General features: G+C 41.4%; 53 protein-coding genes and 1 tRNA gene (1 of these 54 running past the window's edge). 37 read left to right on the top strand and 17 right to left on the bottom strand.

The window, feature by feature from the left end; genetic code table 11:
- On the bottom strand, window positions 1-424 hold the start of the coding sequence (gene pdxA / locus CFH81_03900; protein DAB40649.1) for a 4-hydroxythreonine-4-phosphate dehydrogenase PdxA. The gene continues 497 nt to the left of window position 1, outside the view; the window shows 424 of its 921 coding nt (coding positions 1-424); the start codon lies at window positions 422-424; its stop codon lies beyond the left edge, outside the window.
- Entirely contained in the window at window positions 421-1,203 is a 783-nt protein-coding gene (locus CFH81_03895; GenBank protein DAB40648.1) for a pyridoxine 5'-phosphate synthase, read from the bottom strand. Before CFH81_03895 ends, pdxA begins: the two co-directional genes overlap by 4 nt.
- A 180-nt stretch (window positions 1,204-1,383) precedes the next feature.
- On the opposite strand from CFH81_03895, the gene CFH81_03890 reads away from it, so the two are divergent.
- On the top strand, window positions 1,384-2,637 hold the full coding sequence (locus CFH81_03890; GenBank protein ID DAB40647.1) for an argininosuccinate synthase: 1,254 nt from the start codon (window positions 1,384-1,386) through the stop codon (window positions 2,635-2,637).
- A 99-nt stretch (window positions 2,638-2,736) separates the two neighbouring features.
- Here the strand turns inward: CFH81_03890 and CFH81_03885 are convergent, their stop codons facing one another.
- Both CFH81_03885 and CFH81_03880 read right to left on the bottom strand, forming a co-directional pair.
- Entirely contained in the window at window positions 2,737-3,252 is a 516-nt protein-coding gene (locus CFH81_03885; GenBank protein DAB40646.1) for a hypothetical protein, read from the bottom strand.
- A 29-nt stretch (window positions 3,253-3,281) separates the two neighbouring features.
- Entirely contained in the window at window positions 3,282-5,234 is a 1,953-nt protein-coding gene (locus CFH81_03880; protein ID DAB40645.1) for a peptidase M3, read from the bottom strand.
- A 145-nt stretch (window positions 5,235-5,379) separates the two neighbouring features.
- On the opposite strand from CFH81_03880, the gene rplI reads away from it, so the two are divergent.
- The 12 genes from rplI to CFH81_03820 all read left to right on the top strand — a co-directional run bounded on the left by rplI (window position 5,380) and on the right by CFH81_03820 (window position 17,586).
- Complete coding sequence (gene rplI, locus CFH81_03875; GenBank protein DAB40644.1) at window positions 5,380-5,823, top strand: 50S ribosomal protein L9; 444 nt, start codon at window positions 5,380-5,382, stop codon at window positions 5,821-5,823.
- Window positions 5,823-6,353, top strand: a complete 531-nt coding sequence (locus CFH81_03870; GenBank protein ID DAB40643.1) for an HslU--HslV peptidase proteolytic subunit — start codon at window positions 5,823-5,825, stop codon at window positions 6,351-6,353. Before rplI ends, CFH81_03870 begins: the two co-directional genes overlap by 1 nt.
- 67 nt (window positions 6,354-6,420) lie before the next feature.
- The gene (locus CFH81_03865; protein ID DAB40642.1) at window positions 6,421-7,749 is read left to right on the top strand and encodes an HslU--HslV peptidase ATPase subunit; all 1,329 of its coding nucleotides are present in this window, start codon (window positions 6,421-6,423) and stop codon (window positions 7,747-7,749) included.
- Between the two features lie 14 nt (window positions 7,750-7,763).
- Window positions 7,764-8,663 (top strand): GTPase Era, encoded by a 900-nt coding sequence (locus CFH81_03860; protein ID DAB40641.1) that lies wholly within the window; start codon window positions 7,764-7,766, stop codon window positions 8,661-8,663.
- 124 nt (window positions 8,664-8,787) lie between these two features.
- Window positions 8,788-10,320, top strand: a complete 1,533-nt coding sequence (locus CFH81_03855) for a hypothetical protein (GenBank protein DAB40640.1) — start codon at window positions 8,788-8,790, stop codon at window positions 10,318-10,320.
- A complete protein-coding gene (locus CFH81_03850; protein ID DAB40639.1) occupies window positions 10,317-10,970 on the top strand; it encodes a hypothetical protein in 654 nt (217 codons plus the stop codon). Before CFH81_03855 ends, CFH81_03850 begins: the two co-directional genes overlap by 4 nt.
- Window positions 10,970-11,377, top strand: a complete 408-nt coding sequence (locus CFH81_03845; protein ID DAB40638.1) for a hypothetical protein — start codon at window positions 10,970-10,972, stop codon at window positions 11,375-11,377. The genes CFH81_03850 and CFH81_03845 overlap by 1 nt, the downstream gene beginning before the upstream one ends.
- Before the next feature lie 4 nt (window positions 11,378-11,381).
- Window positions 11,382-12,968, top strand: coding sequence for a pilus (MSHA type) biogenesis protein MshL (locus CFH81_03840; protein ID DAB40637.1), 1,587 nt, complete (start codon window positions 11,382-11,384; stop codon window positions 12,966-12,968).
- A complete protein-coding gene (locus tag CFH81_03835) occupies window positions 12,958-13,770 on the top strand; it encodes an AAA family ATPase (protein DAB40636.1) in 813 nt (270 codons plus the stop codon). The genes CFH81_03840 and CFH81_03835 overlap by 11 nt, the downstream gene beginning before the upstream one ends.
- Complete coding sequence (locus CFH81_03830) at window positions 13,763-14,530, top strand: hypothetical protein (GenBank protein ID DAB40635.1); 768 nt, start codon at window positions 13,763-13,765, stop codon at window positions 14,528-14,530. Before CFH81_03835 ends, CFH81_03830 begins: the two co-directional genes overlap by 8 nt.
- A gap of 69 nt (window positions 14,531-14,599) precedes the next feature.
- The gene (locus CFH81_03825) at window positions 14,600-16,336 is read left to right on the top strand and encodes a general secretion pathway protein GspE (GenBank protein DAB40634.1); all 1,737 of its coding nucleotides are present in this window, start codon (window positions 14,600-14,602) and stop codon (window positions 16,334-16,336) included.
- On the top strand, window positions 16,336-17,586 hold the full coding sequence (locus tag CFH81_03820) for a type II secretion system protein F (protein DAB40633.1): 1,251 nt from the start codon (window positions 16,336-16,338) through the stop codon (window positions 17,584-17,586). The genes CFH81_03825 and CFH81_03820 overlap by 1 nt, the downstream gene beginning before the upstream one ends.
- 53 nt (window positions 17,587-17,639) lie before the next feature.
- Here CFH81_03820 and kdsB read toward each other — a convergent pair whose 3' ends face one another.
- Complete coding sequence (kdsB, locus tag CFH81_03815; GenBank protein ID DAB40632.1) at window positions 17,640-18,359, bottom strand: 3-deoxy-manno-octulosonate cytidylyltransferase; 720 nt, start codon at window positions 18,357-18,359, stop codon at window positions 17,640-17,642.
- Window positions 18,360-18,417: 58 nt separating this feature from the next.
- Here kdsB and CFH81_03810 point away from each other — a divergent pair, with 58 nt between their 5' ends.
- Window positions 18,418-19,386 carry a ferrochelatase gene (locus tag CFH81_03810; protein ID DAB40631.1) on the top strand — a complete coding sequence of 323 codons (969 nt, stop codon included), beginning with the start codon at window positions 18,418-18,420 and terminating at the stop codon, window positions 19,384-19,386.
- Window positions 19,387-19,451: 65 nt separating this feature from the next.
- Here CFH81_03810 and CFH81_03805 read toward each other — a convergent pair whose 3' ends face one another.
- The 4 genes from CFH81_03805 to CFH81_03790 form a co-directional block, all read right to left on the bottom strand.
- Window positions 19,452-20,621, bottom strand: a complete 1,170-nt coding sequence (locus CFH81_03805; GenBank protein ID DAB40630.1) for an ammonium transporter — start codon at window positions 20,619-20,621, stop codon at window positions 19,452-19,454.
- Window positions 20,622-20,973: 352 nt separating this feature from the next.
- Entirely contained in the window at window positions 20,974-22,281 is a 1,308-nt protein-coding gene (locus tag CFH81_03800) for an ammonium transporter (GenBank protein ID DAB40629.1), read from the bottom strand.
- 145 nt (window positions 22,282-22,426) lie between these two features.
- A complete protein-coding gene (locus CFH81_03795; GenBank protein ID DAB40628.1) occupies window positions 22,427-23,128 on the bottom strand; it encodes a hypothetical protein in 702 nt (233 codons plus the stop codon).
- Entirely contained in the window at window positions 23,109-23,843 is a 735-nt protein-coding gene (locus CFH81_03790; protein DAB40627.1) for a Fis family transcriptional regulator, read from the bottom strand. Before CFH81_03790 ends, CFH81_03795 begins: the two co-directional genes overlap by 20 nt.
- Before the next feature lie 233 nt (window positions 23,844-24,076).
- Here CFH81_03790 and CFH81_03785 point away from each other — a divergent pair, with 233 nt between their 5' ends.
- Window positions 24,077-24,835 (top strand): hypothetical protein, encoded by a 759-nt coding sequence (locus tag CFH81_03785; GenBank protein DAB40626.1) that lies wholly within the window; start codon window positions 24,077-24,079, stop codon window positions 24,833-24,835.
- A 13-nt stretch (window positions 24,836-24,848) separates the two neighbouring features.
- Here CFH81_03785 and CFH81_03780 read toward each other — a convergent pair whose 3' ends face one another.
- Window positions 24,849-25,811 carry an aminodeoxychorismate lyase gene (locus tag CFH81_03780; protein ID DAB40625.1) on the bottom strand — a complete coding sequence of 321 codons (963 nt, stop codon included), beginning with the start codon at window positions 25,809-25,811 and terminating at the stop codon, window positions 24,849-24,851.
- Between CFH81_03780 and CFH81_03775 the strand changes: the two genes are divergently transcribed.
- Complete coding sequence (locus tag CFH81_03775; protein DAB40624.1) at window positions 25,732-28,296, top strand: hypothetical protein; 2,565 nt, start codon at window positions 25,732-25,734, stop codon at window positions 28,294-28,296. The genes CFH81_03780 and CFH81_03775 overlap by 80 nt on opposite strands.
- A 2-nt stretch (window positions 28,297-28,298) precedes the next feature.
- Here the strand turns inward: CFH81_03775 and CFH81_03770 are convergent, their stop codons facing one another.
- Both CFH81_03770 and CFH81_03765 read right to left on the bottom strand, forming a co-directional pair.
- Window positions 28,299-29,510, bottom strand: a complete 1,212-nt coding sequence (locus tag CFH81_03770) for a hypothetical protein (GenBank protein DAB40623.1) — start codon at window positions 29,508-29,510, stop codon at window positions 28,299-28,301.
- On the bottom strand, window positions 29,510-32,146 hold the full coding sequence (locus CFH81_03765; GenBank protein ID DAB40622.1) for a preprotein translocase subunit SecA: 2,637 nt from the start codon (window positions 32,144-32,146) through the stop codon (window positions 29,510-29,512). The genes CFH81_03770 and CFH81_03765 overlap by 1 nt, the downstream gene beginning before the upstream one ends.
- Before the next feature lie 206 nt (window positions 32,147-32,352).
- Here CFH81_03765 and CFH81_03760 point away from each other — a divergent pair, with 206 nt between their 5' ends.
- The 4 genes from CFH81_03760 (at window position 32,353) to CFH81_03745 (ending at window position 36,993) form a co-directional block, all read left to right on the top strand.
- On the top strand, window positions 32,353-32,880 hold the full coding sequence (locus CFH81_03760; protein DAB40621.1) for a hypothetical protein: 528 nt from the start codon (window positions 32,353-32,355) through the stop codon (window positions 32,878-32,880).
- 1 nt (window position 32,881) lies between these two features.
- Entirely contained in the window at window positions 32,882-34,426 is a 1,545-nt protein-coding gene (locus CFH81_03755) for a DNA recombination protein RmuC (GenBank protein ID DAB40620.1), read from the top strand.
- Window positions 34,423-35,265, top strand: coding sequence for a polyphosphate kinase 2 (gene ppk2 / locus CFH81_03750; protein DAB40619.1), 843 nt, complete (start codon window positions 34,423-34,425; stop codon window positions 35,263-35,265). The genes CFH81_03755 and ppk2 overlap by 4 nt, the downstream gene beginning before the upstream one ends.
- Window positions 35,266-35,391: 126 nt before the next feature.
- A complete protein-coding gene (locus tag CFH81_03745) occupies window positions 35,392-36,993 on the top strand; it encodes an ABC transporter ATP-binding protein (protein ID DAB40618.1) in 1,602 nt (533 codons plus the stop codon).
- Between the two features lie 67 nt (window positions 36,994-37,060).
- Here CFH81_03745 and CFH81_03740 read toward each other — a convergent pair whose 3' ends face one another.
- Window positions 37,061-37,798, bottom strand: a complete 738-nt coding sequence (locus CFH81_03740; GenBank protein DAB40617.1) for a YebC/PmpR family DNA-binding transcriptional regulator — start codon at window positions 37,796-37,798, stop codon at window positions 37,061-37,063.
- 367 nt (window positions 37,799-38,165) lie between these two features.
- Here CFH81_03740 and CFH81_03735 point away from each other — a divergent pair, with 367 nt between their 5' ends.
- Window positions 38,166-38,483: a thiol reductase thioredoxin gene (locus tag CFH81_03735; protein ID DAB40616.1), complete on the top strand. Its 318-nt coding sequence runs from the start codon at window positions 38,166-38,168 to the stop codon at window positions 38,481-38,483.
- A 35-nt stretch (window positions 38,484-38,518) separates the two neighbouring features.
- On the opposite strand, the gene CFH81_03730 is transcribed toward CFH81_03735, so the two are convergent.
- Window positions 38,519-38,896: a biopolymer transporter ExbD gene (locus tag CFH81_03730; GenBank protein ID DAB40615.1), complete on the bottom strand. Its 378-nt coding sequence runs from the start codon at window positions 38,894-38,896 to the stop codon at window positions 38,519-38,521.
- A complete protein-coding gene (exbB, locus tag CFH81_03725) occupies window positions 38,893-39,345 on the bottom strand; it encodes a TonB-system energizer ExbB (GenBank protein ID DAB40614.1) in 453 nt (150 codons plus the stop codon). The genes CFH81_03730 and exbB overlap by 4 nt, the downstream gene beginning before the upstream one ends.
- 170 nt (window positions 39,346-39,515) lie before the next feature.
- Here exbB and CFH81_03720 point away from each other — a divergent pair, with 170 nt between their 5' ends.
- From CFH81_03720 to CFH81_03700, 5 genes are all read left to right on the top strand, one after another.
- A complete protein-coding gene (locus CFH81_03720) occupies window positions 39,516-42,008 on the top strand; it encodes a DNA gyrase subunit A (protein DAB40613.1) in 2,493 nt (830 codons plus the stop codon).
- Window positions 42,009-42,010: 2 nt separating this feature from the next.
- The gene (locus CFH81_03715; protein DAB40612.1) at window positions 42,011-43,045 is read left to right on the top strand and encodes an aspartate-semialdehyde dehydrogenase; all 1,035 of its coding nucleotides are present in this window, start codon (window positions 42,011-42,013) and stop codon (window positions 43,043-43,045) included.
- 2 nt (window positions 43,046-43,047) lie between these two features.
- Entirely contained in the window at window positions 43,048-43,557 is a 510-nt protein-coding gene (locus tag CFH81_03710) for a hypothetical protein (GenBank protein ID DAB40717.1), read from the top strand.
- Window positions 43,557-44,591: a uroporphyrinogen decarboxylase gene (locus tag CFH81_03705; protein DAB40611.1), complete on the top strand. Its 1,035-nt coding sequence runs from the start codon at window positions 43,557-43,559 to the stop codon at window positions 44,589-44,591. Before CFH81_03710 ends, CFH81_03705 begins: the two co-directional genes overlap by 1 nt.
- Before the next feature lie 165 nt (window positions 44,592-44,756).
- Window positions 44,757-44,831, top strand: a tRNA-Asn gene (locus CFH81_03700).
- Window positions 44,832-45,018: 187 nt separating this feature from the next.
- Here CFH81_03700 and CFH81_03695 read toward each other — a convergent pair.
- Window positions 45,019-45,306, bottom strand: coding sequence for a hypothetical protein (locus CFH81_03695; protein DAB40610.1), 288 nt, complete (start codon window positions 45,304-45,306; stop codon window positions 45,019-45,021).
- 150 nt (window positions 45,307-45,456) lie between these two features.
- The gene (locus tag CFH81_03690) at window positions 45,457-45,678 is read right to left on the bottom strand and encodes a hypothetical protein (GenBank protein ID DAB40609.1); all 222 of its coding nucleotides are present in this window, start codon (window positions 45,676-45,678) and stop codon (window positions 45,457-45,459) included.
- Between the two features lie 154 nt (window positions 45,679-45,832).
- On the opposite strand from CFH81_03690, the gene CFH81_03685 reads away from it, so the two are divergent.
- From CFH81_03685 to galE, 11 genes are all read left to right on the top strand, one after another.
- The gene (locus CFH81_03685; GenBank protein ID DAB40608.1) at window positions 45,833-47,089 is read left to right on the top strand and encodes a Vi polysaccharide biosynthesis UDP-N-acetylglucosamine C-6 dehydrogenase TviB; all 1,257 of its coding nucleotides are present in this window, start codon (window positions 45,833-45,835) and stop codon (window positions 47,087-47,089) included.
- Window positions 47,090-48,130: an LPS biosynthesis protein WbpP gene (locus tag CFH81_03680; protein DAB40607.1), complete on the top strand. Its 1,041-nt coding sequence runs from the start codon at window positions 47,090-47,092 to the stop codon at window positions 48,128-48,130. It abuts the gene before it with no gap.
- 70 nt (window positions 48,131-48,200) lie between these two features.
- Complete coding sequence (locus tag CFH81_03675; GenBank protein DAB40606.1) at window positions 48,201-49,292, top strand: hypothetical protein; 1,092 nt, start codon at window positions 48,201-48,203, stop codon at window positions 49,290-49,292.
- Complete coding sequence (locus CFH81_03670) at window positions 49,292-49,843, top strand: acetyltransferase (GenBank protein ID DAB40605.1); 552 nt, start codon at window positions 49,292-49,294, stop codon at window positions 49,841-49,843. The genes CFH81_03675 and CFH81_03670 overlap by 1 nt, the downstream gene beginning before the upstream one ends.
- Complete coding sequence (locus CFH81_03665; GenBank protein DAB40604.1) at window positions 49,840-50,997, top strand: hypothetical protein; 1,158 nt, start codon at window positions 49,840-49,842, stop codon at window positions 50,995-50,997. The genes CFH81_03670 and CFH81_03665 overlap by 4 nt, the downstream gene beginning before the upstream one ends.
- Window positions 50,957-52,108 carry a hypothetical protein gene (locus tag CFH81_03660; protein DAB40603.1) on the top strand — a complete coding sequence of 384 codons (1,152 nt, stop codon included), beginning with the start codon at window positions 50,957-50,959 and terminating at the stop codon, window positions 52,106-52,108. Before CFH81_03665 ends, CFH81_03660 begins: the two co-directional genes overlap by 41 nt.
- The gene (locus CFH81_03655; protein DAB40602.1) at window positions 52,095-53,171 is read left to right on the top strand and encodes a hypothetical protein; all 1,077 of its coding nucleotides are present in this window, start codon (window positions 52,095-52,097) and stop codon (window positions 53,169-53,171) included. The genes CFH81_03660 and CFH81_03655 overlap by 14 nt, the downstream gene beginning before the upstream one ends.
- Window positions 53,158-54,204, top strand: coding sequence for a hypothetical protein (locus tag CFH81_03650; GenBank protein ID DAB40601.1), 1,047 nt, complete (start codon window positions 53,158-53,160; stop codon window positions 54,202-54,204). The genes CFH81_03655 and CFH81_03650 overlap by 14 nt, the downstream gene beginning before the upstream one ends.
- 110 nt (window positions 54,205-54,314) lie before the next feature.
- Window positions 54,315-54,959: a hypothetical protein gene (locus tag CFH81_03645; protein ID DAB40600.1), complete on the top strand. Its 645-nt coding sequence runs from the start codon at window positions 54,315-54,317 to the stop codon at window positions 54,957-54,959.
- Window positions 54,960-56,093, top strand: coding sequence for a glycosyltransferase family 1 protein (locus CFH81_03640; protein ID DAB40599.1), 1,134 nt, complete (start codon window positions 54,960-54,962; stop codon window positions 56,091-56,093). It abuts the gene before it with no gap.
- Between the two features lie 110 nt (window positions 56,094-56,203).
- On the top strand, window positions 56,204-57,226 hold the full coding sequence (gene galE, locus CFH81_03635; GenBank protein ID DAB40598.1) for a UDP-glucose 4-epimerase GalE: 1,023 nt from the start codon (window positions 56,204-56,206) through the stop codon (window positions 57,224-57,226).
- Window positions 57,227-57,671: the final 445 nt, after the last annotated feature.

Here is a 57,671-nt window from a genome sequence, read left to right as displayed (position 1 = left end):
GCGGACAACCAAGCATCATGATGGCGTCACGCCCAAAAAAATCCCTAAGAGCATCAGTGTGCCCTTTATATTTTACGCCCGCAAGCTCCCATGCTTTTTTATGGATAGGAAGAGTGGTGATAGCCTCTACGTTGTTTGTTTTTGCAAGCTGAACTGCTTTAACAAAAGAAGCATAGGCATAAGCACCGCTCTTTTTAGAGACTACTCCGGGCTGTATATCAAAAGAAGGCGCAATGGCATCAACGGTTCGAAAATCCAAAGGTATTTCAAGCTGCAGTTTATTTGCCGCCTGCTTTAACATGACAGGATCGATACAATACAACGGAGAAACTTTTTTGGAAATGACAGCATGATTGCGTAAAGCAAGTTCTATGCCTATACCGTTTAGATCGCCGATACTGATAGCTACTTTTTTTTGCATCATCGTAAAAGCAAGGCTTTCATATCAAGTATGGCTTGTTCGAGTCCGGTAAACACAGAGCGTGCAATGATGCTTTGGCCGATATTAAGCTCCTCGATGGTCTCTATGGCAACGATTTCTTTGACATTTTGATAATTCAGTCCATGCCCTGCTGCAACCTTAAGTCCCGTTTTGACAGCTTCACCGCTTAACCATTTGATATTTTTCAATTCATTTTCAAGCATCTGCTTTAAGGTGCTTCTTGGAAGTTCAAGTTCGAGAATGCTATGGTGTGTCTTGGCCAGATTGCCATAGAGCATCGCATAAAGATTGGCATATTTTCCTGTATGAAATTCTATCCATTCTGCCCCGACTGTGTTTGCTTTTTGTACAGTATTGAGATCGGGATCTATAAAAAGGGAAACCTCTATTTCATTATGCTGCAGTTTTTTGATCGCATCTAAAAGTAAAGGCTGATCGCCCAGGATGGCAAGTCCCCCTTCCGTTGTAACTTCTTCGCGTTTTTCAGGCACCAGGGTAACGCGGTGAGGTTTGAGGGTGCAGGCTATGTCTATCATCTCAGGAGCAATGGCGCATTCAAGGTTGACCGGCAAAAAAGAGTGTTTAATGATGTGCAGTGCGTCACTGTCTTGCATGTGCCGTCTGTCTTCACGCAAATGTATAGTGATCTGATCTGCTCCTGCACGTTTGCAAATCCCCAGAGCATCCAACGGATCAGGATCTCCATTTTTTCGTGCTTCTCTTAGCACAGCGATATGATCGATATTTACGCCTAATTGCATTGTAAACCCTTTAGTTATTTAAAAATATTATAGCAAAAGTTTTTAAGACAGGATTTATGCAGCAATCTTTTTGTCAAACAATTCCTCTAAAAAAAACAAAGAGGATATCGGTTAAAAATATGGATTTAACTAATAGTGTGATAAAATCGCGAAATTATTAAAGTTACAAAAGGCTTGTTTATGGCAAAAAGAAATATCAAAAAAGCAGTATTGGCGTATAGCGGAGGACTTGACACAAGTATCATCCTTAAATGGCTTCAAGATGAGTATCAGTGCGAGGTGGTAACTTTCACTGCCGATCTTGGACAGGGAGAAGAGGTAGAACCTGCACGTAAAAAAGCGATAAGTTTGGGCATAAAAGAGGAAAACATTTTTATTCTGGATCTGCGTGAAGAGTTTGTCAAGGACTTTGTTTTTCCTATGTTTAGGGCCAATGCCATTTATGAAGGCGAGTATCTTTTGGGTACTTCTATCGCTAGACCGCTTATTGCCAAAAAACAGATTGAGATTGCCAAGCAAACAGGTGCTGATGCGGTAAGCCACGGCGCAACAGGAAAAGGAAATGACCAGGTTCGTTTTGAGCTTGGATACCTAAGCCTTGATCCGGATATTGCTGTGATTGCTCCTTGGAGAGAGTGGGACCTTAACAGCCGTGAAAAGCTTTTGGCGTACGCAGAAGAGCATGGTATTGAGATTGATAGAAAAGGAAAAAAATCTCCATACTCTATGGATGCCAACCTTTTGCATATCTCGTATGAGGGCCAAATCCTTGAAGATCCAAGTGCCGAGCCTGAAGAAGATATGTGGCTATGGACCACTGCACCCGAAAATGCACCGGACCAAGCTGAATATATCACTATCGGGTATAAAAAAGGTGACCCTGTCGCTATCAACGGCAAAGAGATGACTCCCGCAACGATATTAAAAACATTGAATGAGTATGGAAACAAGCACGGGATCGGGCGCGTGGATATCGTAGAGAACCGTTATGTGGGAATGAAAGCCAGAGGATGCTACGAAACGCCGGGAGGAACTATCATGCTCAAAGCACACAGGGCAATCGAGTCAATTACGCTTGACAGAGAAGAGGCTCACCTTAAAGATGAAATGATGCCAAAGTACGCATCGTTGATCTACAATGGGTATTGGTGGTCTCCGGAAAGAAAAATGCTCCAAGCGGCGATCGATGCAACGCAAGAAAATGTAGAGGGTGAAGTGAAGCTTAAACTCTATAAAGGAAGCGTAACTGTCGTGGGAAGAAAATCAGACACGTCACTCTACAGTGAAGCACACTCAACTTTCGAAGAAGACGAAGTGTACAATCAGGCAGATGCAGAAGGTTTTATTAGATTGAATGCATTGAGATTTATCATAGAAGGCAAAAAGCAGCCTGAGCGTATCGCTTCTTTGATCGGAAAAACCAAAAAACTTTAATTTGTTCTGCCGGAGATGGTCCTTCCGCCAAAAAGCGGAGAAACCTTGTCTCTTTGCAGCAAGCACAAACATTCATCGCATTCGCAAAAAGAAACGTTGCTACTTCAGTATTTTTTCCATCCGTGCCAAAACATCTGAGGGCTTAAACTCGATTAGCCTGTCCCTATAGAGAATATGAGGAATCAGTTCAAGCAGAATATACAGCAATCCCAGTACGGGATAGAATGCATAGAACTCTTTTTTAAAGCTTTCAAAATCATATTTTTGGATAAACCATACTTGAGCACTCTCAACCCCATGATCAAACAGCAGTACTTCCAGCGCAAAAATAAATCCCCATGCTGTGTAGGTCAGAGCACTGATCAGCAGCACCCCTTCTATCCCAAAAAGAATCATCATGATTGCTAAAAAAAGCATGAAAAAAAGTGCAAAAGTTTTAAATCCAATCCAAGCAAAAACGACCAGTACCGAAAAGATAAAAAGAAGGCTGCCAAGCAGAAAAAAAAGTTCCAAATATGTTTGCTGCTGGGTAAATGAGGGACTATAGACTGCGCCCAGCAGGATGAGCGCAAAGATAGCAACGGCAGTCATTACAAAATAAATAGGCTCTTTCATGGCTTTTTAATTTGCATTCACAGGTTTTTTTATGCCTCTATCTCATAAAGCCGTATAAGACTTTTTACATCGGGCTTTCTTCCCAGCCAATCCTCATAAAGACGGCTCATCTCTTGCGAACCCCCCTTGGACAGGATATGTTCTTTGTAGCCTCTGGCTTGGATTTTATTGAAGCCTTCGTCTTCATCAAGGCATTCAAAAAAAGCATCCGCACTGAGAACTTCGGCCCATTTATAGCTGTAGTATCCTGCCGCATATCCTCCCGCAAAGATATGCGAAAAACCATGTTGAAATTTGCTGTAGCTTGGGGGCTTCAGCACGGCAGTAGTCTTTCTTATCGTATCAAGCAGGGATTGTATCTCATCTTTTTGATGTAGTTTTTGATGAAGCTTAAAGTCAAAGAGTGCAAATTCTATCTGTCTAAGCATCCCCAGGGCGGCTTGGAAGTTTTTGGTCTCTTTGATTTTGTTCAAGAGGAGATCGTCAATGGGCGCACCGCTTTTGTAATGATATGCAAAACGTTTCAGTATGGTACCCTCATAGGCAAAATTTTCCAAAAATTGCGAAGGAAATTCTACCACATCCCATGCAACAGCATTGATGCCCGAAACCGAGCGTTCTTTGCTTTTGCCAAAAAGATGATGGATGGCGTGCCCCATTTCATGAAAGAGGGTGACTACATCATCGTGGCGCAACAAAGAAGGCGTTTCTTTAAAAGAGGGCGAGAAATTGCAAACGACAAAAGCAGAAGGAAGATGTTTTTCCCCCTGAGCGTCAATATAGTGTGTCTCCCAATCATTCATCCAAGCACCGCCCTGTTTTTCTTTGCGCGCTTCAAGATCAAAATAGATGCGCCCTGCAAGCATATCGTTTTCATAGATATCAAAACATTTTACACACGAATGCCAGATTGGTACATCCACCCGCTCAAAGGCAACATCAAACAGTTCGGTAACAATCTCAAGCAGTCCATTTAAAACATTGCTTTGTTTAAAATAGGGCTTGGTCATAGTGTCATCGAAATCAAATTTTTCTTTTTTGAGTTTTTCGCTGTAGTAGGCCACATCGTAACTTTCAAGTGAGTGAATACCGTCTGTTTTTTGGGCAAAAGCAGACAGCTCTTCGAGCTCTTTTTTGGCTTGGGGAAGCGCTTGCATGGCCAATGCTTCCAAAAATGCTATGACATCTTCTTGTGCAGGGGCATCTCTTTTTTCAAGAGCGTATTGGGCATAATTATCAAAGCCAAGCAGTTGCGCTTTTTCATTTTTGAGTTTTAAAATCTTGTCGATCACCTCTGCATTTTCGGGAGCGCGCGTGTTATATGCTTTGTAAAGCTTTTCTCTGTATTTACGGTTTGGCCCGTAGGTCATATAGGCAAGATAGCTGGGGATTTGAAGTGAAAATGTATACACAGTTTTCCCATCAGTCTCTTCTGCGGCTGCATCGATATCGCTTTGCGGCAGTCCGCTTACATCTTTTGCATCTTCTACGGTAAGCTCATAGGCCTTGGTTGCATTGAGAAGGTTCTGTGAAAATTGATTGCCAAGTTCACTCAGCTGCAAAACAATCTCTTCCATTCTTTTCTTTTTTTTATCAGGAAGATTGATGCCCGAGAGAACAAAATCTCTTATTTCATGCTTTAATACTGTTTGGGCTTCTTCATTATTTGTTTGGATCTGTTCTATTTTTTTAAATAATGCAACATTTTGTGCCATTTGTGAAGAAAATTTTGAAAGCAAAGGGAGGCACTCTTCGTAGGCTTTTTGTGTTTGCGGTGCGTTCATCACGGAGTTAAGATGCGCAAGCGGTGTAAAAAAGAGTCCCAACTCTTCATCTAGATCCTGCAATGGCTTGAAGACTTTTTCATAACTGTTTTCATCACTTTTTGTGATATTGTCTATAGTTTCTCTGTGTCTGTTGAGTATCGCCTCAAGCTGTTGAGGAAATGTTTCCAAATCATGGATGGCAAATGGCTGAAACATGGTAATTTGTCCGTTCTATTTTTTACCGATTGTAGCATAAAAACTTTAGAGACATTTTTGGAAAAAGTGTGAGAAAAAAATTATCATCTAATCCCTAGTAAAAATTCGATAAAATAGCAGTATTCTATGCGTCAAAGGAAATAAGATGAAAGTATTGCTCATAAAAGATGTAAAAACGCTCGGCAAAGCCGGAGAGATAAAAGAAGTGAAAGATGGATACGGACAAAATTTTCTCATAGGAAAAGGTCTGGCAAAATTAGCGACACCTCAAGTCATGGAAAACTGGAAGACAGAACAGGAAAATGCAGCGCGCGAACTCAGAGACGAGTTGGCTAGACTTCAGGCTGAAAAAATTACACTTGAAGCGGAAACGATCAAGATAAAAAAACCTTTGGCTCCGGTAGGCATACAGGGTTCAGTCGGAAATGGCGATATCTCACAAGCCATTGAAGAGCAGTTTGACATCGCGCTTGACAAAAAACATATCGGTCTTAAAAAAGCTATTAAATCTACAGGCATTCATGAGGTGGATGCAAAACTGGGACATGGTATTCATGCAATACTCAGGATAGAAGTGATGGGCGTATAATGTTTGAAGCGACAACGATACTCGGTTACAGAGGTGAAGGAAAAGCAGTCATTGGCGGAGATGGGCAGGTGACCTTTGGCAGCACCGTACTTAAAAGTAATGCCACAAAGATCCGCACACTCTTTGAGGGTAAAGTCTTAGCAGGATTTGCCGGAAGTACCGCGGATGCTTTTAATCTTTTTGATATGTTTGAAACGATACTTGCAGAAAAAAAAGGTGATCTTTTTAAGTCGGTCATTGCTTTTTCTAAGATGTGGAGAAAAGACAAGCAGCTGCGTCAGCTTGAAGCGATGATGATTGTGCTCAACAAAGAGCATATCTTTATACTTAGCGGAACAGGGGATGTGGTTGAGCCTCAAGATGGAAAGATTGCTGCCATAGGGAGCGGCGGAAACTATGCTATCTCGGCGGCAAGAGCATTGGAAAAACATGCCGATCTTGATCCGAGGACACTGGTGCAAGAATCACTTGAAGTCGCAGGCGAACTCTGCATCTATACCAATAAAAATATTAAAATTCTAGAGTTGTGATGCTGCGCAAAATGCTCAACACAAGAGCAAAATAAAAATTGAGAAAAAAGATGAAAAGGAATATTTTTTGGAGAATTTAACACCTAAAGAGATCGTTGCCTATCTTGATAAATATGTCATAGGGCAGAATGATGCCAAAAAGACTATTGCTGTGGCATTAAGAAACCGCTACAGAAGAATGCAGCTCAATCCTCAGATGCAGCATGACGTAGTGCCTAAAAACATCCTGATGATAGGCAGTACAGGCGTGGGAAAAACAGAAATTGCAAGAAGATTGGCAAAAATGATGAATTTGCCTTTTATTAAAGTAGAGGCAAGCAAATACACGGAAGTTGGATTTGTAGGGCGCGATGTAGAGTCGATGATACGTGATTTGGTTTCTGTGTCTATGGGTATTGTGCGTGAGAGCGAAAAAGAGAAAAACAAAGAGAAGATAGAAAATTATATTGAAAACAAAATTATTGAAAAGCTTTTACCGCCGCTTCCTGCCGGAGCAAGTGAGCAAAAAAAACAAGAATATGATGCCTCTTTTTTAAGAATGCAGGAAAAATTTGCAAAAGGAGAACTGGATCATCTGAAAATCAAAGTCGAGATGCCAAAAAATCCAAGCTTCTCCGAAGAAGGCCTTCCTCCCCAGATGATTCAGGTCCAAGAATCCATCGTTAAGGTACTGGGCGGCTACGGTAAAAAAGGTCCCGAAAAGGAAGTTACGGTAAAAGAAGCAAAGAAGATACTTGAGGCAGAGGCGAGTGAAGCGCTTTTGGATGAGGAGCAGCTTAAGGCCATAGCGCTTGAAAAAGTAGAAAAAGGAGGAATTGTCTTTCTTGATGAAATAGACAAGATAGCCGTCTCTTCCGGATCACAAAGCAGACAAGACCCAAGCAAAGAAGGCGTACAGAGAGATTTGCTTCCTATTGTTGAGGGGTCTTCGGTGCATACAAAAGCGGGCATGGTAAAAACGGACCATATTTTGTTTATTGCAGCAGGCGCGTTTCATCTTTCCAAGCCCAGCGACCTTATTCCTGAACTCCAGGGACGTTTTCCTTTGCGAGTAGAGCTTGACAGCTTGGATGAAGAGACGCTTTATCGTATCTTAACCGAGCCTAAAAATTCGCTTATGAAGCAATATGAAGCATTGATGGGTGTAGAAAATGTTGATTTGTGCTTTGAGGAAGAGGCATTGCGCGCTATTGCGCATTATGCTTTAATTGCCAATGAAAAGACGGAAGATATAGGAGCCAGACGGCTCCATACTGTGATGGAAAAAATTCTTGAAGAAATAAGTTTTAGTGCTGATGAACATGCCGGAGAACGAATTGTAGTAGATAAAGCACTTGTAACAGAAAAAATAGGCAAAGTGGTTGAAGATGTAGATGCCACAAGATATATATTATAAAAAGAGGATGGTCGATGTTTGATAAGAGCGTAGGTACGAAAGCGGGGTTTGTAGCGGTAGTGGGGCGTCCCAATGCAGGAAAAAGCACTTTGCTAAATTATGTGGTGGGTGAAAAACTTGCAATGGTTTCCAAAAAAGCGCAGGCTACGCGAAAACGAATGAACATTATTGTAATGCATGAAAATACACAGATCATTTTTGTAGACACCCCGGGCATTCACCAAAAAGAGAGATTGCTTAACCAATTTATGTTAGATGAAGCACTCAAAGCAATGGGAGACAGTGATCTTATTGTTTTTTTGGCACCGGTTACAGACAAATTGACAGAATATGAAAAGTTTTTAGCTCTTGTCCAGGCAAAGGGAACAAAACACATTGTGGTGTTGACCAAGATCGATCATGCCAAACAGGAAGATATTCTTAAAAAACTTGGAGAATACCAAAAGTATCAAGATCGTTTTGAAGCCATTATCCCTTTTTCTGTCAATAAAAAAGTCGGGAAAAAGCAACTGCTTGATGAAATAGCCAAGCACTTGCCCTATTCTCCTTTTTTGTATGACACTGAAATACTTACAACGGATAACATAAGAGATATCTATAAAGAACTCATTCGTGAATCTATCTTTGAAAATCTTAGCGATGAGATACCCTATGAAAGTGACGTGACCATTGAACGCATCGAAGAGAGCGATGAAATGGATAAAGTTTTTGCCACTATTATTGTAGAAAAAGAGACACAAAAAGGGATGATAGTCGGCCAAAAAGGAGTAGGCATCAAGCGTGTAGGCAAGTCCGCCCGCGAGCAGATGGAGCTTTTTTCAGGCAAAAAAATCTTTTTAGATTTGCATGTCGCAGTTAAAAGAGGATGGAGTAAAAACAAAGAAGGCCTTGAAGAGTTTGGATATATTGTATAAAACTGCAATCAATATCACAAGAAAACTTAAAATGAAGAATGATTTTAAATAAAATCATTTATTTATGTAAGACAGTTTTAATATTATAACATATATAATTGGTCAAGAAGGAAGGGAGTCGAGGATGTTTTTAAAAAAAAGTTCATCAAAATCAGATATTAAAAATATTGTTACGCTCAATGCTTACGCAAGTAAAGCTTACCTGTTTAAAGATGACAAGTTTCAGTCTTTAAATAAATTTACTTATAACACTTCAAATTTTATTGCATCTTATTTGGGCAATAAGGATGTTATCAGTACAACAATACGTTTAAGCCGCAGTATTCCGCAGGAAGATATCGCTGATATACTTGATATAAAAGCCTATGAAGAGTTGGGTTTAGATCAGGCCAATAGATATATTATAAGTTTTTTTGAAGCAGAAGATGCGGGAGAAGAACGGATATTTCATATCTTTGTTGCCGAGCCTGAGGTTTTAGAGCATCTCTATTTTCCTGTTAAGCAGCAAACCAAATATATTGATCTTGTTATTCCTGCTCCGCTTTTATATAAGGCGTTGTATAAAAAAGAGATTTTACAAGCAAGCGGTATCCATTGTTTTATCTATTTTACCGGCAATGATGCTTTTGTAGCCCTTTATAAAAACGGGCACTATCTTTATTCTAAATCTATAGAATTTTCCCTTGAGCAGATTTATGAAAAATATTGTGAAATTGTCGGCGAAAAAGCGGATGAAAAAATATTTTATGCTGCTTTAGAGCATGAAGGGCTCAAAACAACTGATCCGCGATTCCAAAAAACTTTTATGAAAATATTCGGCGAAATATTTATTCACATTAACGATATACTTATTTATGCCAAAAGAGCTTTTGGGCTAGACGGCGTAGACCAAATGTATATCGGCAGTGAGAGCGGACCAATCGTAGGGCTGGATGAATACAGTCAAAACTATTTAGGGCTGTCCTCTTCGGGGTTAAATTTTAACTATAAAATAGATAATAATGAGCGGCATATTGATCAATTGCAGTATTTGATGCTGCTTAATTCTTTTGATTATATTGAGAATGAAGAGTCTGTTGTAAATTTGACAATGTTCCCTCGTCCGCCTGCATTCGTCAATCGTGCAAGCGGACAATTTATTATCGCAACGGTTGCTGCTGTTTCGTTAGGTTTGGCCTATCCTTTGGTTTATCTTGTAGGATCGTATGTGAATGATGCTAAAATTTACGCACTAACGATTGAAGATAATAAATTAACTGCAGAATCAAATAAATACAAGCAAATACTTGGGGAAAAGAAAAAAGAAATTTCAGCATTGGATGAAAAGATTGTACGATTGAAAGAGAAGTATCATGCAAAAACCGCTACGCTTGTTTCAATTTATAACAAAAAAGTAAATTATCGTTTAAAATCTGAGATACTTCATGTTGTTGCAGAAGAGTTAAGCCGATATGGCGTTCATGTAGAAAAACTCCAGAGCAAGGACAATGCCTTTTTACTCTCTTTGGTAAGCTCTGAAGACAGAAAGCTTACTGAATTGATTCATTATATTTCAGAAAAGCACTTTGATGAAATGAATCAAATTGATATTGAATTAATTCAAAAAGACCCTGTGAGTAATTACTACAAGGGTCTGCTAAAGGTTGATTTCAGATGAAATACATAGAAGACAGACTCGAAGCCATGGATGAGTATTTTGCTCCCAAAAAAGGGAGTGAAAAGTGGTTGATTATTTTAGGAATGGCTGGAATTATCAGCTATTTGGCCTATGCTTATTTGCTCCCTTACACGGAAAAAATGTTTCAAAAAAGTGAAGCAAACAAAAAAAGCATACAAAAAAGCATTATAGATCATACTACCTATCTTGATTCCATTACAGTCGGGGGAGACCGAAATTTTTATGTCAAAAAATATGACAATGATATCGTTCAAAAAAAACAAAATATTGCCGATTTAAATTATAAAATAAAATTTATTGACAGTAATCTTGATAAACTTTCAGACATGCTGTTCAATCAAAAAAGCTGGTCTAGATTTTTGAATTCAATTACCGACAAAGCAGAAGTGCAAAATGTAGATATCAGATATATCACAAACCGTTATGCAGACAACAATGGAAGCTTTGGATATGTTTTGGAGGTAGGGGTAGGATGCAAAGGCAATTATAAAGACATAGTAAAGTTCATGAATGAAATTGAACAAAATGTTTTGGTAACAGACATTTACGGCGCCAATCTTTTCTTGGATGCCAATTCCTCAAAGATAAATGCCGACATTAACATTTCAGTATGGGGGATTAATCATTGATGAAAAAGATAATTTTTATACTCTTGAGTGTTGCGGCTTGTGCTTATGCTGAGTTGTCTGTTAAGCAGATTGAAGAAATGGTAGTTAAGATTCATGAAAAAAGAGAAGGCTTAAAGCTTGAAGCATTGGAAACAACAAAAGAGCCTTTTGTGGCCTTAACCAATGAAAACAATATGACTACTTTTGGTGTCCCCAAAGAGGCAGAAGAAGCAAAGTTGTCCCTGCATGGGATAATGAACGGCAAAGCATATATCAATGAGGGATGGATGAATGTCGGCGATAATGTGATGGGATATACCTTGAAATATGTCGGCAAAAAAGGTGTTGTGCTAAGAAATGCCAATAAAATAAAGAAATTATTTCTACATAAAAAAAGAGATGATTTTATTATAGTAGAAGGAAGGTAAAAAAATGAAAAAAGTACAGAAAAAAGGGATAAATTTTTTTGTTGCATTTGGTCTATTTTTGGGAATGTTTAATGTTTTAAATGCCGACGAATGTTCCACAAAATTATTTAGCGTAACTGTTGATAGCAAATTAAGCATAGGCGACGTGATTGAAAATCTAGCCGATACATGCAGTTTGTCGGTTATTGTAAAAGATGACGCAGCCAAAATGAGAATGAACAAGAAGCTTTACTATGTGAAATTAAAAAACAGCACCCTGAAAGGTTTTTTAAATACAATTCTTAAAGATAACGACCTCCACTATACATTGATCGGAAACAAACTGGAAATTTCATATTTAATCACGCGAACATTTCGTATTCACTATATTTCCGGAAAAAGAACAGGAAAAAGCAATGCGCATGTAACCATCGCAAATTCAAATAATGCAGCTGCTTCAACCGGAGGCGGCACTCAAGAGGGAGGAACCGGTGCAACAAGCAGAACGGGCATCTCAATTGAAAGCAATGATGAATTTGTTTTTTGGCAAACCGTTGAAAAAGAGATTCAGCGTATTCTGATAGGCGCGGGAGACGGAAGCACGCATTATGCTAAAACCGGTCAGGGATGGACAGGTCCTGACGGTCAGGTATGGGAATACAATCCATTGGCCCCAATTATCAATGCGGAAGCAGGGATGGTAACAGTAACGGGAACTGATCAGCAGATCAACAGGGTTGCAAGATATATAGACACCCTTTCTCAGCAGATTAAATCACAGGTACTGATAGATGTACGCATTTTAACAGTGACTTTTGATGACAGTAAAACAACAGGTGTTGACTGGTCGCAACTTTACGGATTGCAGAACGTTACGGTCAACTCTTTGGCAATGGCGCAAAAAAATATAAGCTCTTTCACTTTTGACAATGTAGACGGTATTACGGATGCAACATTTGCTGAAGATACAAGACCGCGCAACGGCCAACTGATAAATATTACAGGAAGAACCGAAGTGTCTGATGTGGTAAAATTTTTAGGTACGCAAGGCGATGTAAAGTCTATCTCCAGCCCAAGGGTAATGACGCTGAACAACCAGCCGGCACTGATCAGTGTCGGAAAAGAACTGTTTTATAAGATAAAATCAGCCACGACAACCACAAGCGGAGGCGGCACGAGTGCAGCAGAAGGAGAGTTGGTTGATTCTGTTTTTGCCGGAATATTGCTTGATATTACACCCGAGATTGATGCAAACGGCATGATTACGCTAAAGATCAATCCTTCTATTTCCGATACAGTAGAAGCAGTACAAAGCGATTCGGGTGTCAGAACAATCCCGCCTGACTTGATAAGAAGACAGATCGCTTCTGTTATCAAGGTAAAAGACGGAGAGCATGCGATATTGGGGGGATTGATTTCTTCTAAATCCGGTGTTGAAATCAATAAGGTACCGCTATTGGGGGATTTGCCTTTGTTGGAGTATGCATTTAAAAACGAAAAAAAGATCAATACGATTGAAGAGTTGGTATTAATTATTACACCCCATGTTGTAAAAAATTCTAAATCGGTGTCACTCAAAGATTTGGGTTATTCAAAAGTTAATGAAAAGTAGATATGAGGCCGCCAAAAATGTATTCATCGATTCTATAGATATCGATGATTACATAGAACTTGATTCCGCCAAGTCGGCATACGGGAGGTTGCAGCACAGCCTTGATAAACCGTTAAAGATGATTTTGCTTTTCGGTAGGCCCGGCACAGGCAAAAGTATACTCCTTAATCGTATTTTTACAAAATTAAAATATCAAAAAGAGATTTATTATTTTGATACCCCTTCTGTTACAGAGAAAGAATTTTTCCATAAATTATTTAAAGTTTTAACCAAGCAGGATCTGCCACGCAACACAGAAGTCAATTTTTCCGCATTGGTCAACTTTTGTAAAGAGTTAAGAGGCAAAAGAGAAATTATTATCCTCCTTGATGAGGCTCAAATGTATGGCCCTCAGATGATGGAAAAAATCAGGCTCCTTTCTGATAGCAGAAGTGTAAAGTTTGTTGTCTCTCTGCATAAGACGGAGGATGAGGATCTTATTGCCAAAGAGCATTTTCAATCCCGTATTTGGGAAGTTATTGAATTGAAGAATGCAACCAAAGAAGACCAGACTGCTTATGTGCACAAAAAATTGCTTAAAAAAAATCTTTTTGAAATTGCAAACAGCATTAAAGAAAAAGATATGAAATTGATTCATACTTTCACGCAAGGAAATTATAGAGAATGCAATAAGCTGCTTTTTACCATTTTTGAAATTTGTGAATATTATGATAAAAATGAGCCGATTAAAATCAATTATGAAAAGATACCAAAACGCATTATCGAAATGGCAGCATTGAAATTAGGATATATTCATGTATGACATTAAGCCTTTAGAAGAAGAGTGGAAAAAATATAAAAGAAAAAAAATGAAACCATGGTACATTTTGATAGCTACCTCATTGTTTACCGTAGCTATTGTTTTGCTTTTGTTGCCTTATGAAGATGATTTTGTTCGTTTTTTAAAAAAGAAGACGGAAGCAAAAACTGAAATTGAAGTTCAGCGTCAAAATCCGGTGCTGATCGAAAGCAAAAATGAACATAATCAAAGTACTGTTTTGCTGAACGGGCCGATACGTACATTGGAGGTTTATCCTCCCAAAGAAGAAAAAAAAGAGATGCCTGCGCCTGAAACAATGATCCAGGCAGATCCTTACGATATCGCTCAGGAGGTATCGGTTCTTGAAGAAGAAGAGGCGCCCTTCCAGACACAAATAAGTGAGCCTGTGCCTAAAAAAGAAATACAGAAAAAAAGAGTACATTTAAATATTATTGAGACAACAAGCACTGCAGCATATCAAGAGGTTGAAAAACGTTTTTATGAATCTCGTGATGTTGAGGATGCTCTTTTTCTGGCAAAAAGTTATTTCAATCAAGGGAAATATCAAAAAGCCGAATATTGGGCTTTGCAAACCAATAAAGTAAATAGCAGCATTGAAGAATCCTGGCTAATATCTGTCAAATCTAAATTAAAACTTGGCCGGAAAAATGAAGCCATGCGTACTTTAACGGCTTATATACAAAAAACAGATTCTAGGCAGGCTAAAAAACTAATGGAACAGATTAAAAATGGTTCTTTTTAGAGTAAAAAATCATTTTTATTGTTATCATCTATCTTATAATAATAGTGTTAGTAAAAAAGGAGTTCCTGTATGGTGAAAATCATTGAAATGATGCTTGCTGAAAACGTAATTACAAAGGATGCTGTTTCTGTATTGATAAAAAGCAGACCTCCTAAAAAAATTTCTATCGCCAATCTTATCAATGAAAATGTGATTGATTTGCAAACCGTAGAAACATTTTTGGTTAAAAAAATAAGACAGGGCGCCATTTCATTGTCTCATTTGGAAATGATAGACGGTATTAATATTGATCCCATTGTTAAAGAGGTTGCAAACGTTTTGCGCGTAGAATATATTGATTTGGATGAAGTTGAAATAGATATGCATCTTTTTTCAAAAATACCCTATAGGCAGTTGCTTAAATTTCATGCAATCCCCATAGAAGAGGGCGAACTGAGTGTATTGGTTGTTTTTGATGATCCTTTGGATATGGCAGCACAGGATGCAATTCAGCGTCTTTTTCCAAAGAAACCTATGCGCATCGCTATTGCTAGGCCCCAGCAGATACAAAAACACTTGCAGCGCCTGGAAATCAATGAGAGTATTAAAGGTTTGGTCGCTGATATTCGTAAAGATTTAAATCAGGAAGGGATTGCCGAAGAGGGGGATGAATCTCCTGCTGTTTTAAAATTGATTGATATTATTCTTAAGTCGGCCATTTATATCGGTGCAAGTGATATACATATTGAGGCAAGTGAAAAAAACTGTATAGTCAGAGAACGTATAGATGGACTTTTGCGTCAAAGTTTTACATTTGATAAAGATATTTTCAATCCCCTTGCTTCACGCATGAAATTGCTTTCAAATTTGGATATTGCAGAAAAAAGAAAGCCTCAAGACGGCAGATTTTCGGCGACTATCACCAAAAAAGATTTTGATTTCAGGGTGTCTAGTCTGCCCACTATTTATGGCGAATCAATTGTTTTGAGAATTTTGGATAAATCAAAAGCCATGATACGGCTAGAAGAGGCAGGGATGAGTAAATTCTGCTATGACCGATTTACCGAATCCATTAAAGTGCCTTACGGGATCATATTGGTAACAGGACCAACCGGTTCTGGTAAAACTACAACCCTCTATGGTGCACTCAATGCCATTAAAGATATAAAAGATAAGATTATTACCGTTGAAGACCCTGTAGAGTATCAGATGAGCGGACTGCAGCAGGTTCAAGTGCATCCTGCTATCGGACTTACCTTTGCCAATATTTTACGATCTATCCTTAGGCAGGATCCCGATAAGATCATGATAGGGGAAATTCGTGACCAAGAAACTTTGCGCATCGCTATACAGGCTGCTTTGACAGGCCACCTGGTTCTTTCTACTTTGCATACCAACGATGCACTGTCTGCTGTGATAAGAATTTTAGACATGGGGATAGAGTCGTACTTGGTAAGCGGAGCACTCGTAGCCATACAGGCGCAGAGGCTTGTAAGAAAAATATGCAAGCACTGCAAAGAGGAGACAGTGCTTCCTGAGGCTCTTTTGAGGGATATTCAAGAGTATCTTCCTCAAAATCCTGTTTTTTATAAAGGCGCAGGGTGTAAAGAGTGCGGACACAGTGGCTACGCGGGTCGCGAAATGATTTCAGAAGTGCTGACCATCAGTGAAACCTTTTCCAGAATGATTGCTGCAGCAGCTCCAAAAGAGGAAATGGCAAGACAGGCTGTTAAAGAGGGATTTATTACGATGTTTGAAGATGGTATACACAAAGCCTTGGAAGGCAAAACAACCATAGAAGAAATTTATAGGGTAGCGAAACTGTAATGAAATATTTTAATGTAACGATGATGGATAAGGGAAAAAAGCGCCGAGAGTTGATCAAGGCAAAAGATAAGATGTCGGCAATCAAATCGGTTAAACAAAAATTTCCGTATACACAGGTAATAAAATCTGAAGAAACATCAGCGCCGGCAGGCGAAATTTTAGGTAATTTTTTTCAAGGGGTCAGGAAATCATTTAAAACCAAAATTCCGATCAATGACAAAATATCAACCATACGACAAATAGCAGTTATGACCAATGCCGGCATTGCCATTAACGATACGTTGCAGGATGTTGCCGATAATACGCAAAATATACAGCTTAAAGAAATTTATACAAATATACACAACGATATCAATGCGGGAAACAGTATGTCCGATGCGATGGAGCCATATCGAAATGAGTTTGGGCATGTTGCACTTGCCATGACGAAGCTCGGAGAAAGAACAGGAAATGTTCCGGATTCTTATTATAAACTCGCCGGTATTTTAGAAAATATACGAAACAATACTGCCAAATTTAAAAAAGCCATCAGGACGCCTCTAATCACTTTAGCGGCTATGGCAATCGCATTCACAATACTTATTATGGTGGTTGTACCAAAATTTAAAGATATATTTGCAAAATTCAAAACAGAGCTGCCTGTGCCGACACAAATTCTTTTGATGCTGGAGCATGCTTTTAGCCACTATGGGCTCTATCTTCTTGTAGGGCTTATTGTAATGATTGTTTCTATAAAATATTTTTATACCAATAATGAGGATTTTAAATATCAAATAGATAAAATTATGATCCATCCGCGTTTTTATCTGATCAATAAAGCCATTTTCCTTTCTAGTATGCATAAATACAATCTTGTATTTAGTGAATTAGTCAAAGCAGGTATCCCTGTTTCTGAAGCACTCAATACAGCAGTAGGTATGGTGGACAACTTGGCAATTAAAGAACAATTGCTCACTGTCAATGCAAATATAGGCCGAGGGATGAACCTTGCTGAAGCATTTGAAATTACGGGTCTTTATGAAAATATGCTGCTGCAGATGATCAGGGCCGGAGAAGCAGGTGGGCAGCTTGATGCAATGCTGGAAAAAGTGACAGAATACTATGATATGCAGTTTCAAGAGCTGATTGACAATCTTGCGACGTATATTGAGCCTATTATGCTCTTCTTTATCGCAGGATTGGTATTGCTTATGGCTCTAGGGATTTTTATGCCGATGTGGGACCTTGGAAAAGCGGTTAAGGGCCGTTAAAACTCGTCGGGATAATTATTTCCCGGCGAGCATAAAAAAATTTGAAAAAAATCTTACAGCCTATGATGCTTAACGGCTCTTTCTAGATCTTCGGGAGTGTCTATCCCAAAACTTTGTGTTTGCACTTCTGTCATGGCTATTTTGTAGCCGTGATAAAGAGCGCGAAGCTGTTCTAGTTTTTCTATATGCTCAAGGGGAGCCGGAGGAAGTGAGCAAAATAGTTCTAACGAGTTAACAGTAAAGCCATAAATGCCAAGATGTCCTTTATAGTGATCGAAATGATGGTCTCTGGGGTAAGGTATTTTGGCTCTAGAAAAGTAAAGGGCGATATCATCTCTGTCTGTAACCACTTTGACAAGATTGGGATCATCCGCTTCAGGATTTGAGATGTATTTATAGCATGAATTCATCATGATTTCTTTTTCATCTTTGTTTTTTTGTGTCAGATGATAGATGGCTCTCACCACATCTGTCTCTATAAAAGGCTCATCTCCTTGAACATTGATAACAATTTCATTACCGGGCAGACCAAGTTTTTGCACAGCCTCATAAATACGGTCTGTGCCGCTTTGGTGGTGTTCGGAAGTCATGACAGCATCAATACCGTACTCTTTTGCGATAGCTATAACTTCTTGTGAATCCGTAGCGATCACAACCTTGTCTATACTGTCAACCGCCATCGCAGTGCGTATCACCATGGGGATACCCCCGATCTCTGCTAATACTTTATTTGGAAAGCGGCTGGAACCTATGCGAGCCGGAACAATAATCATAACGCACCCTTTTATTTTAATGTGATATTATACCACTAGATTTTATAAGGACAGCTAGATGAAACAAGCACTTTTTCTTCTTAATATGGGGGGGCCAAGCAATATACCGGAAGTAAAACTTTTTTTACAAAATATGTTTTCGGATAAAAATATTTTACCCGTAAATCCTCTGGCACGGAAGCTCATTGGTACAATTATTGTGAAAAAAAGATTGCATGAGGCCGAAGAAAATTATCAAGCACTGGGAGGAAAATCCCCCTTGCTTGAATTAACAATAAAACTGATTGAAAAATTACAGTCAAAATTGAATATGCCTATTTACCCTGCAATGCGCTATGTGCCGCCCTTTGCGACAGAATCGCTTGAGAAATGCAAAGAAGAGGGCATTGAAGAGCTTATTTTATTTCCGCTTTATCCGCAATATTCCACCACCACTACACTCTCTTCCTATGAAGATATTCAAGAACGTTGCAGCGCGTTAGGCTATGCCCCGAAACTGACTTTGATTGATCCGTATTACGATGAGTATGAATACATAGAAGCCAGCTGCGAAAAAATCCTTGAAGCGATTGACGGAAAAGAGAGCAAGCTGTATGACCTGCTGCTTTCAGCTCATGGATTACCTGTGAGCATTATCGAAGCAGGCGACCCCTACCAAAGACACGTAGAAGCCAATGTCAGTGCAATCAAAATTTATCTTAAAGCAAAAGGTATTGAGTTTAACAGTATTAAACTAGTCTATCAGTCGAAAGTGGGTCCTTCGGCTTGGCTTGAGCCGAGTCTGGCGGATATTTTGCGCAACCCGACGAATAAAAAAGTGGTTATTTATCCTTTGGCTTTTACCATCGACAACTCCGAAACGGTATATGAGTTGGGAATAGAACATGCAGAGATTGCAAGAAAAATAAAATATGAAGACTATAAGGTGGCTTCCTGCATGAATGACAGTGATAAATTTGTAGAATTTATTGTTCAAAAAGTGAAACTGGCCCAAGGCAACTATTCTAAAACAGAGAAAACGAGGTAGAGCAGAAAGTTTAAAGCGCCTCTTCGTCTTCTTNNATAGCTTCAATTTTTTTCATAATTTACCTCTTAAATACTGCGTTTAAATTCCGGATATGCATCCATACCGCATTGGCTGTCATCAAGACCCTCTAGTTGTTCTTCATCATCTGCACGAAGTCTGACCAATCTGTTGATAACATAAATACTCAGGAATGATACCACAAAAACAAACAAACCTACAACAAGTACCCCTTTGACTTGTCCTAAAAGCGGTTTGTCTGTAAAAATACCAACAGCAAGCGTACCCCAAATACCATTCACAAGATGAACAGAAAGTGCACCTACGGGGTCATCTAATTGCAGTTTGTCAAAAATAGGTACGGCAAACACTACCAATGCACCTCCGATACCTCCGATAAGAATAGGAGTGTAAATTCCATAGAGATCCGGTCCTGCAGTAATGGAAACAAGACCCCCGAGGGCACCATTGAGAATCATGGTAATATCGAATTTTTTATAGCGAATATACATGAGTGCCCAGGAGATGATTGCGCCTGCAAGTCCTGCCGTGTTGGTGTTCATGATGGTGAGTGCCACCGTATCTGCACTTTCTTTGCTTGAAATGCTTCCTACGCTTCCTCCGTTAAAACCGAACCATCCTATCCACAAGAGCAATCCGCCGAGCGTTACAAGAGGGATATTGGACGCAGGAATAACATGTATTTTTCCATTTTTGTATTTTCCTCTTCTGGCCCCCATAATTAAGATTGCCGCCAAAAGTGCCCATCCTCCTGTTGAATGAATCACGGTGGATCCTGCCAAATCATACATGCTTGAAATATCCAGAACTGTATCGTTAAGGAAATTGGTTCCCCACGTAAGGTTCACAATAGTAGGATAGATAAAAGCTGCCATTATGAGAGTAAAAAGCGTTAGAGGCATGATGCGCGAACGTTCACTGACACCTCCGCTCATAATATTGATCGTTTTTCCAACGAATGCCATTTGAAACATAAAAAATGCCCACTTGCTGATCCCGTCCTGATAATCCCATCCTCCAAAAGCATAGGTGTACCCTGCGAGCAAAAAAGCCATGGAGGCAATCGCATAGATCATGACATTGACCGTAAGTACTGCTGTTACGTTTTTTGTTCGGACCAGTCCTGCTTCCAGCATTGCAAAACCCGGTACCATTAAGACAATAAGCGTCATGGCAAAAATTGCAAAAAGAGTGTCTATAACATAATGTGTTTCCATATCGCAAACCTTTTTGTGGATATTTTGAAAGTGTAGCAAGTTAAAAGGAGATTTGAAAAAGGTTTATTGCCTTAAATTTAATCATTTTCATATAAAAGTGATAAAAATACTATACAGATTGATTGAATAACGATCGATGAGAAGGCCGCCGTAGAGGCCCTACTAGGGCAAGAGCGTGCTCTGCCCATAGAGATTACTAAAGCGCCTCTTCGTCTTCTTNNATAGCTTCAATTTTTTTCATAAAACAACTCCTTGGTTGATGATGTATAGTATGGAGGCACAATGAATTGTGCCTATCAAAATCGCTTATGCGACTCTAGGGTTAAGGCATTCATGCCATCTCATGCCGTTATTATAAATTCATTGCTTTTTCGCCATGAATGCTTTCGTCCAGGCCGATCTCTTCAGTCTGAATATTTACACGGGCACCGCCGGTAATAGCCGATGCAATAAAATAAACAACAATGGTACCAATAAGCGTAAAGAGACCTACTGCCAGGACTGATTCGCATTGTACAAAAATCTGCTGCATTCGATCGCTGCTTTCTTTGAGCGGTCCGTCCCATAACAGATCTTTGTCGTCCAGTGCAAAGATACCGGTTGCAATCGCACCCCAAAGACCTGCCAAGAAATGGATTCCAAAAGCATCAAGGCTGTCATCGTACCCAAACTTTTTTTTGAGCCACACCACCCCAAAGAACCCGATGATCGAGCCAAATGATCCGATAATGAATGCACCCCCGGCACTTACAAACCCAGCCGCAGGCGTAACGGCAACAAGGCCTGCCACAATACCCGAAGCAATGCCAAGAAGTGTTGGTTTTTTGAAAATAATCCATTCAAGCAGCATCCATGTTACACCGCCAACAGCCGCCGCAACGGTTGTAGTCAGTACGGCTAAACCCGCAACTGCATTTGCGCCAAATGCAGAACCTCCGTTAAACCCGTACCATCCAAACCAAAGCAGTGCTGCACCTGCTGCCGAGAGCAAGACGCTGTAGGGTTTCATCGGAGTTTTGAGGTAACCTGTTCTTTTTCCTACCAGGAGAGCAAGTACTAAGCCGGCCAAACCGCCATTCATATGTACTACGGTCCCTCCTGCAAAATCAAGTGCGCCTTCATCAAAAAGCAATGCCCCTTCTCCTCCCCAAACCATATGTGCAATAGGGGCATAGACCATAAGGCCCCAGAGCGCTACAAATACCAGCCATGAAGAGAATTTCATGCGCCCAATGACTGATCCCGAAGCAATAGCTACGGTAATTGCGGCGAAAGTGCCTTGAAAAATAACAAAAACATACGTAGGATATGATCCGCTCAAATCTGTCCATTTGATGCCCTCAAGCATCATGTTTCCCAATCCTCCGGCCACATTTTGCATCATTGCATTCGATGCAGTGCCAAAGGCAATAGAGTATCCTGCAAAAATCCATAAAACCATAGTGAGAATAAAAGCGCCTGTAACCATCGCAAATGTGTTAAGTGTATTTTTGCTCCTTGTCATGCCGCTGTAAAACAATGCCAGGCCTGCGGGTGTCATCAAAAAAACAAGCGCTACGGATATCATCATCCATGCGGTGTCACCTGAATTTAGTTTGTCTTCTGCAAATGCCGCAATAGGCAAAAATGCTGTCAAGAGAGATAAAGCTTTGAACTTCATGTATCGTCCTTTAAAATAATTTACCTTACAATACTAACACGGATAAAGATTGTATTTATGCAAAAAGTGATTAATTTTTAATCAATATCTAATTAAAAAAATTACCAAAAGAAAAACAACGAAGTGCTTTCTGCATAAAAATACATTAACGAATTAACGGTATATCGAGTCTAATAGCGTGTTCTTTAAGAGAGCATGCAATATGGGTATTGGTTGTAAGGGCAACGATCTCTTCATCGGCATCATGGTATCGGCTGCCTGCTTCTATTGTCAGCTTTACGATAGACTCTTTTTTGTCAGCTATAATAATATGTTCACCGATAAGAAGTTTAAGCTCAATAAAAATAGAGTCCGATGACCTAAAGGCATCCATTACTTTTCTTAAGAGTTTTGAGAAATTATTTTGGTCTATTTTAAAAGGGGGTATGTCTTGGTCTGTAAAAAGTTCAAGATGATTGTTATTTTTTATTTTGAAAAGAGCGATATTGGCTTCGAGTAAAATATTGATATCTGTGGTGATCAGTTTTTCTTTATGAAGTATAATGTTTTGCTTGATGCGCGGTTTATTGTAAAGCCGTATGGCGATTTGTTCTTCATTTTCGTATCCCACGGTAATGGCATAAAAACTGAAAGCATCATAATTTAAAGAAAGCATAGTGGTCTTGTAGCCAAAATTTTGCGGCGCATAAAAAAGTGCAATATCAAAGATTTCTCTGGGGGTAGTGTGGCCAAAAAGCAGTTCCGCCGCACTGTTGAGGTAAAGTATTTTGCCATGATGATTGAAAAGAACGAAAGGACTATTGTCCCATTCAACAAATGATTTAAAATCAATCGATACGGTATTCATATATTTTTTTCCTCAGAGTATTTCTGTTGATGCCTAAAACCTGTGAAAGCTGAAGCTGTGATCTGAATTTTTTTAGTCCTGCTTCAATAAGAGGTTTTTCATAGAGCCCAAGATACTCTTTATAGGCATTATTTCCTTCCAAATGCTCCAAGAGATAGGTGTATAAAACCTGCTCAATCTCTTTGGGGTGCATGTTGCGGTAGATTACCTGTTCGTAGACAGATTTTTTGAGACTTTGGTTGTTGTCAGAAAGGTCCGTCGCGATACTTTCCAAAGAGAGGGAATGTTCATCTTTCATCAGTACCGTGCAGGCTTCTTTAAAAAAAAGTGCTTTCATATAGCGGGCGTCTTCCGTTCTGTCTCTTAAAGGAGGCAGCATGTAGATAAATGCAAAAAGCTTATCAATGATCTCTTGGTTCCCTGTGTGATTGGCTACAGCAATAACGCGTTTGTTGTCAAATTGAAATTTATTTTGATTGTTTAATTTTTCAAAATCAGTGATAATCAGCTCATCATACTCCTTAAGTGCGTCTTCCACCTCTTTTTGATTGGTGCCGGAAACAGTTGTTGTGTCAGGAAAAAGAGTACGTACCAATGTTTTTTTTCCTGTATGCGCTTCTCCTAGGATAATAGAGGAGACAAAAAGCGTTCTTGTAAGATTGAGCCCTTTGATAATATTTTGTATTTGCTCAGATTTGGTATAAAATTGTTCCATATTATTCTTTTTATTGTTTAATTATTAATCATATAGAAATTCAACTAAAAGTATGTTAAAATTATTCGAGTGTCGGGCTAACTAAATTAAAAAGGGTTTTCATTAAAACTTCATTTAAAACATTTCACCGTTTTTTTAACTATCTTTCCATAGAGCAGGCTTTAGAATATTTTTCAATTTTAGGCGGTATAGAAGAAAGCATCGTTTTAGACTATTTCGATGATATTTTTTCTATGGTCGAATCCAATTTTGTACAAAATTTTCATATTTTTGAATCTCTTATAAGACCGAGCTATCTTTTGGAAAGTCCTTACAAAGAGATCTTGATGGCTACAGCAAGAGGAGACGGCAAACTCTATAGCGTATTGAGAAAAGCCAGACTGAGTGAGGCTGCAGGCGAAAAAATCATAGAAGATTTGCTTGATTTAAATATTCTCAAGCTTGAAATATCCAGAGAAACACCTTTGCGTATTCATCCAAAACATAAGATTAAAAAAGAACTTAGAGCCTATCGTATACAAGACAAGCTTCGGTTTGTGCAGCCTTTTATGCGCTTTTGGTTTGGATTTGTAGAGTACTACAGGCAGGAGCTTGCTTGCGGCAAAGGCGAACGGTTTATGGAAAATTTTCAAAATCATTATGAGCGTTTGCGCTCTTTGGTGTATGAACAGCTTTGCGATGCGCTTTTGGTAAAGCATTATGAAGATCATGCACCGCTTAAAAGCAGCGGGAGTTATTGGAATTGGGATAGTGAATTTGATATTTTGGCTGTAACGGATGATGAGAAGCTTATCTTGGGGGAGTGCAAATATAAAGACAGAAAAGTATGTAAAAACGAACTGACTAAACTCAAAGCAAAAGCCGTACGCTCAGGACTTGATGTAAACACTTATGCTCTGTTCTCCAAAGACGGTTTTTCCAATGAGCTTTTACAATGCAAAGATGAAGGTTTGCTTTTGTTTGATCTGGATGATTTGAAAAATTTGCTTTAATGATTTCATAAAGCTATTGTTTTATATTCTCGATATTTTTTCTGTGCTCTTTGAACGTGTCTGTAAAGTCATGTACGCCTTGCGCATTTTTCATAAAATACAGATAGTTGGTTTTAGCAGGTTTAATTGCAGCCTTGATTGCATCTATGCTTACTGCTCCAATGGGTGAATCGGGTATGCCTTTGTGTTTGTAGGTGTTGAATGTTGTTTCATCGTTGCGGATTCGTTCAGGAGTGACTCTGGTGTGAGAATATTCCCCATAATTGAGTGTGCCATCCATCTGCAGCCGCATCCCTTTTTTAAGTCGATTATGGATCACCGATGAGACAAGCGGCATCTCCTCATTATTTGCTGCTTCTTTTTGAATGATGGAAGCGATAGTCAATATTTTTTTCCACCGTTTTGTCTCATAATTGCCGTAAATTTTTTCCGAAAAATTTTTATATTTTTTCTCGGATTCTCTGATGAGAAAATCCATCAGCTGCTTTTCTTTGATACCTAAGGGCACATAATAGGTATCTGCGTAAATTCCGGCTTCCGGGTAATTTGAAAATGTGTGGTAGTACTTAAAAAGCTCTTCTTTATCCAGGTGCAATTTTTCGGCCAAGTCATTAAAAAAAATAGCACTGGTTTCACCGGGGATTAATGTAATCTTTTCAATGCGTGCTTTTGCACTGGTGAGTTTGTATAAAAAATCAATGCGATTCAAATGGGTGCTGCCTACATAGATCCATCCGCTTTGCGGTTTGCCCAAAGCCGCAAGGATATACTTATCTATAGGCGTTAGAGCATATCCTTTTTTAGTCAGCTGTGTTATAATATTGTCTATAGAGCCTTGGGGTACAAAAAGTGTTTGTGTCGTCTGAATGGGCAGCGTCGTATAAAAGGCAAAAGAGATGATTAAAAGCAGTGCTGTAAATTCCGCCCATGCTATCCATGCAGCAGTACGAAATAGTTTGATTTTTTTAATCGTCATTGGCGTGGCCCTTTTCTTTTGGCTTCAATCTGGTATACAGTTTGATGAACTGGCTTTTGGGGAATACAAGGTCAAGAAATTATACATTAAACTCGATAAAAAACTTACGCTCAAAGCTAAAGAGCTGATTGTACCTGCAAGCAGAGAAAAACCTTCTTTGGAAAATATCGACAAAAAGCTTAATGACATCAAGTTTCTCTTTACCTTTTTTGAGTATCTGGAACTGGAGAGAGTTTACCTTAAGAATAATACCCTCAAGATCGCCTTTGCAAATGATATCCTTTATATCGCCAGCGATGACTTTGAAATTGTGGGGAGCCTAGCCAAAAAAGAATATCAGATTATTGCAGATATTACTTCACTTTATATTAAAAAAAATCAGGCTACCGTTACAGGAAAACTTACTTATGATTTTAAAAGAGACAAGATAAAAGCCCTGGGAAGCTTTGATGCATATGACATTAAAGGCACATTTGCCGCGACCAAAGAGCAGGACCGGCTGCATTTTTCTTTGAAAAGCGATCCCTTTACGGACCTTAAACCATTTATTGATACTTTAACGCTTAGTGAAGCGGTAAAGAGCTGGATGGTTGAAAAAGTGGAAGCAAAAAAGTATCAGCTGCTCTCATTGGAGGGAAAAGCGAAGATGCAAAATAAAGGTACGCTGAAGATAGATTTCGATGCGCTTAAAGGCGAAATGTTGTTTGAGGACGCAAAGGTTCACTACAAGCAGGAGTTGCCGCCTGTGGTGGCTGAAAGTTTTTTATTGAGCTACAAAAAAGGCGCATTGCATTTTGATTTCAAAGAACCTTTTTATGAACAAAGAAGTTTGGAAGGCAGCACAGTAGATATTGTGCATTTGATTGGAAAAAAACCAAAGATGCTTCATTTGGACCTTCACTTAAATACCCCGTTTGATTCGGTAGTTCAAAAAATACTTCAAGCCTACAATCTTCATGTGCCGGTGTTGCAAAAAAGCGGAAATGCAAAAGCCAGGCTTAAGGCACACATAAACCTTACAGAAAAAAAACAGGATTTTGTCTTTGATGCCCAGCTTCAAAAAGGAGAGGTTGAAGTTTCTTCCCTGGTGCTGCCTGTAGAAAATGCAACGGTATCTTATGAAAAAAATGAAATAACTCTCAAAGAGGTGTATCTTAAAAGTCCGCAGTATGAAGGAAAGCTAAAAGGAAAGATAAAGCCCAAAGAAAAAACAGCGTCCCTTATACTGGAGGCAAAGCAGATAAAATTAGGCAAAGAGAAGGAGCCTTATTTGCTGCTGAAAGATCAAGCAGTGCCTTTTGAGCTTGATTTTGGCGATAAACCAAAAGTAAACATACCCAAATTGGGAATAACAATTCAAAAACGCACAAAAGATACACTGGTCACTTTAAAGGATCTTAGAAAAATAAAACCTTTTCTTACGAACAGGCGTCTTATTGAAGAAGGCGGAACGATGGAGATTTGGAGTGAGGATTTTGAAAATTACCACTTCAAAGGAGAGCTGCTTAGGGAAACCTGTTTTTTTTATGACAAGGAAAACATATGTCATGTAAAGGTGCCATGCAGCGGACAAATAGGAAAAAAAGGGATGGATTTTTATGCATTTAACAAGCGTTTGCATTGGAATCCGAATGCTTCTCGCATTAATCTTTCAAATCTTAACATCGATCTTAAAAAATTTTTAAGCACAAGAAGCCAGAAAGAACAAGAAACGATTAAAAAACTGGTCATCGTAGGGAAACAAAGCAATTTTAGATATGGCAAATATACGCTTGTGATGGACAATTACGATATTGAGGTCATGCCAAACGGCACAATTAAAGCCACGGGGAGTTCGGATGAAGATATCATAAAATTTAACAAAGACGGCAAAAAGGTCATTTTGCAGGCTTGGCGGATAAAAGATAGGGCGCTTCATCCTTTAATTCATTTTGACGGCCTGAAAGAAGGCAGATATTCTTTGAAACAATCCGGGGATCCGGATAAAGAAATGAAAGGGCAGATGATTATAGAAGGAGGGGTTTTGAGTGATTTTAAAGCCTATAACCATATTTTGGCTTTTCTCAATACTGTTCCCGCTTTGGCGACACTAAACAGTCCCGGATTTTCAAAAAAAGGTTTTTTGATTAATGAGGGTATTATTGAGTATCGTGTCATGGGCGATACTATTATTTTTGATTCTGTTTTGATTCAAGGCAAATCCGCAACGATAGCAGGAAAAGGAATAATCAATATGAAGCAAAAAATAATCCGGATAGATCTTGCGATTCAAACTGCCAGAGAATTGGGTAAATTCCTTGGAAATATTCCTGTTGTAGGGTACATTATGCTAGGAGAAGACAAGAGTATGACAGTAGGCTTGAAAATATCCGGAGCTCTTGACGATCCAAAAATCAGAACCACCGCAGCAGAAGATATTCTTCTGATGCCGATACAATTTCTTAAGCGTGTGATCAAGACACCCGAAGCAATGATAGGAGAATAGATTTATTCGTTTCTTAAGACCGTAAGAGGATCTGTTTGTGAAGCTTTTTTTGCAGGATAGAGCGAAGAAAGCAAGATAATAACAGCTGTACCCGATAAAATAAATCCAAAGTCATTTAAAGCCAAATCTACAGGAAGTCTGCTTGTGCCGTATACATCCTCCGGCATAGCGATAATGTCAAAAGTAGTAAGGACCCAGATGCCAAATCCGCCCAGAAGCGTTCCGGCGATGATGCCCGCGCTGCCGATAATAACTCCCAGCCTGAAAAAGATGGAACGTATCTCTTGTTTGGTGGCGCCCAGTGTACGCATTAGGGCAATTTCGCTGCGCCGGCTCATCACGGTCATTAAAAGAGAAGAGATGATGTTTAGGGAAGCAACAAGGATAATCAGAAGCAAAACAAGAAAAAGTGCTTTTTTCTCCATCGCCATAGCTGTAAAAAAGTTACCGTTTTGTTCCCACCATCCTTCGATAATCACATTGCTCGGCAAGGCTTTTTTAATGCTTTCTATCTCTTCAAGCGGATTTTCCGTAAAGAGGTGCAAGCCGTCATAAAATCCCTTTTCTCTATCGAGCAATGTTTCAAAGGCTTCCAGGGTAGTGTATATAATGGCCTTATCATAGGCTTTGAGTCCCGAATCAAAAATACCATCGACCTCAAACCGCTTTTGTAACGGCATGGTGCCAAAACCGACAGCTTGCTGTTCTGAAAAATAGAGGGTGACCTTTTCGCCTTTGGGTGCATTCATCTCAAAAGAGAGCGCATCTCCCAGCACTGCCCTGAAGGGGCTTTTTCCATCACCTTTTGCTTCGGCAAAAATCGGGTTAAGACCGCTCTCCTGGTGGAAGTCCACTCCGTAAAGAAGACTGCCCTGTACAGCCCCTTCGTTTTTTGTGATGACCTGCGTGGTATAGTAAGGGCTGAATTTGAGATGAGGAAATTTTTGTTTGAGCGTCTGTATCAGCGTCTGGTCTACACTTTTTTCTTCCAGCGGGAGTATCGTAAGGGGGTAGTTCATCACAAAAAGACGTTTAGTGAACTCTTTTTGTGTGCCATTCATGATGCCCATCGCGATCATTAGTACCATGACACCTGCGGCAATACCTAAAAAAGCAAGCAGGGCAGAGATGAAAATAAAAGGATTCTCCTTATCATACCTAAGGTAATGTCTGATGATGCGACGAACAAAAAGTCCGTTGAATGCGCTACCCATTACGCTAAAAGTCCTTTTTTGGGTCCGCTTTGTCCGCAACAGTTTTTGTATTTCTTTCCTGAACCGCAAGGACAGGGATCATTTCTTTTGGGTTTTTTGGTTTCTAAAACGGATGCAAGGCTCAAATCGTCGGTGACAGCACCTTCTTCATAAGATTGGTTAAAGGCTGCATCGGCAATATCGTTTTCGAGTTCTTCTTTAATGTTCTCTATGGCCTCTTGCTCCTCTTGGAAGGATCTGAAATCAAATTGAACCAGTTGAAGTACTTTTACAGCCTCATATTTTATACGCTGTATCAGATCTGTAAAGAGTTTGAAGCTGTCTTGCTTGTATTCTGTAAGCGGATCTTTTTGATTGTATCCTCTTAGCCCTATACCCGTTTTAAGCACATCCATTTCATAAAGATGGTCTCTCCATTGCGGATCAAGCACCTGAAGATAAAGGATACGCTCAACTTCCTGTCTTTGTTGCGGGTTGATTTTGGACATTTTGGCTTCATAAAGATCGGTCATCTTTTCATAGACAATCTGTGCAATTTCATGAGCTGATTTTTCATGCAGCATTTCCATGGGAACGTCAACAAGCACTTCTTCCTTGAGAAGTAAAATAAGTTTTTCCAAATTATAATCTTCTTTAGGCATTCCTTCGAAAATCTCGCATTCAGCCAAAAGATGATCAATAAATTCAACTCTATTTTCTGTAATTTTTCCGGCGATATTGAAATTTGGATCCAAAAGCTGGTTTCTGAAGGTGTAGATCGCTTTTCTTTGATGGTTGGCGACATCATCATACTCAAGAATGTGTTTTCGTGATTCGTAGTGCATGTTTTCCACTTTTTTCTGTGCTTTTTCTACACTTTTTGTCACGATTTTTGAGTCGATATACTCCCCTTCTTCTACGCCGAGTCTGTTCATAATATTTCTGATTTTTTCACCGCCGAAAATACGCAGCAGATTGTCATCAAGACTGAGATAGAATTGGCTTTCTCCCGGATCGCCCTGGCGTCCGGAACGGCCCCTGAGCTGATTGTCTATACGGCGGCTTTCGTGACGTTCCGTACCGAGAATAAGCAGACCGCCCAAACTTCTTACTTCATCGTCTATTTTGATGTCAACTCCTCGGCCGGCCATATTTGTAGCTACGGTTATGGCACCTTTTTGTCCTGCATTTATAATGATTTGCGCTTCTTGTTCATGATTTTTGGCATTAAGAACATTGTGCGGAATTTTTTCTTTTTTGAGTCTTTCATGAATCATTTCTGATTTTTCGATGGATGCTGTTCCTATGAGAATAGGCTGTCCTTTGGTATGCACCTCTTTAATTCTTTTGACTACTGCATCGAGTTTTTCTCGTTCTGAGTTGTAGATGAGGTCATTTTTGTCTATTCTGGCAATAGGCACATTGGTGGGGATACTGATGACATCAAGATTGTAAATCTGGGCAAACTCCGTTGCTTCTGTTTGAGCCGTACCGGTCATGCCGGCGAGTTTTTCATAGAGTCTGAAATAGTTTTGGTAGGTAATCTCTGCTAGGGTTTGGGACTCTTCTTGTATCTGCACTCCCTCTTTGGCTTCGAGTGCCTGGTGTAATCCTTCGCTGTATCTGCGTCCTTCGCTGAGTCTTCCTGTAAACTCATCAACGATAATAATTTCATTGTTTTTCACTACATAATCAACATCTTTTGCAAAAATATAATGCGCTTTGAGCGCCTGATCGAGATAGTGTGAAAGTGCTGCATTTTCCAAACTGTAGAGGTTTTCTACTTCAAAAAGTTCTTGGGCTTTTTCGAGCCCCTGTTCGGTCATGACGATAACCCTGTTTTTTTCATCAACGATAAAATCTCCCGTTGTCTCTTCGGGTTCGCCGGGTTTGGTTTCTTTTTTTTCACCTCTGACCATCTGTCTGGCAATAGCATTTGCCCTGGCGTAGTGATTTTGGTCTCTGTGTGTGGGACCTGAGATGATAAGCGGTGTACGTGCTTCATCGATCAGGATAGAATCCACTTCGTCCACGATAGCAAAATGATGTTCTCTTTGTACTTTTTCTTCCACTCTTACTTTCATGTTGTCGCGCAGATAATCAAAACCGTATTCGTTGTTGGTTCCGTACACAATATCCGCACTGTATTGCGCTTTTCTGCTTCGCTCATCGTGCACATCGGAAGTAATACAGCCTACAGAATACCCCAAAAATCTATAGAGCATACCCATCTGTTCGGAGTCTCTGCGCGCAAGGTAGTCGTTGACTGTAACGACATGCACGCCTTTGCCGCTCATCGCATTGAGTATAACAGCAAGGGTGGCAACCAGGGTTTTCCCTTCCCCTGTTTTCATCTCGGCAATATTGCCATCATGCAGCACCATGCCTCCGACCATCTGGACATCAAAATGTCTCATCCCTAAAATACGCTTAGATGCTTCACGGGTAATTGCAAAAGAATCATAGAGCACCTCATTCAGATTTGCTTTACCGCTTTGTACTTCTTGCCTGAGGGCTGCAAAAGCAGATTGCAATGCTTCGTCGCTGAGCGCTTCATATTTGCTCTCAAGCGCATTGATCGATTTCACTTTTTTGAGATAGTTTTTGACGATCTTTTCATTTTGTGTGCCAAATATTTTAAGTACGGTTTTTATCATGATTGCGTATGCCTAGTTGTAAAATTCGAATAATTTTATCCAAAAAAAATGTAAAGACGGTTAAACCTTGTGTAAATTGCTTTTTTGAGTATATTTTTAGCAGAGATATTTTTCTCTCTTTCTTCCACGATTTTATGACAAAATACCAACACGTTAGCCCAAAACAAGTCGATTTTGGGTATATTTTGATGAACAAAAGGAAACAGATGAAATTAGTATTATTGACATTTATAATGAGCAGTATGTTGTTTGCTCAAATACACGTGCCCGAAAATTTTCAGGCAGATTTTACCCAAACGATCACCAATCCAAAGAAAAAAGTGATCACCTACAACGGAAAGGTGTATTTTTCAAACAAGAATCGGCTCAAGTGGGAGTATCTTTCTCCCACTAAAAAAGAGGTTTGCAGCGATGGCGTGGAGGTTTTGGTGGTTGATCATGATCTTGAACAGGTTTCAAATTATCGTATCAACAAAGGGTTCGATCTTGCGGAAGTTTTAAAAAAAGCAACCCCGTATAAAGAGAAAAAAAGCGTGTTTATTGCGAAGTACGAAAACAAAGAATATACGATACAGGTAGATGCCAAAGGACAGCTTGCGCGTGTGGCTTATTATGATGATCTAGACAATACGGTGCTGATTGTTTTCAAGCGGATGAAATACAGCAAAGGAGATTTGCCTCTTAAAGATATCAGATGTGATTATCCTAGAGATTATGATCTTATAGAGGGTTAAGATGCAAAATTGGATTGAAAAACTTCAGCATGATTCTACTTTTTTACTTATCGTCAGTATCGCTTTGGTGGTCTTGCTGATAATCGTATTGATCGTTGTGATCTATTCAAGCAAAAGCAAAACATTGGCCCAAAAAGTAGCCGAACTTCAAGAGAGCCATTTGGAAAAAGAGAGAAAAATAGAGAAACTCGAACAGGAACTGACGACGCTTAATATTAAAAATGCAAGCAATGAGCAGGAGTTGCAGCAATTTGCGGAAACAAAAGGAATATTGGGATCCAAAGAAGAGCTGCTTGCAAGCATTCAGGCTAAATACAATGAGCTTGAAAAGCTGCAAAGTCAAACAAAAACAAAACTTGAAAACATAGAGACGCTCTATGAGAAGCTCTCTGCAGACCATAAAGCGCTGCAAGAACGCAACGAAATTTTGCTTGAAGACAACAACAAGCATCGCACAAATAATGCCAGATTGCTTACAAAATTGGAATCTGATGCGAGGCATACAGCAGCAAAACTCGAGATGATACAGTCAAACAAAGAGCAGCTGAAAGAGGAGTTTGAAGTATTGGCCAGAAAAGTGTTTGAGGGCAATTCGCAAAAATTTGCAGAGTTCTCCAGGCAAAATCTAGACAGTATGATCAAGCCGCTTCAAACCCAGATCGCAGAGTTTAAAAAACAGGTGGCACAAACGTATGATACGGAGAGTCAAGACAGAGCGGTTCTTAAAAATGAGATCAACTCCCTCAAAGAGCTTAACCAAAAAATAAGTCAGGACGCTATCAATCTTACCAATGCACTTAAAGGCAAAAACAAACAGCAGGGGGTATGGGGCGAAATGGTGCTTGAGCATGTACTTGAAGCCTCCGGTCTTCGCAAAGGTTTTGAGTTTGAAAGAGAAGTAAATCTGCGTACGGAAGAGGGTGAAATCTTAAGGCCCGATGTGATCGTGCACCTTCCAGACAAAAGGGATGTCATTATTGACGCAAAAACTTCACTGGTCGCCTACGAGCGTTATATCAATGCCCATGAGGACGAGAAGCCTTATCATTTGACAATACATTTGGATTCTATCCGATCTCATATCGACGGACTTTCTCAGAAAAACTATGAACGTCTCAAAGAAATCAATACTTTGGATTTTATTTTTATGTTTATGCCCATTGAGGGAGCTTTGGCGATTGCTTTGGAGCATGACAGCAGTATTTATGACAATGCTTTTAAAAAGAAGATACTTCTTGTGGGGCCGACAACGCTATTGGTAGCCATGCGTGCAGTAGAAAACATATGGAAATACGAACGTCAAAATCAAAATGTCAAAGAGATCGCCAGACGCGCGGGAGCCATGTATGATAAATTTGTCGGATTTTCTGAAGATCTTATCAAGATATCCAAGCAGATAGATAGTATTCAAAACAGTTTTCATGCGGCCAAAAATAAACTAAGCGACGGAAGAGGCAACCTGGTGAGACAGGTACAGCAGCTTAAAGAGCTTGGCGTACAGACAAGCAAAGAGATTCCTGTGGAACTGAAAGAGAGAAATCAATGAGTTTACAAAAAGCAACCTATGCATCGAACCTGCCTGAATATACGGTAAAACATTCCAAAGTCTTTAAGGGCAACGGCAAAATGGAAAGCAAATTTTATGAGGAAGAGGCTTTAAAGCTTCAATACGAACTTGTCAAGCTCCAAAAGTGGGTTATCGAGCAAAACAAACGTCTGCTTGTGATCGTCGAGGGCCTGGACGGTGCCGGAAAAAGTTCGACCATCAAAGAGTTCAGCCGGTTTCTTAACCCTCGAGAAGCACGGACCGTGGCGCTGCCGAAGCCTAACTCAAAAGAAACGGGCCAGTGGTATTTTCAGCGATATTTCAAGCAGCTTCCCAATGAGGGGGAAATGGTTTTTTTTGACAGAAGCTGGTACAACCGTGCAGGCATTGAGCATATCTTTGGTTTTTGTACCCCTCAGCAGCATCAGCACTTTTACAGCCAGGTTAACGGGGTTGAAGAGATGCTGGTGGATGACGGCATTTTATTTTTCAAATTTTATCTCACCATCTCACGAGATACTCAAGCAAACCGTCTCAAAGACAGAGAGAAGGATCCGCTGAAAAATTGGAAAATAACCCCGCTTGACTATAAATCACACGAAGCGTATGATGATTATATTGCGCTGAGAGACAAGATGTTTGCTAAGACAGGCACATCCTATGCCCCTTGGTGTGAACTGGATGCGAATGACAAAAAAAGAGCCAAACTCAATGCGATAAGATATCTGCTTTGCAACATCGAGTATGAAGACAAAGATAAGAGTGTATGTGCAGGTGTAGATGAAAAAATTGTCACCCTGCACAATAAGGGCCGGCTTGAAGAAAACGAAACTGCCTGATCAGCTTTTAGGCGGCAAGAAACATCTTAAAAATCATAGAGCATGTACACAAATGCCCTTTTGAGGTAGTTTCAGTACATTATGCTAAAATTGCACAAATCAATAGAATCATAGAAGGGAGAGGATGTGTTAAGTACAGTCAACCTCACACAGCGTTACGGAAAGCGAGTGCTTTTTGATAAAATAAATATCACTTTAGATGCAGGAAAAAGATACGGCCTTATCGGCGCGAATGGCGCTGGAAAATCGACTTTTATTAAAATTCTCTCGGGAGAGATTGAGCCAAGCGAAGGAGAAGTACAGCTTCAGCCCGGACTCAAATTGGGCGTATTGAGCCAAAACCAATATGCTTTTGAAAATTTTACCCTCAAGGACGCCGTACTTTATGGGAACAAAAAACTTTTCGATGCACAAAAAGAGAAAGAAAGACTTTATATGGAAGGTGATTTTGAAAGCGATGAGGTCAACAACCGTCTCGCTGAGCTTGAAATGATCTGTGCAGATGAAGACCCTACCTATGAGAGCGAAGTCAAAATAGAGAAACTTCTTGAGTCTTTGGGCTTTCCTGCAAGCCAGCATGAACAACTGATGAGTTCACTTACAGGGGGCGACAAATTTAAGATTTTGCTTGCCCAGGTTCTTTTTTTGAAGCCTGATGTCCTGCTGCTTGATGAGCCCACCAACAACCTCGATATGGAGACGATCGCATGGCTTGAAAATGAACTGAAACGTCACGAGGGAACCATGGTGGTTATCTCTCACGACAGACATTTTCTTAACGGTGTAGTAACGCATATCCTTGATCTTGATTTTCAAAATATCCGTGAATTTACGGGCAATTATGATGACTGGTATATCGCAGCAAACCTTTTGTCAAAACAAGCCGAAACAGACAGAAGCAAAGCACTCAAAGAGAAGGATGAGCTTGAAAAATTTATTGCAAGATTTTCTGCCAATGCTTCTAAAGCAAAGCAGGCAACAAGCCGACAAAAACAATTGGATAAACTTGATATCAGCGAGATAAAACTCTCAAGCCGAAGAGATCCGTCCATCATGTTTAAGCCTCATCGCGAGATAGGAAACGAAGTGCTTGAGGTGAAGGATCTTTGTAAAAGCTACGGTGAAGAAAAAGTATTGGAAAATATCTCGTTTACGCTTAAGCGCGGCGATAAAGTAGCGCTTATCGGCTCCAACGGTGCGGGTAAAACCACTTTGCTTGAGATTCTTATGGAAAAGATTAAACCAGACAGCGGAAATTTTACCTGGGGACAGACGATCACGACAAGTTATTTTCCTCAAAATACGACGGATATTGTCGCAGGAGACGAAGAACTTCCGCAGTGGCTGCAATCTCATGACCCAAAATGGCATATTGATGATCTTCGCAAGTGTTTGGGACGTATGCTTTTTACCGGAGAAGAGCAGAAGAAAAAAGTGGGAAGCTGTTCCGGAGGAGAGAAACACCGCATCATGCTAAGCAAGATGATGATGGACAGTGCCAATTTTCTTGTGCTTGATGAGCCCAACAACCATCTTGATCTCGAAGCAATCGTGGCATTAGGCGAAGCGCTGCATAACTATCAGGGCAATGTAATCTGTGTTTCCCATGACAGGGAACTTATCGATGCATTTGCCAACAGAATTATCAAGTTGTGTGAAGACGGCCGGATCATTGATTTTGAAGGAGATTATGAAACTTTTGTGGAATCTTTCGGCAACCACTGTTAGTTCTTTGGCAAACCAAAGAACAAAAAGAAGACAATCCTCCTGCGGCAGTGCAGGAGGCGAGAAGAATTTATTCGATATTGGTATAGACTGTCTGGACGTCATCATCGTCTTCTAATTTGTCGATGAGCGACTCTACCTCTGCGAGCTGTTTATCGTTGAGTTCGATGGGGGTGTTGGCGATACGCTGAATTTCTGCTTTAGTGATTTCGATACCTCTCTCTTCAAGCGCTTTGGTCAACTCTCCAAAGGCAGTAAATGCACCGTAAATTCTCACAATCTCTTTATCGCTGCCGCTTTCTTGGGGCTCTTTGTCTTCCTCTATCTCTTCGAGGCCAAAATCTATGAGATCAAGTTCAAGCTCTTCGGTATCCATCCCTTCTTTTTTGTCAAAGACAAAGACTGATTTGCGCGTAAACATAAAATCCAAAGAGCCGCTTGTGAGCATTTCTCCTTTGTTTCTGTTGAGTATCGCTTTGACATTGGCAACGGTTCTTGTATGGTTGTCTGTAGCGCATTCAATAAAAAGCTGCACGCCATGAGGAGCTTTTGCCTCATAACTTATCTCTTTAATGTCTGCCGCATCTTTGCCTGATGCCCTTTTGATGGCCGCTTCGATGTTGTCTTTTGGCATGTTTTGCGCTTTAGCATTGAGGATAGCGGTACGAAGCTTGGGGTTCATATCCGGGTCCGGCCCGCCGTCTTTGGCGGCCATGGTGATTAGTTTCCCTAATTTGGGGAAAACTTTAGACATTGTCCCCCATCGTTTTAGTTTTGCTGCTTTTCGGTATTCAAACGCTCTACCCATCTTATATGTCCTTGCTGTGTATAGTTGTTGACGGCATTATACCCCGCTTTGACTTAAGCTTTTTCGAAGCGGTTCTGGTGCACCGGCAAGATACGACAAAAGGCTATAATAAAATAGAACCTTCCAAGCAATGCAGTTGCCGGATCTTATATCGGTCATCCTTAACGTGATTTGAGGTCAAGATGATATAATTTTTGTCATTGAGGGGCTGATTCGCACTCTGGTTTATGATCCCATCGGAGAGTTTTAATTGACTGAAACAGCAAAGCGCTGTTGAAGGCGCTGCAAGATTGGCTATAATACTGCAAAAAACAACAGTTTTTTCAAAAATGAAAATTAAAAAAGAAACAAAACAGAAAGGACAAAGATGATCCTGGAGGAACTGCAAGAGTGTATCAAAAAAGAAAAAGGTGTTTTGGTTTATTTTTCAGGTGAGCACTGCAGTGTATGCCATGCGCTTAAACCGAAGGTAAAAGAGATGGCAGATATGCATTTTCCGCTGCTAAAGCAAATCTATCTCAATGCCCATGAAAACCTCGATATTTCTGTGCATTTTCAAGTCTTTTCTGTGCCGACAATGGTTGTTTTTCTGGACGGAAAAGAGTTTGCCAGAGAGGGCAGAGCAGTGAGCTTGCATCAGCTTACCCGGAAACTGCAAAGACCCTATGAGATGATGACCGGATAAAAAACGCAGGCTTTTTGTATGCCGCGTTTGCGTATTTACTTTTTTGTAACGACGGAGATGTTCTCAAACCCTTTGGACTTGAGAATATCGATGATATCTACAAACTTTTGAAATTGTGCTTCTTTGTCTGTATGCAAAGAGATTATGTCTTTTTTGGGATCGAGTGCAAGGAGTTTTTCTTTGACTGTTTTAAACTCAAGCATCTCTTTTTCGTAAAAATACTCCCCTTCTTTAGTGATGGCGATATGGATGCTTTTTCTCTCTTCACTGATTTCCGAACTAGCCGTAGGCAGATCGATTTTAATGGTTTGATTGACAACAAAAGTAGCCGTAGCCAATACAATAACCAGCAGTACAAGCACAATGTCGATAAAAGGAACGACATTCATCTTATCAAAGCGTTCGCGTCTCATGCGTCTGTGTTGCCTTGCTGCTCTTGGCGTATTTCCCATCGTGCCAAAATGGTATCTGTTTTGGCAAGCAGTGCATTGTAGATCACCGTAGCGGGGATAGCAACAAAAAGTCCTGCCGCAGTTGCTTTAAGCGCCAAGGCAAGGTGCTTCATGATCTCGCCCGGATTGATCGTGTCTTGCTGCTCTCCGACGATATAAAAAGTAAGGATAATTGCCAAAACCGTACCCAAAAGGCCGATATAGGGCGCATTGGAACCTATGGAAGCGATAGTGGCCAAATGTTTGGACAGATCAAGCTCCAGCGCAGTCTTGTTATGATAGCTGGAAAGTTTAACGGAACGGTAATAAAGCACTCTTTCGATAGCGAAAGCAAAAGTAAAAAAGCTAAGCAAACCAAGCAAACCGATTATCCCGTAATCAATAATATTCTTTATCTCTTCGATGGGCATATTTTGTCCTGTTTTTTTAAATAGAAATGCTATTATAGATGAAGTATGTTAAAAATGTGTTAAATCCTCATTTGAGGTCTCAAGTAACGCCATAAAGCCCTCTTTTAAGTAGTTTCGTTCCAACTCTAAGCTATAATAATCCAATTTTTTGTAAAGTATAAGGAAGTCTAATGAGTGATTTGTTTGAAGATCAAAACAATATTGAAGAGGTGCTGATAGAAGACAGTATCAAATCGAGCTATCTTGACTATTCGATGAGTGTAATTATCGGTCGAGCGCTGCCCGATGCCAGAGACGGGCTTAAACCGGTACACCGCAGAATACTCTATGCGATGAATGAACTCAATCTTTCTCACAGAAATCCCTATAAAAAATCCGCACGTATCGTCGGGGATGTGATCGGTAAGTATCACCCGCACGGAGATACGGCAGTGTACGATGCGCTTGTGCGTATGGCTCAGGATTTTTCGATGCAGGCGCCGCTGATAGACGGACAAGGAAACTTTGGGTCTGTCGATGGGGACAGCGCTGCTGCGATGAGATATACCGAAGCGCGTATGACAAAAATCGCCGAAGATCTTTTGAATGATCTGGAAAAAGATACGGTTGACTTTGTGCCTAACTATGATGACTCTATGAGCGAACCCGATGTGCTGCCTTCGCGTGTGCCAAACCTCCTTCTTAACGGAAGTTCCGGTATTGCTGTAGGTATGGCCACCAACATTCCCCCGCACCGTCTGGATGAACTTATTGAGGCGCTGGTCTTGCGCATTGATGATCCTCGGACCACCGTTGAAGATATGATGGGCAAGGTGCAGGGGCCTGATTTTCCGACAGGAGGTATCATTTTTGGGCGAAAAGGTATTACTGATGCCTACACAACGGGACGCGGACGTATCAAGGTGCGCGCCAAAACACACATAGAAGAGAAGGGAAGCCGAGAGATTATTGTGATCGATGAGCTTCCTTACCAGGTGAACAAAGCAAGGTTGATTGAAAACATCGCCCAATTGGTTCGCGAGAAACATATCGAAGGCATTTCTGAAATCAGAGACGAATCTGATCGGGAAGGTATCCGTGTTGTAATGGAACTCAAACGTGATGCAATGAGCGAGATTGTCCTCAATAATCTTTTGAAAAGCACACAGATGCAGGTAACCTTCGGCATCATCATGCTTGCTATCACCAACAAAGAACCAAAAGTTTTCAATCTTCTGGAGCTTTTTGATCTCTTTTTGAAGCATAGAAAAACCGTTGTGATCCGCAGAACCATTTTTGATCTTGAAAAAGCAAGAGCAAGAGCCCATATCTTAGAAGGCCTCAAAATCGCTGTAGACAACATCGATGAGGTGATCAAGATCATTCGTGCAAGCAATGACGATACGGAGGCCAAAGAGAATCTGATGGGGCGTTTTGAGCTTTCAGAGATTCAAGCCAAAGCGATTTTGGAGATGAGACTAAGACGTTTAACGGGCCTTGAGATCGAAAAGATCGAGAATGAACTTGCCGAACTCAGAAGACTTATCGAAGAACTTGAAAGTATTCTCAAAAGTGAAGAAAAGATCAATCAGATCATCAAAGCAGAACTTATAGAGATCAAAGAAAAATACACCACAGCGCGCCGTACGGAGATCATTGATGACTATGATGACATAGATATCGAAGATTTGATTCCCGATGAGCCGATGGTGGTAACGATTACACACCGCGGATATATCAAGCGCGTACCGGTTAAATCATATGAAAAGCAGCACCGCGGAGGAAAAGGCAAGATCGCCGTGACTACCCACGAAGATGACTTTATCGAGCGTTTCTTTATTTCTACAACCCACGATACGCTCATGTTTGTCACCGACAAAGGGCAGCTCTATTGGCTCAAAGTATACCGTATTCCCGAAGGAAGCCGTACAGCCAAAGGCAAAGCCGTGGTAAATTTGATCAATCTTGAGCAAGACGAGAAGATCATGGCGATCATTCCGACTACGGATTTTGATGCAGATAAAGGATTGGTATTCTTTACGAAAAACGGTATTGTCAAGCGAACAAACCTTTCAGAATATGCAAATATCAGAAGCAACGGTGTCAGAGCGATCAACTTGGATGAAGATGATGAACTGGTGGAAGCCAAGATCGTTAAGCCTGACACCAAATGGCTTTTTGTTGCGACAAAAAAAGGTCTTTGTATACGGTTTAAGGTAGAAGAAGCTAGAGAGATCGGCCGAGTGGCAAGAGGAGTCACGGCGATCAAGTTTAAGATCGCAGGGGACTATGTGTGCGGTGCGACAACGATTGAAAATGAAGAAGACGAATTGCTTATGATCAGCGAAAAAGGCCTTGGAAAACGAACAACAGCGAGTGAATACCGAGAACAGAACAGGGCCGGCAAAGGGGTTATTTCTATGAAGCTGACCCCCAAAACAGGCGATGTGATTGGTGTGGTGTTTGTGGAAGAAGACAAGGATTTGATGTGTCTGACCAGTATCGGAAAAATGATCCGTGTAGATATGGAAACGATCCGTAAAGCCGGAAGAAACACCTCGGGTGTCAAGATTGTCAATGTGGAAAAAGAAGACAAGGTCGTAAGTATCGCCAAGTGTTCCAAAGAAGAAGAGCCAAGCGCTGACGATGAAGAAGAAAATACAAATAATACACTAGGATTATAAGAATGAAAAAATATAATGTTGCTGTTGTAGGTGCCTCCGGGGCGGTAGGTGAAGAGATCTTTAGAGTACTGGAAGAGACAAAGTTTCCTATCAATGATATTTTGCCGCTCGCAAGTGCAAGAAGCGCAGGAGGTGAGATTGAGTGCCAGGGGGAAGTTTACCGGATAGAGGAGTTGACGCCTGAGGTGTTTGAAGGAAGAGATATTGATATCGCTTTTTTCTCGGCAGGCGGGAGTATTTCTGCAAAATATGCACAATATGCCGTTGAAGCAGGGGCGGTTGTTATCGATAACACTTCACACTTCAGAATGGATCCAAAAGTACCATTGGTGGTGCCTGAGGTAAACCCTGAAGATATCAAGCGCTGGGAAGAGACGGGAATCATCGCCAACCCTAATTGCTCTACTATTCAGATGGTACACCTCCTTAAACCGCTTCATGATCTTTACGGGATTAAAAGAGTGGATGTGAGTACCTACCAGGCAGTAAGCGGGGCAGGGAAAAAAGGAATGGAAGAGCTTGTGATGCAGATGCAGGCTTTTTTCAATTTCTCTTTAGATCAAGCCAAGGTGGAAGCCTTTGCGCACAGAATCGCGCTCAATGTCATTCCCCAAATTGATGCGGCTCAGCCCAACGGTTACACCAAAGAAGAGATGAAAATGGTGAATGAAACCAATAAGATCATGCACTCTTCCATCGCTGTATCGGCAACCTGCGTACGTGTGCCTGTACTTAGAAGCCACAGCGAATCCATCACGATTACTTTTGAAGAGAATGTTGATGTGGATGTACAAAAAGCCAAAGAGGCTTTGTCGGCTTTTGAAAATGTTGTTGTTATAGACAACCTTGAAAAAGGCGAATATCCGATGCCTGCCACGGCAACCGATACCGATGAAACCTATGTGGGGCGGATCAGAAAAGATCTTTTTGCAAAAAATATGCTGCACCTTTGGGGTGTGGCCGATCAGGTACGGGTAGGCGCTGCGACCAATGCAGTAAGGATCGCGCAAAAATGGATTAAATTGGAGCATGAATGAAATTGATTGAACGTTTTTTTGAAAATATTCTTTGGAATACGCGTTTTTTTGTAGTGCTCGCCGTGATTTTCAGTATGCTGGGCGGAATATCACTCTTTATAGTCGCAAGTATGGATATATGGGAGGTTGTAAAGAATGTGGCTAATGTCTATATCAACCATTTGCATCCTGAGGATTTTCATGAAGAGGTTGTGGGCGGATTGATCGGTGCGATCGATCTTTATTTGATGGCGATCGTAATGTTTATCTTCGGCTTTGGATTGTATGAGCTGTTTATTTCCGATATCGATATCGCCAAACAAAGCGCCTCATCAAGAATCCTTGAGATCCATTCTCTTGATGAACTCAAAGATAAATTGGCCAAAGTAATCGTGATGGTGCTTATCGTCAGTTTCTTCCAGAGAGTACTGCATACGGAGTATAACGGTGCTCTTGAGATGCTTTATTTTTCTGTTTCTATTTTAGGGCTGTCAGTAGGGCTTTATTTTTTACATAAAGGCGGTAATCATTAATGGGTAAAATATTTGTAGATGCCTGTTTGGGCAAAGAGACACCCTATACTCCGGTTTGGATGATGCGGCAGGCAGGCCGTTATCTTCCGGAGTACAGGGAGGTCAGATCACAAGCAGGAAACTTTTTAAATTTATGCCATGATCCTCACAGAGCATGCGAAGTGACATTGCAGCCGGTGGATATTTTGGATGTGGATGCAGCGATCTTGTTTTCAGATATTCTGGTGGTTCCTAACGAAATGGGCATGAAGCTTGATTTTATTACGGGAGAGGGCCCTGTTTTTGAAAGCCCTATCAAAACGCAAGAGGATCTTGATGCGCTCATCGGCGGCAATGAAGCAGCAAGCAAACTTACTTATGTGTATGAGACGATCAAACTGATCAAAGAGCAGCTCGCAGAAGATAAGGCGCTCATAGGATTTACCGGTGCTCCTTGGACATTGGCAACCTATATGATTGAAGGGCAGGGGACAAAAACATACAATATCTGTAAAAAAATGATGTACTCAAACCCTGTGCTTTTGCACCGCATCTTGGCAAAAGTCACCGAAGTGGTGAAGCTGTATATGGAAAAACAGATCCAAGCAGGTATCGATGTAGTGCAGATCTTTGACAGCTGGGCGGCAGCGATCGAACCGGCCAAATATGATGAGTTTTCATGGCAATACATGGTGCAGATCGCTGACTACCTCAAGGCAAAATACCCTCATATTCCTATCATTATGTTCCCCAAAGGAGTGCCTGCCTTTTTGGACAACGTGTACGGAAACTTTGATGTGTTTGGTGTGGATTGGTCCACGCCTATGGTGCTTGCCAAAGAAAAATTGGGTAAAAAATATGTCCTTCAGGGCAATATGGAACCGTGCCGTCTTTACTCGCAAGAAGCGACCAGAGAGTGCGTAGAATCTTTGGCAAACACGATGAAAGAGGGAAGACACATTTTCAACCTCGGTCACGGTATCTTGCCTGATGTGCCTGTAGAAAATGCAAAATATTTTGTAAACCTCTGCCAAGAACTTTCCAAAAGAGGGTAGATCAACAGAGCATAAAAACACTGTTTTGGCAAATCCCCGGCATTGGTCGTGGGTTGAAAAAAATGGTGTGATTTTTCTGTTTTATTCTAAAAACCCTTGACTTTTAAAAAGTTTTTTATTATAATCTCACCCACGAAACAAGCACCTTAGCTTTTTCTTAACCATTCCGGATTAGCTCAGCGGTAGAGTAGATGACTGTTAATCATTTGGTCACTGGTTCGAATCCAGTATCCGGAGCCACTTCTCTTAAAAATCACCAAATCACCAATTCTAATCGCTAATGCAACTTCACCTCCATTAAGCAGCTAAAACTTTAGCAAATTCTGTAAAAAATACTTCATACGGTGTTCTGTAACCAAATACTTTTCTAGGTCTCTGGTTTAGCTCGTTCTGTATGGGAACAAAAACTTAGCAATCTAGCTCTAGCTTATTTTTTGTACATTTCATATTCTTTTTTTAGACGCTCTTTTTCTTCTTTGAAATACTCTTTTTGCTGTTCTTTATCTTTTTTCATTTGTTCGCGTTCTAATTCATACTGGTCTTTCATCGCTTCGCGCTGCATCTCTTCATGGTGTTTATAGTCCTCTCTGTCAATCTCTTCTTGGTGTTTTTGATACTCCCTTACCATTTCTTTTTGATGGTTGTCTGCACTGAGTATCTGCGGCATAATGGCCAGCAGCATTCCTGTTGTGATTGAGGTTAAAATTTGCTTCATTCGCTCTCCTTGTATTGATAGCAAAGTATAGGATAAGATTGTGAAAAATTGTGAAGTTTTAAAGATTGGTTTCTTGCACGCTGATCTTACAGTGTCGTAAAAGGATTGTAAAGCACCGGCATCAATCCGGCGCTTTGATGCTGCAGAAAATTATTTTGTCTCATCGTCCAGATAGCCGATCCCCGCGCCTACTGCCGTACCGACAACCGCTCCTGTAAGCACATTGTGTCCCGTTACACCGGAAACGACTGCCCCGGTTCCTGCTCCTATAAGAGCGCCTTTTTTTGTGCTGGGACCCACTTGCGCGCATCCGCTCATTGCTACCGCCACAGCAGCGGCAGCCGCTATATATTTGATGTTCAGCTTTTTCATCGTTGAATCTCCTTTTTTATTTTATTGTTTGATATCATCATATCATAAATATTTGTGTTTTGCATTTTTTAAAAAAGTTGCAGCGAGGTAGGCGGGATTTGTTAGATTAAAGTTTGTTTGACTATAATTTCCCAATTTTAGATGAGGATGACAGATGTCTTATAAAATCGCAGTTATTGGTTTGGGGTATGTGGGGCTGCCGTTGGCCGCAGCATTTGCAGAAAAGTATCCTATTGTCGGCTTTGATATCCATCAGGCGCGGATCGATGAGCTACGTCAAGCCCATGACCGAACACTGGAACTCAGCAGTGAGCAGCTTCAGCAGGCTATCGAATACGGAATGCAGTTTACGACAAAACTGGAGGATATCTCTGAGTGTAATATCTATATCGTTACTGTTCCTACACCGATTGACAAACACAAAAAACCGGATCTTACTCCGTTGTACAAAGCGAGTGAATCGATCGGGAAAGTACTTAAAAAAGATGACATTGTCATCTATGAAAGTACCGTCTATCCGGGATGTACCGAGGAAGAGTGCGTACCTGTACTGGAAAAAATCAGCGGGTTGAAGTTCAACGTTGATTTCTTCTGCGGTTACAGTCCTGAGCGGATCAACCCCGGAGATAAAGAGCACACTGTCACTAAGATCAAAAAAGTCACCAGCGGCAGCACCCCGGATATCGGCCAAAGAGTGGATGCTTTGTATGCCAGCATCATCACTGCCGGAACCCATCTCGCCCCGACGATCAAAGTCGCTGAAGCGGCCAAGGTCATCGAAAACTCCCAGCGGGATATCAACATCGCATTTGTGAATGAACTGGCGGTGATCTTTAACAAACTGGGTATCGATACTGAAGCAGTACTGCAAGCGGCCGGAACCAAATGGAACTTTCTGCCGTTTCGTCCGGGACTCGTGGGGGGTCACTGCATCGGCGTTGATCCTTACTATCTCACTCATAAAGCGCAGGAGATCGGCTATAACCCTGAGATCATCCTGGCAGGCCGACGGCTCAATGACAATATGGGAATCTATGTGGCCAATCAGATGATCAAACTGATGATCAAAAAAGGGCATAAAATCGAAGGATCCAAAGTGCTGGTTTTGGGGATCACCTTTAAAGAAAACTGCCCCGACATTCGAAACAGCCGTGTCATCGATGTTATCCGTGAACTACAGGAGTTTGGCGTCAATGTTGACGTGTATGATCCATGGGCGGACAAAGCTGAAGTGAAACATGAGTACGGCATAGATATGATCGAATCATTCAATTATGGCAACTATGAGGCAATGGTGTTGGCCGTTGCGCACCATCAGTTTAAATCCCTTGATTTGCACAAGACGGACAAGTGCGTCCTGTTTGATATCAAATCATTTATTGACAGCAAAAAAGTGGACGGACGACTGTAGATGAGCGCATTTGAACAATTACTCGAACGATTCAAAACGGAGCAGAAAACATGGCTCGTGACCGGTAATGCCGGTTTTATCGGTTCCAACCTGACAGAATTTCTTCTCAAACACCATCAAAAAGTCGTGGGTCTGGATAACTTCTCGACGGGATATCAGCACAATATCGATGATGTGCTCTCTTCTGTCGGAGTCGAAGCGGCGAAAAATTTCACCTTTATTCATGGGGATATCGCCGATTTCGAGACATGCCAAAAAGCCTGCGAAGGGGTTGATATCGTCTTGCATCAGGCGGCTCTAGGATCTGTTCCCCGTTCCATCGCCGATCCCGTCACTTCCAACCGTTCCAATGTTACAGGGTTTCTCAATATACTTACCGCGGCAAAAGATGCGGGGATCAAGCGTTTTGTCTATGCGAGTTCCAGTTCGGTTTATGGCGATTCAGCCGAACTGCCCAAAGTCGAAGAACGCACAGGCAATCTTCTCTCTCCTTATGCGGTCATGAAGATGGCTAACGAGCTCTATGCAGGGGTTTTTGCCCGCACTTACGGTATTGAGACGATAGGGCTGCGCTATTTCAATGTTTTTGGCCGACGCCAGGACCCCAACGGCGCTTATGCGGCCGTCATCCCCAAATGGGTCGGCTCACTGCTTTCAAATGAAGAAATTTACATCAACGGGGACGGAGAAACCAGCCGTGATTTTACCTATATCGACAATGTCATCCAGATGAATCTTCTTGCCGGCACAACAGAAAACACCAAAGCTTTCGGTGAAGCATTCAATGTGGCTGTGGGAGGACGAAATACCCTCAACGAACTCTACAAGATCATCGTTGATAATCTTTCCGAGCAATTCAAAATTCAAAATTCAAAATTCAAAATTCCTAAAGGCCCCGTATACAGGGACTTCAGAGCAGGCGATATCCGCCACTCCAATGCCAATATTGCCAAGGCGCAAACCCTTGTCGGGTATGCTCCCACTCATACGATCGAGCAGGGGATGAAAGAAGCAATTGCGTGGTATGTAAAAAATATATAACAAACAAATACAGCACACTGTGTTAACAAAATTTGCATCCCTGGTGGGAATCAACACGCTAACGGCTCTGATGAGTTTTTTTTCGACCTGGCTTATCGTCCATACGTCAGGTTTTGAACTGATCGGGATTTTTGCTTATTGGAACGCTTTTGTTGCGATGATTTCGCTGATTGTTTATCTCTTGCCGCCCAATTTTTCAATCATTTATCTGCAGGAGAAAGAAAATAATCATTTTGATCAGATGCTGTTCTCCCATTATGTGTATATCTCACTTGTTTTTGTCTTCTTGTCTTTTATAGGTTTTTATTTTTCTTTATTGTATTTTCTTGTTGTTTGTTTTGCTTTATGTGCGATTTGGCTGAATTATATTGATATAGTTTCTCAGGCAAACAATCGGCTGCACTCGTATTTTGGTTTAAAATTCTTTTCAGCATCGGGTATTGCGGTCGTGTTATTGTTGTTTGAAAAACTGACAATAGAAACACTTTTTTTGATCTATATCGTCTCAAATTTTTTTACTATTTCAATGTATTTTATAGTTCATCGCTCTTTTGCAGACAGGAAGATTGTTTCGCTATCGTACTATATCTTCTACATGAAAGCACACTATCAGACATTTAGGGGGTATTATTTGGATATTATTGCCAAACGTCTTAAAGATTCAGGATTGATTTTAATGATCGGCGCATTGGTTGCGCCAAATGTTTTGGGTATTTTTTCAATCTTTCAAAAATGCGCCTCGTTTGTGGTGGGAAATATTCGTATTTTGGAGTCTCTGCTGCTGTCAAAAGTAAATTTTTTACAGTACAAAACGCATTCTGGAAACATGCCTTTGTTGTTGGGTACGATAGGTTTTGTTGGTATTTTTTCCCTGTCTGCAATGTTTCTTTACAGTTCAAACCATTCAATACCTTGGGCTGAGCTGCTTGTTTATTCTCTTTTTGTTTTTCCGATATCCAGGGTTATTTTTATCCGCAACACTCTATTGATGCAGTATCAAACCGGCGTCTTAAACCGATACACTGTTTGGTTTATATCGGTTTTTGTTGCAGTGTTTATGCTGACGCTAAACTATGATCAGCTGCTGGCAATCTGTTTGGCGTACACCCTTAGCGAAACTATTGCGTATCTCTATCTAAAAAAAGTATCAGGAGCGTTTTAATGCGTAAAATTTTACTTGCTTTTTTCTCGTATTTAAAATACAGAAATAAAAAATTTGCCCGCATCGGATCAAATTGTTTTTTTAAATCCATACATTCCCAATTTACAAATACAGAAAATATTACGATAGGCAACAATGTGTATATCGGTAAAAATGCAAATTTTGATGCCGCAGGGGGTATTGAGATCGGAAACGGGGTTGTGATCGCTCCCCATGTGACACTCTATACGCGCACCCATTATTACGATGGTCCGTCACTCGAAGCGCTGCCCTTTGACAATAAAATGATCTGTTCGCCGATCGTCATCGGAGATTACGTATGGATTGCTTCAGATGTGATCATTTTGCCCGGCGTGACGATCGGAAAGGGTGCCGTGGTGGGAGCAGGGGCCGTAGTCTCAAAAGATATTCCCGATTATGCCGTGGCGGTCGGAAATCCTGCAAAAGTGGTTAAATTTCGCGACAGGGAACGTTTTGAAACGCTTCTTCAGGAACAAGAACCCTTCGTATATAACAAATTCGGGCACAAAAAGGCAAAGATAACACAATGAATAAACTGATCTATATCCTCAACCACTACGCTTCAAATCAGGCCAGCCATTTTTACCATATTCTGCATTTGCTCGAAGAGATTGCTTCTGACGGTGTGGAGATTGTTCTGGTGATAGAAAAAGCCGATGAGCTGCCCCGCCTCAATCATGACAGAATCCAAATCATCGCCCAAAAAGAAATCCATCCTCTTAAACGAATGATTGAACTCTTTGGCATACTGAAGCGGCTCAATGCCCGGGGATTTAAAAAAATTTTTATCCGTATTTCCCAAAATGCCGCACTGCCGGCAATTGCAGTTTCAAGGCTGTACGGCAGTGAAGTGTACTATTGGCAGAGCGGTACCACCCATCTAGTCAACGATACCAAAGTAAGAAGCCTGCAGGATCTGAAAAGATTTTTGAAGTCCGACCTGCCTTTTTATCTGACCAAAACGTTTGTTGAGCATTTTGTGACCGGCCCTGAAAGTATGGCAGAGTATTACCGTGATGTTGTGAAGGTTGCTCCAAAGCGGCTTATGGTGCTATACAACGATATAGATCTTGGCCGTTTTGCCGAAATCTCCGAGGACGGAAGAAAAACCCTTCGCAAAGAGCTGGATATTGAGGATGACAAAAAAATTATTTTGTTTGTGCATCGCTTGTCTCCTGTACGAAAGAGCCTTTACTATATGCCGTATGTGATTGAGGCCTGTGCAGACGCATTGAGAAAAAACGGGTACCGATGCATCGTTATCGGCGGAGGGTCGGAAAAAGAGGTATTGGAAAATGAAGTCAAAGCAAAAAAACTTGATGATGTTATCAGTATCATGGGGGAAAAACCCAATGCCCTCATCCAGAAGTATTACCAAATCGCAGAGATTTTTATCAATCCCACCTTTACGGAAGGGTTCCCGCGGGTTCTGATCGAGGCGATGGCTTCGGGTCTTCCTGTTGTCACAACCAATGCCGGCGGGATCAAGGATATCCTTGGAGCCAAACAGCTTGAGTATATGGTAGATATCCGCGACCGCGACGGCTTTTCCGATAAACTGCAGCAGCTTATGGCCAGCCCCGAGGCGCGCCATGCACTCAAAGAAGAAAACCTTCATCATGTGAAGCGCTACTCGACTGAAAATGTTGCGAAAATGTATATACAAAAGATTTTTCATGGCTAAACTATTGCATATCAGCGCCAATACCTACCCTCCGCTAGACGGCAGGCATCATCACACCAAAAACATATGGAGAGAACTCGCTGAGGGGTTTGAGGAGTATCATATCCTAGCAAGAAGCGAAAACAATGCCTACAGCTATTCCCGTGAGGGGAACATCCACCTTCATCTGGTGCCAAGACTCACCCAGCGATCCAAAATCTTTTTTTTGACATCTTTTTGGATGTTTTGGCTGATTAAAAAATACAAAATCACTCATCTTTTGGCCCAGTGTCCGATCGTAGGAGGGTTTACAGCCGCTTTGGCAAGCAAATTTTTTCATATCCCGCTGATGGTTGAAGTACACGGCGAAGAGTATTTCAGACTGTTTCAAAGCACATCTTTTTTTGCGAAGATAAGTACTTTTTTGATGAGATACACCTTTAAGCATACGCGTAAAATCCGTTCTCTCAATGAAGCCATGACGCAAAAGCTGGTCCAAAACAAGATCACTGAAAACATCGTGCTTATCCCCAACCGTGTCAATCTCGCCATTTTCAATGTGCAAAAAAATGATTTTGCAGTAAAAGGCCCGCTTAAAATCATTTCAGTCGGACGGTTTGTTTGGGAAAAAAATTATTTGAATCTGATCCAATGCCTTCATGCCAATTTTGCCGATTTTCATTTGACCCTGGTGGGCGGAGGAAAATTAAAACATGAGTATGAGCGCTATATTCATGCACACAAATTGGAACAAAAAGTTTGTCTGATAGAGTGGATGGAGCAAAAAGATTTGGCAGATCTTATCGTCTCTTCAGACCTCTATGTCCAGTATTCGCTCAGCGAAGGAATGCCCAGGACCATAGTGGAAGCGATGGCTTTGCAAATGCCTATCATCTCGACTGATGTCGGCTCCATCTTAGGAGTATTGACAGACCGCTCCAATGCGATCGTGATCGGTTCAGAGCCATGCGATGCGCTTGTTCATGCGATAAAAGCATTGACGCAGGATGCCCTTTTGAGAGAAAGTATTGCCAGACGGGCATACAGGGATGTTGTCGAAAAATACGAATGGCACAAAGTGTTTGAAATGTACAAAAACGAAATAGTGAGCATGCGCTATGAACATTCTTAGGATCTATACGAAACTCCCGCCCCTGAAGGGAGGCATGGAAAAGCATATTTTTCATTTATCCCGCGAACAGATCGGGCAGGGACATCATGTGAAGGTGATGTTTAATGACGGAGAAAAGATTACTCCTGCCGATGAGAAAATAGGATATTTCAAACTGTACAAACTCCGTCCGCAGGCACTGGGGATGGTTTTGTTTTACGGTTTGATCTGCATCAAACTTCTGTTTGACAGGCAGTCTTATGATGTGGTGCATATCCACGGAGACTGGAGCGCTCTTCTTTTTGCGACAATGATCAAAAAGCTAGTTTCGGCAAAATGTGTTGTTTTCTCGATCCATGGGGGGATCACGCAACGTTTTGCCCATCAGCACCTGCTGCCAAAACTTTTGAGACAGGCCGATCTTATCTTTTCAACAGGATACGATACCGCGCAAGAGATCACAAAGCTGACCGGCAGGAAAGTGCATGTGCAGCCCAGCGGCATCAGCGATGTTTTTTTTGAACCGTTTGATAAAAAATTTGATTTTCAGCGGTTTACAGTTGTAACGGTGGCCAATCTGTTTGCCGTAAAAAATATAGAACTGGTGTTTGAGATTGCCAAGAGGCTCAAAGCGTGCGATTTTGTAGTCATCGGCGACGGCACAGAAAAAAAACGTTTGCAGGATCTGTTGGCAAAAGAGAAGATAAACAATGTTGCATTGGCAGGATTTAAAACAGCCCCTGAGGTAAGGGAGTATTATCAAAAAAGCGATTGCTACCTGCTTACTTCGTTCGCCGAAGGGACGCCCACTTCCGCACTTGAAGCCATGGCCTGCGGGCTGCCGATCGTAAGCTCAAATGCCGGAGGGATAGGCCATATCGTAAAAGAGTATCAAAACGGGTTTGTGCTGAATGATTTTGATCCAGACAGATATGCAGATAAAATCAAGCGTTTAAAAGATGATCCTAAGATGCGAAAAAATATCTTTCACAGCAATAGCCTGCTGGCCCAAAAGTACAAATGGAAAAACGTAGCGGACCGCATTACCGCGATGATGAGGAGTAAACTCGATGAAGCACATTAATATCTTACAGCTTGTGACCGGACTGGGTATGGGCGGGGCTGAAAAAGTAGTGTTGGATTTGGCCCGATATACGGACAAATCGCGATTTGACACTTTTGTGCTGGCCATGTCCAAAAGGGATGAGCTTTTGAATGAATTTTTGGAAAACAAGATCCCTACTACCATTTTGCGAAAGTCCAACGCGTTGTTTGACTTTATAAAGATCATCATATCCGTCAGCAGGTTTGTAGAAAAAAACAAGATAGATATCATTCACGCCCATATGACCCATGCCGTGATTGTGGCTTCGATGATCAAGCTGTTGCATCCCTCGGTCAAAATCGTCTTTACTTCGCACAGTTTCAACATAGGTTCCAAGATGAGAGAGTTTATTTTGTACCTGCTTAAACCGTTGAGGGATACGGATATCATTTTTTCCAAGGAAATTTGGAAATATTTTTATAAAAAAAAGTATCAGGTGATCCCCAACGGCGTAAAGATTGAAGCGTACGATATAGCAGCCGCAAAAAATCCAAGATTTACCTTTATTGCCGTGGGGCGGCTTGAGAAAGTTAAAAACCACCGATTGCTGATCGAAATTGCGCATCATTTGAAAGACAAATTTGATTTTGAACTGCAGATCGTCGGCGAGGGGTATTTGAGAAACGAGCTGCAGGAGATGATCCAAACGTATAAACTCCAAGACACTGTAAAGCTGCTGGGCCTCCGCAAGGACATTGGGCTGCTGCTGAACCGGTCTCATTGCCTGCTTATGCCGTCATTATGGGAGGGGCTGCCTATCGTGATACTCGAAGGCGCCGCGAGCAAAATCCCCATCATTGCTGCGCCCGTGGGGAGCATCCCGTCGTTGCTGAACGAAGAAAATGCCTATCTGGCAGAGCCTGAAGCGTTTGAAGAGAAGATGAAAACGGTACTGAGAAAGTACGCCGATGCCCAAAAAAAAGCCCAAACGCTCTTTGAAAAAGTCAAAAAGGACTATTCGATCGAAGCGGTTGTCAAAGCGCATGAAAACATATACCAAAACCTGGCGTAAAAAGTTCAAATCAGTGATGACAAATGATAAGATAATCGCTACAATGTCATCGCTTGTTTATGGGGTGTTGTCTTTTGCAATTTACATGAGTTTAAAAGGGTTTGATCGGCATGAAAACTAAAGTCAAAGTATTGATCTGCGCTGCTTTGTCGGTTGGGCTGCCTGTCATTTTTTTCTTCAATCTGGGGAAATATCTCGATGTGACACAGCAGCCCCTTAAGGCTGACATCATCGTCTGTCTGGGCGGCGGGTCTTTAGAGAGGATCCAAAAGGCCGGCTTGCTTTACGAAGAAGGCTACGCCGCAAAAGATATATTGTTTTTGGTGGGAGACGCCGAAGCCAATATGGAGTATATGCGCACATACAAACCCGAACTTCGCTTTGTTGTTGATCTTGAGCCGGAAAATACAGGCGAAGAGATCTATGCCATAAAGCGTTACATGAAAGCGCACGGGTATAAAGAAGCACTGATCGTCACCCATCCATCGCATTCAAAAAGGGTCAGCCTTTTGACCTCTTTGGTATCTATCCGGGGAGATGAGGAGATGCGTTTTCGTATCGTTGACAGCGGTGTAGCATGGTGGAATGAGGAAAAGTATTATCAAAACGAGATCGGCAGGCATGCCGCGATGAGCGAAGCACTCAAGCTGATTTATAACTTTATCGGGTACGGAATCCTCGATAAAGTGGGATTGCTGGATGAGGTGAAAAGCTGGGTGATGAATTATAGAGCCGCACATGAGGAAGAAAAATAAGTGAAAAGAAAACAGACGGTTGCCATTGTGCTAAACACATCGTGGAATATTTACAATTTTCGTTTGGGCCTGCTCAAGGCTTTGGAAAAAGAAGGCTACAGGATCGTGACGATCGCTCCGCGGGATGAGTATTCGCAGAAACTTGAAGCGCTGGGTTATGAATATCACGAAATCAAGATCAACAACAAAGGAACCAATCCGATAGAAGAGATCAGGCTGATCTATGATTTTGTCAAGCTGTACAAAGAGGTTAAACCGGACATCTTGCTGCACTATACGATCAAGCCCAATGTCTATGGAAGCATCGCGGCTGATATACTGGATATCCCCGTTATCACCAATATCTCAGGTCTGGGAACGGTATTTCTCACCAACAGTTTTCCTTCAAAGATCGCCAAATTTCTCTATAAGGTTGCCATGCGCATACCCAAAAAAGTCTTTTTTCAAAACAGTGACGACCGCGAACTGTTTATCGCCAAAAAACTTGTCAACTCTCAAATAACAGCGCTTCTGGCAGGATCGGGGATCGATACGGAAAAATTTGCCCCCCCAAAAGACGCCGGTCCGAGCAGCAGGCCGCTGCAGTTTTTGTTTATCGCACGTCTGGTCAAAGACAAAGGGATCGTCGAATACGTTGAGGCGGCCAGGCTGCTCAAAGAAAAATATCCCGAGGTCGAGTTTGCGATTTTGGGGGCGTTCTACCCCGGCAATCCCACGGCGATCCGCCAAGAGGAGATGCACCGGTGGGTGAAAGAAGGAGCGGTGCGCTATCTGGGGGTCCGCGATGATGTCAGAAGCGTGATCGCAGCTGCAACCTGCGTGGTGCTTCCCTCTTACCGTGAGGGGCTTTCGCGGGTCCTTCTGGAAGCCTCTAGCATGGCAAAGCCGATCGTCACGACCGATGTTCCCGGATGCAAAGATGTCGTTGAAGACGGGATCAACGGCTTTTTGTGCCGGGCCAAAGACGTCAAGGACCTGGCCAATGCGATGGAAAAGATGCTGCTGCTGCCTGAAGCTAAAAGGGAAGAGATGGGCAAGCGTGGACGCGAGAAGGCTGTGGGGGAGTTTGATGAAAAGATCGTGATCCGCCACTACATCGATGCCATCAAAGCACAGATCGGAACAAATCACTAAAAAAATAAATCCCCTCCGGAGGGGATCTTTTGAACCAAAGATTCTTTGGCTATAATGATATTCTCTCCGGCAAGCCAAAGAAATTAACGCCAAAGGAATGCAACTTACCCATGAATATACTCATAACAGGCGGCGCAGGATATATAGGCAGCCATGTAGCCAAACAACTTCTTGAATACACAGATCATAACATCATTATACTTGACAACTTAAGCACGGGAAGCCAAAAAACGCTTGATACACTCCAAACGATCAGGGCATTTAAAACAGTGCAGCTTGACCTCAATGCTTTTGAAAAAGTTCATGAAACAATCAAAGAGAACAAGATAGACACTATTCTTCATTTTGCCGCTTCCATCGTCGTGCCCGAATCGGTAAGCGACCCGCTAAAATATTATATGAACAATACCGTTAACACAACAAACCTGATCAAATCCTCTGTTGAAAACGGGGTATCGCGGTTTATATTCAGCAGCACGGCGGCGGTGTACGGCGAACCGGAAAAACTGCCCCCTGAGGGCATCGGCGAAGCGTATGCGACACACCCGATCAATCCTTACGGCATGAGCAAGCTCATGAGCGAAAAGGTGCTTCAGGATGCGGCAAACGCACATCAGGGGTTTAAGTATGTGATCTTTCGGTATTTCAATGTTGCCGGCGCGGATATATATTACGAAAACGAAACACTCTCGCCAAGGATCGGACAATCCTTCCCCAATGCAACCCATCTGATCAAGATCGCTTCAGAGTGCGCCGCGCACAAAAGGGCAGCGATGTCGATTTTCGGAGATGATTTTGATACGCCTGACGGTACGGGCGTAAGAGACTATATCCATGTGGATGACCTGGCAGATGCACACATCAAAGCGATAGAGTATCTGCAAACGCATGAGAGCGATATCTTCAATGTCGGATACGGCAAAGGGTATTCGGTCAAAGAGGTGATCGATACGATGAAAAAAACAACCGGAGTTGATTTTGAAGTGCGCAGCGCCCCGCGAAGGGCAGGCGATCCGGCAATGCTTATCTCGGATAACCGCAAGATCAAAACCAAAATGCACTGGGTGCCGCGCTATGAGGATTTGGCGCTGATCTGTCAAAGCGCCTTTGCATGGGAGAAGCAGCTGACATGAAAACGTCTATCTGCAGAGAGTACGATATCAGAAAGATTTTTGCTAAAGAGCGTGGTGAAGATACGCTGAAAGCCATGTTTCCCTCATCCTCGGGCTTGACCCGGGNNTGACCCGGGGATCCACCACGATGTTTCCGTCATTCTCGGGCTTGACCCGGGGATCCATGAATTGGGCATGTGGATTCCTGCCTCCGCAGGAATGACGGGAGGTTTCGTCATCCTCAGGCCCAACCTGGGAATCCATCACGGTGGGTTCGTCATCCTCGGGCTTGACCCGGGGATCTATAAAGGGGATGTGGATTCACCTTTGGCGGCGCAAAAGCACATCGCCTTCGGTTCCAAACCTACAAAATCAAAGCAGTTTGACTTTGCTTAACGCTTTTCATCTTCGCAGGAATGACAGGAGGGGCAGGAATGACGGTGGTTTCGTCATCCTCGGGCTTGAC

The sequence above is a fragment of the Sulfurovum sp. UBA12169 genome (genome assembly GCA_002742845.1).
Lineage (GTDB): Bacteria > Campylobacterota > Campylobacteria > Campylobacterales > Sulfurovaceae > Sulfurovum.
Note: the sequence above shows the minus strand (reverse complement) of the source record. Positions and strands in the feature narration are given on the sequence as shown.

Coding starts and splice junctions, on each gene's coding strand:
- exbB (DAB40614.1), bottom strand. CDS start 39,345: ATGCCCATCGAAGAGATAAAGAATATTATTGATTACGGGATAATCGGT.
- CFH81_03660 (DAB40603.1), top strand. CDS start 50,957: ATGTTGCGAAAATGTATATACAAAAGATTTTTCATGGCTAAACTATTG.
- CFH81_03645 (DAB40600.1), top strand. CDS start 54,315: ATGAAAACTAAAGTCAAAGTATTGATCTGCGCTGCTTTGTCGGTTGGG.
- CFH81_03800 (DAB40629.1), bottom strand. CDS start 22,281: ATGAAGTTCAAAGCTTTATCTCTCTTGACAGCATTTTTGCCTATTGCG.
- CFH81_03720 (DAB40613.1), top strand. CDS start 39,516: ATGAGTGATTTGTTTGAAGATCAAAACAATATTGAAGAGGTGCTGATA.
- CFH81_03650 (DAB40601.1), top strand. CDS start 53,158: ATGAAGCACATTAATATCTTACAGCTTGTGACCGGACTGGGTATGGGC.
- CFH81_03730 (DAB40615.1), bottom strand. CDS start 38,896: ATGAGACGCGAACGCTTTGATAAGATGAATGTCGTTCCTTTTATCGAC.
- CFH81_03790 (DAB40627.1), bottom strand. CDS start 23,843: ATGGAACAATTTTATACCAAATCTGAGCAAATACAAAATATTATCAAA.
- CFH81_03770 (DAB40623.1), bottom strand. CDS start 29,510: ATGGGTAGCGCATTCAACGGACTTTTTGTTCGTCGCATCATCAGACAT.
- CFH81_03850 (DAB40639.1), top strand. CDS start 10,317: ATGAAATACATAGAAGACAGACTCGAAGCCATGGATGAGTATTTTGCT.
- CFH81_03780 (DAB40625.1), bottom strand. CDS start 25,811: ATGACGATTAAAAAAATCAAACTATTTCGTACTGCTGCATGGATAGCA.
- CFH81_03755 (DAB40620.1), top strand. CDS start 32,882: ATGCAAAATTGGATTGAAAAACTTCAGCATGATTCTACTTTTTTACTT.
- CFH81_03695 (DAB40610.1), bottom strand. CDS start 45,306: ATGAAGCAAATTTTAACCTCAATCACAACAGGAATGCTGCTGGCCATT.
- CFH81_03735 (DAB40616.1), top strand. CDS start 38,166: ATGATCCTGGAGGAACTGCAAGAGTGTATCAAAAAAGAAAAAGGTGTT.
- CFH81_03665 (DAB40604.1), top strand. CDS start 49,840: ATGAATAAACTGATCTATATCCTCAACCACTACGCTTCAAATCAGGCC.
- CFH81_03820 (DAB40633.1), top strand. CDS start 16,336: ATGAAATATTTTAATGTAACGATGATGGATAAGGGAAAAAAGCGCCGA.
- CFH81_03880 (DAB40645.1), bottom strand. CDS start 5,234: ATGTTTCAGCCATTTGCCATCCATGATTTGGAAACATTTCCTCAACAG.
- CFH81_03810 (DAB40631.1), top strand. CDS start 18,418: ATGAAACAAGCACTTTTTCTTCTTAATATGGGGGGGCCAAGCAATATA.
- CFH81_03860 (DAB40641.1), top strand. CDS start 7,764: ATGTTTGATAAGAGCGTAGGTACGAAAGCGGGGTTTGTAGCGGTAGTG.
- CFH81_03685 (DAB40608.1), top strand. CDS start 45,833: ATGTCTTATAAAATCGCAGTTATTGGTTTGGGGTATGTGGGGCTGCCG.
- CFH81_03835 (DAB40636.1), top strand. CDS start 12,958: ATGAAAAGTAGATATGAGGCCGCCAAAAATGTATTCATCGATTCTATA.
- CFH81_03885 (DAB40646.1), bottom strand. CDS start 3,252: ATGAAAGAGCCTATTTATTTTGTAATGACTGCCGTTGCTATCTTTGCG.
- CFH81_03870 (DAB40643.1), top strand. CDS start 5,823: ATGTTTGAAGCGACAACGATACTCGGTTACAGAGGTGAAGGAAAAGCA.
- kdsB (DAB40632.1), bottom strand. CDS start 18,359: ATGATTATTGTTCCGGCTCGCATAGGTTCCAGCCGCTTTCCAAATAAA.
- CFH81_03890 (DAB40647.1), top strand. CDS start 1,384: ATGGCAAAAAGAAATATCAAAAAAGCAGTATTGGCGTATAGCGGAGGA.
- CFH81_03655 (DAB40602.1), top strand. CDS start 52,095: ATGAACATTCTTAGGATCTATACGAAACTCCCGCCCCTGAAGGGAGGC.
- CFH81_03760 (DAB40621.1), top strand. CDS start 32,353: ATGAAATTAGTATTATTGACATTTATAATGAGCAGTATGTTGTTTGCT.
- CFH81_03795 (DAB40628.1), bottom strand. CDS start 23,128: ATGAATACCGTATCGATTGATTTTAAATCATTTGTTGAATGGGACAAT.
- ppk2 (DAB40619.1), top strand. CDS start 34,423: ATGAGTTTACAAAAAGCAACCTATGCATCGAACCTGCCTGAATATACG.
- CFH81_03670 (DAB40605.1), top strand. CDS start 49,292: ATGCGTAAAATTTTACTTGCTTTTTTCTCGTATTTAAAATACAGAAAT.
- CFH81_03805 (DAB40630.1), bottom strand. CDS start 20,621: ATGGAAACACATTATGTTATAGACACTCTTTTTGCAATTTTTGCCATG.
- CFH81_03715 (DAB40612.1), top strand. CDS start 42,011: ATGAAAAAATATAATGTTGCTGTTGTAGGTGCCTCCGGGGCGGTAGGT.
- CFH81_03845 (DAB40638.1), top strand. CDS start 10,970: ATGAAAAAGATAATTTTTATACTCTTGAGTGTTGCGGCTTGTGCTTAT.
- CFH81_03785 (DAB40626.1), top strand. CDS start 24,077: ATGGTCGAATCCAATTTTGTACAAAATTTTCATATTTTTGAATCTCTT.
- CFH81_03840 (DAB40637.1), top strand. CDS start 11,382: ATGAAAAAAGTACAGAAAAAAGGGATAAATTTTTTTGTTGCATTTGGT.
- CFH81_03690 (DAB40609.1), bottom strand. CDS start 45,678: ATGAAAAAGCTGAACATCAAATATATAGCGGCTGCCGCTGCTGTGGCG.
- CFH81_03740 (DAB40617.1), bottom strand. CDS start 37,798: ATGGGTAGAGCGTTTGAATACCGAAAAGCAGCAAAACTAAAACGATGG.
- CFH81_03825 (DAB40634.1), top strand. CDS start 14,600: ATGGTGAAAATCATTGAAATGATGCTTGCTGAAAACGTAATTACAAAG.
- CFH81_03775 (DAB40624.1), top strand. CDS start 25,732: ATGATTAAAAGCAGTGCTGTAAATTCCGCCCATGCTATCCATGCAGCA.
- galE (DAB40598.1), top strand. CDS start 56,204: ATGAATATACTCATAACAGGCGGCGCAGGATATATAGGCAGCCATGTA.
- CFH81_03705 (DAB40611.1), top strand. CDS start 43,557: ATGGGTAAAATATTTGTAGATGCCTGTTTGGGCAAAGAGACACCCTAT.
- CFH81_03855 (DAB40640.1), top strand. CDS start 8,788: ATGTTTTTAAAAAAAAGTTCATCAAAATCAGATATTAAAAATATTGTT.
- CFH81_03830 (DAB40635.1), top strand. CDS start 13,763: ATGTATGACATTAAGCCTTTAGAAGAAGAGTGGAAAAAATATAAAAGA.
- CFH81_03895 (DAB40648.1), bottom strand. CDS start 1,203: ATGCAATTAGGCGTAAATATCGATCATATCGCTGTGCTAAGAGAAGCA.
- CFH81_03765 (DAB40622.1), bottom strand. CDS start 32,146: ATGATAAAAACCGTACTTAAAATATTTGGCACACAAAATGAAAAGATC.
- CFH81_03675 (DAB40606.1), top strand. CDS start 48,201: ATGAGTTTTTTTTCGACCTGGCTTATCGTCCATACGTCAGGTTTTGAA.
- CFH81_03680 (DAB40607.1), top strand. CDS start 47,090: ATGAGCGCATTTGAACAATTACTCGAACGATTCAAAACGGAGCAGAAA.
- rplI (DAB40644.1), top strand. CDS start 5,380: ATGAAAGTATTGCTCATAAAAGATGTAAAAACGCTCGGCAAAGCCGGA.